43 protein-coding genes and 1 pseudogene are annotated in these 48,042 nt (G+C 39.9%); 36 read left to right on the top strand and 8 right to left on the bottom strand.

Annotated elements, in window-relative coordinates:
- The first annotated feature begins 189 nt into the window (after window positions 1–189).
- From QOS06_RS08045 to QOS06_RS07985, 13 genes are all read left to right on the top strand, one after another.
- Window positions 190–600 (top strand): YwiB family protein, encoded by a 411-nt coding sequence (locus QOS06_RS08045; RefSeq protein WP_035160025.1) that lies wholly within the window; start codon window positions 190–192, stop codon window positions 598–600.
- Window positions 601–645: 45 nt separating this feature from the next.
- Window positions 646–1,203 carry a DNA-directed RNA polymerase subunit delta gene (gene rpoE, locus QOS06_RS08040; RefSeq protein ID WP_172401344.1) on the top strand — a complete coding sequence of 186 codons (558 nt, stop codon included), beginning with the start codon at window positions 646–648 and terminating at the stop codon, window positions 1,201–1,203.
- 175 nt (window positions 1,204–1,378) lie between these two features.
- Window positions 1,379–2,983: a CTP synthase gene (pyrG, locus tag QOS06_RS08035; RefSeq protein WP_003671286.1), complete on the top strand. Its 1,605-nt coding sequence runs from the start codon at window positions 1,379–1,381 to the stop codon at window positions 2,981–2,983.
- 268 nt (window positions 2,984–3,251) lie between these two features.
- Window positions 3,252–4,529: a UDP-N-acetylglucosamine 1-carboxyvinyltransferase gene (gene murA / locus QOS06_RS08030; protein WP_003671285.1), complete on the top strand. Its 1,278-nt coding sequence runs from the start codon at window positions 3,252–3,254 to the stop codon at window positions 4,527–4,529.
- 92 nt (window positions 4,530–4,621) lie between these two features.
- Entirely contained in the window at window positions 4,622–4,867 is a 246-nt protein-coding gene (locus QOS06_RS08025; RefSeq protein WP_003665599.1) for a type B 50S ribosomal protein L31, read from the top strand.
- 159 nt (window positions 4,868–5,026) lie between these two features.
- Window positions 5,027–6,343: a PTS transporter subunit EIIC gene (locus QOS06_RS08020; RefSeq protein WP_003671283.1), complete on the top strand. Its 1,317-nt coding sequence runs from the start codon at window positions 5,027–5,029 to the stop codon at window positions 6,341–6,343.
- Complete coding sequence (locus QOS06_RS08015) at window positions 6,327–7,217, top strand: alpha/beta hydrolase (protein WP_003671281.1); 891 nt, start codon at window positions 6,327–6,329, stop codon at window positions 7,215–7,217. The genes QOS06_RS08020 and QOS06_RS08015 overlap by 17 nt, the downstream gene beginning before the upstream one ends.
- 49 nt (window positions 7,218–7,266) lie before the next feature.
- Window positions 7,267–7,971, top strand: a complete 705-nt coding sequence (locus QOS06_RS08010; RefSeq protein WP_003671280.1) for a class A sortase — start codon at window positions 7,267–7,269, stop codon at window positions 7,969–7,971.
- Window positions 7,972–8,386: 415 nt separating this feature from the next.
- A complete protein-coding gene (gene ppsA / locus QOS06_RS08005) occupies window positions 8,387–10,768 on the top strand; it encodes a phosphoenolpyruvate synthase (RefSeq protein WP_003671278.1) in 2,382 nt (793 codons plus the stop codon).
- A 15-nt stretch (window positions 10,769–10,783) separates the two neighbouring features.
- Window positions 10,784–12,571, top strand: coding sequence for a right-handed parallel beta-helix repeat-containing protein (locus tag QOS06_RS08000; RefSeq protein WP_283595739.1), 1,788 nt, complete (start codon window positions 10,784–10,786; stop codon window positions 12,569–12,571).
- 12 nt (window positions 12,572–12,583) lie between these two features.
- The gene (tpiA, locus tag QOS06_RS07995; protein WP_003671275.1) at window positions 12,584–13,363 is read left to right on the top strand and encodes a triose-phosphate isomerase; all 780 of its coding nucleotides are present in this window, start codon (window positions 12,584–12,586) and stop codon (window positions 13,361–13,363) included.
- An 11-nt stretch (window positions 13,364–13,374) separates the two neighbouring features.
- On the top strand, window positions 13,375–14,241 hold the full coding sequence (gene fba, locus QOS06_RS07990) for a class II fructose-1,6-bisphosphate aldolase (RefSeq protein ID WP_035160021.1): 867 nt from the start codon (window positions 13,375–13,377) through the stop codon (window positions 14,239–14,241).
- 19 nt (window positions 14,242–14,260) lie between these two features.
- Window positions 14,261–14,917, top strand: coding sequence for a histidine phosphatase family protein (locus tag QOS06_RS07985; protein WP_003671272.1), 657 nt, complete (start codon window positions 14,261–14,263; stop codon window positions 14,915–14,917).
- Between the two features lie 38 nt (window positions 14,918–14,955).
- Here QOS06_RS07985 and QOS06_RS07980 read toward each other — a convergent pair whose 3' ends face one another.
- Window positions 14,956–15,420 (bottom strand): low molecular weight protein-tyrosine-phosphatase, encoded by a 465-nt coding sequence (locus QOS06_RS07980; RefSeq protein ID WP_003667233.1) that lies wholly within the window; start codon window positions 15,418–15,420, stop codon window positions 14,956–14,958.
- Between the two features lie 129 nt (window positions 15,421–15,549).
- On the opposite strand from QOS06_RS07980, the gene QOS06_RS07975 reads away from it, so the two are divergent.
- The 4 genes from QOS06_RS07975 (at window position 15,550) to cshA (ending at window position 20,119) form a co-directional block, all read left to right on the top strand.
- Window positions 15,550–16,119 carry a LemA family protein gene (locus QOS06_RS07975; protein ID WP_003667234.1) on the top strand — a complete coding sequence of 190 codons (570 nt, stop codon included), beginning with the start codon at window positions 15,550–15,552 and terminating at the stop codon, window positions 16,117–16,119.
- Between the two features lie 2 nt (window positions 16,120–16,121).
- On the top strand, window positions 16,122–17,018 hold the full coding sequence (gene htpX / locus QOS06_RS07970) for a zinc metalloprotease HtpX (RefSeq protein ID WP_003671267.1): 897 nt from the start codon (window positions 16,122–16,124) through the stop codon (window positions 17,016–17,018).
- A gap of 153 nt (window positions 17,019–17,171) precedes the next feature.
- On the top strand, window positions 17,172–18,551 hold the full coding sequence (locus tag QOS06_RS07965; protein WP_085681068.1) for a UDP-N-acetylmuramoyl-tripeptide--D-alanyl-D-alanine ligase: 1,380 nt from the start codon (window positions 17,172–17,174) through the stop codon (window positions 18,549–18,551).
- 71 nt (window positions 18,552–18,622) lie between these two features.
- Window positions 18,623–20,119: a degradosome RNA helicase CshA gene (cshA, locus tag QOS06_RS07960; protein ID WP_085681066.1), complete on the top strand. Its 1,497-nt coding sequence runs from the start codon at window positions 18,623–18,625 to the stop codon at window positions 20,117–20,119.
- Window positions 20,120–20,199: 80 nt separating this feature from the next.
- Here cshA and QOS06_RS07955 read toward each other — a convergent pair whose 3' ends face one another.
- Window positions 20,200–21,123, bottom strand: coding sequence for an IS30 family transposase (locus QOS06_RS07955; protein ID WP_098046081.1), 924 nt, complete (start codon window positions 21,121–21,123; stop codon window positions 20,200–20,202).
- Between the two features lie 189 nt (window positions 21,124–21,312).
- Between QOS06_RS07955 and QOS06_RS07950 the strand changes: the two are divergent.
- Window positions 21,313–21,414, top strand: a pseudogene (locus QOS06_RS07950) (glutaminase); the annotation flags it as partial.
- Between the two features lie 43 nt (window positions 21,415–21,457).
- On the opposite strand, the gene dltD reads toward QOS06_RS07950, so the two are convergent.
- Genes dltD through dltX form a run of 5 tightly spaced genes read right to left on the bottom strand, consistent with a single transcriptional unit; the run spans window position 21,458 to window position 25,904 of the window.
- Window positions 21,458–22,747 (bottom strand): D-alanyl-lipoteichoic acid biosynthesis protein DltD, encoded by a 1,290-nt coding sequence (gene dltD / locus QOS06_RS07945; RefSeq protein ID WP_152726533.1) that lies wholly within the window; start codon window positions 22,745–22,747, stop codon window positions 21,458–21,460.
- Window positions 22,740–22,979 (bottom strand): D-alanine--poly(phosphoribitol) ligase subunit DltC, encoded by a 240-nt coding sequence (gene dltC, locus QOS06_RS07940; protein WP_003667244.1) that lies wholly within the window; start codon window positions 22,977–22,979, stop codon window positions 22,740–22,742. Before dltC ends, dltD begins: the two co-directional genes overlap by 8 nt.
- 19 nt (window positions 22,980–22,998) lie before the next feature.
- A complete protein-coding gene (gene dltB, locus QOS06_RS07935; RefSeq protein WP_003671258.1) occupies window positions 22,999–24,216 on the bottom strand; it encodes a D-alanyl-lipoteichoic acid biosynthesis protein DltB in 1,218 nt (405 codons plus the stop codon).
- Entirely contained in the window at window positions 24,216–25,742 is a 1,527-nt protein-coding gene (dltA, locus tag QOS06_RS07930; RefSeq protein ID WP_085680988.1) for a D-alanine--poly(phosphoribitol) ligase subunit DltA, read from the bottom strand. The genes dltB and dltA overlap by 1 nt, the downstream gene beginning before the upstream one ends.
- A 21-nt stretch (window positions 25,743–25,763) precedes the next feature.
- Window positions 25,764–25,904 carry a teichoic acid D-Ala incorporation-associated protein DltX gene (dltX, locus tag QOS06_RS07925; protein WP_003671255.1) on the bottom strand — a complete coding sequence of 47 codons (141 nt, stop codon included), beginning with the start codon at window positions 25,902–25,904 and terminating at the stop codon, window positions 25,764–25,766.
- Between the two features lie 330 nt (window positions 25,905–26,234).
- On the opposite strand from dltX, the gene acpS reads away from it, so the two are divergent.
- From acpS to QOS06_RS07895, 6 genes are all read left to right on the top strand, one after another.
- Entirely contained in the window at window positions 26,235–26,597 is a 363-nt protein-coding gene (gene acpS, locus QOS06_RS07920; RefSeq protein WP_003671253.1) for a holo-ACP synthase, read from the top strand.
- Entirely contained in the window at window positions 26,598–27,725 is a 1,128-nt protein-coding gene (alr, locus tag QOS06_RS07915; protein WP_078009872.1) for an alanine racemase, read from the top strand.
- A gap of 18 nt (window positions 27,726–27,743) precedes the next feature.
- Complete coding sequence (locus tag QOS06_RS07910) at window positions 27,744–28,118, top strand: type II toxin-antitoxin system PemK/MazF family toxin (RefSeq protein WP_078009871.1); 375 nt, start codon at window positions 27,744–27,746, stop codon at window positions 28,116–28,118.
- Between the two features lie 189 nt (window positions 28,119–28,307).
- Window positions 28,308–29,684 (top strand): cytosine permease, encoded by a 1,377-nt coding sequence (locus QOS06_RS07905; protein WP_003671251.1) that lies wholly within the window; start codon window positions 28,308–28,310, stop codon window positions 29,682–29,684.
- Complete coding sequence (gene codA, locus QOS06_RS07900; protein ID WP_003671249.1) at window positions 29,675–30,913, top strand: cytosine deaminase; 1,239 nt, start codon at window positions 29,675–29,677, stop codon at window positions 30,911–30,913. Before QOS06_RS07905 ends, codA begins: the two co-directional genes overlap by 10 nt.
- 384 nt (window positions 30,914–31,297) lie before the next feature.
- Complete coding sequence (locus QOS06_RS07895; protein ID WP_085680990.1) at window positions 31,298–32,089, top strand: 2-keto-4-pentenoate hydratase; 792 nt, start codon at window positions 31,298–31,300, stop codon at window positions 32,087–32,089.
- 257 nt (window positions 32,090–32,346) lie between these two features.
- Here the strand turns inward: QOS06_RS07895 and cbpA are convergent, their stop codons facing one another.
- Window positions 32,347–32,985, bottom strand: a complete 639-nt coding sequence (gene cbpA / locus QOS06_RS07890) for a cyclic di-AMP binding protein CbpA (protein WP_065867192.1) — start codon at window positions 32,983–32,985, stop codon at window positions 32,347–32,349.
- Between the two features lie 204 nt (window positions 32,986–33,189).
- Between cbpA and pth the strand changes: the two genes are divergently transcribed.
- The 12 genes from pth to QOS06_RS07830 all read left to right on the top strand — a co-directional run bounded on the left by pth (window position 33,190) and on the right by QOS06_RS07830 (window position 47,325).
- Complete coding sequence (gene pth, locus QOS06_RS07885) at window positions 33,190–33,750, top strand: aminoacyl-tRNA hydrolase (RefSeq protein ID WP_078009868.1); 561 nt, start codon at window positions 33,190–33,192, stop codon at window positions 33,748–33,750.
- Window positions 33,751–33,768: 18 nt separating this feature from the next.
- On the top strand, window positions 33,769–37,308 hold the full coding sequence (mfd, locus tag QOS06_RS07880) for a transcription-repair coupling factor (protein ID WP_085680992.1): 3,540 nt from the start codon (window positions 33,769–33,771) through the stop codon (window positions 37,306–37,308).
- Window positions 37,305–37,577 carry an RNA-binding S4 domain-containing protein gene (locus tag QOS06_RS07875; protein ID WP_003665648.1) on the top strand — a complete coding sequence of 91 codons (273 nt, stop codon included), beginning with the start codon at window positions 37,305–37,307 and terminating at the stop codon, window positions 37,575–37,577. Before mfd ends, QOS06_RS07875 begins: the two co-directional genes overlap by 4 nt.
- Window positions 37,578–37,677: 100 nt before the next feature.
- Window positions 37,678–38,034 carry an FtsB family cell division protein gene (locus QOS06_RS07870; protein WP_078009866.1) on the top strand — a complete coding sequence of 119 codons (357 nt, stop codon included), beginning with the start codon at window positions 37,678–37,680 and terminating at the stop codon, window positions 38,032–38,034.
- 188 nt (window positions 38,035–38,222) lie between these two features.
- Window positions 38,223–38,717 carry a S1 domain-containing RNA-binding protein gene (locus QOS06_RS07865; RefSeq protein WP_003665652.1) on the top strand — a complete coding sequence of 165 codons (495 nt, stop codon included), beginning with the start codon at window positions 38,223–38,225 and terminating at the stop codon, window positions 38,715–38,717.
- A gap of 1 nt (window position 38,718) precedes the next feature.
- Complete coding sequence (gene tilS / locus QOS06_RS07860) at window positions 38,719–40,113, top strand: tRNA lysidine(34) synthetase TilS (protein ID WP_078009865.1); 1,395 nt, start codon at window positions 38,719–38,721, stop codon at window positions 40,111–40,113.
- Complete coding sequence (gene hpt, locus QOS06_RS07855; protein WP_003671235.1) at window positions 40,106–40,648, top strand: hypoxanthine phosphoribosyltransferase; 543 nt, start codon at window positions 40,106–40,108, stop codon at window positions 40,646–40,648. Before tilS ends, hpt begins: the two co-directional genes overlap by 8 nt.
- Before the next feature lie 240 nt (window positions 40,649–40,888).
- A complete protein-coding gene (gene ftsH / locus QOS06_RS07850) occupies window positions 40,889–42,997 on the top strand; it encodes an ATP-dependent zinc metalloprotease FtsH (RefSeq protein ID WP_078009864.1) in 2,109 nt (702 codons plus the stop codon).
- Between the two features lie 90 nt (window positions 42,998–43,087).
- Window positions 43,088–44,008 carry an Hsp33 family molecular chaperone HslO gene (gene hslO / locus QOS06_RS07845; RefSeq protein WP_078009863.1) on the top strand — a complete coding sequence of 307 codons (921 nt, stop codon included), beginning with the start codon at window positions 43,088–43,090 and terminating at the stop codon, window positions 44,006–44,008.
- Between the two features lie 107 nt (window positions 44,009–44,115).
- Complete coding sequence (gene dusB, locus QOS06_RS07840) at window positions 44,116–45,117, top strand: tRNA dihydrouridine synthase DusB (protein ID WP_003671232.1); 1,002 nt, start codon at window positions 44,116–44,118, stop codon at window positions 45,115–45,117.
- 20 nt (window positions 45,118–45,137) lie between these two features.
- A complete protein-coding gene (gene lysS / locus QOS06_RS07835; protein WP_085680998.1) occupies window positions 45,138–46,664 on the top strand; it encodes a lysine--tRNA ligase in 1,527 nt (508 codons plus the stop codon).
- A 127-nt stretch (window positions 46,665–46,791) separates the two neighbouring features.
- Window positions 46,792–47,325, top strand: a complete 534-nt coding sequence (locus tag QOS06_RS07830) for a DUF7010 family protein (protein WP_085720290.1) — start codon at window positions 46,792–46,794, stop codon at window positions 47,323–47,325.
- Window positions 47,326–48,042 lie beyond the last annotated feature (717 nt).

Below are 48,042 nucleotides of genomic sequence, written 5' to 3'. Positions count from 1 at the left end.
TGGCTAATAGTCGTAACCTCTGCTTGAAGGTTCGTTCAGAATCGGTAGGGTAAGTATGCGATGTTTCCAGAATCTCCTACTTCAAGCATTAAACCGTAGGTTTAGCTAAGTGGGAGTAGTTCAATGGTAAAAAGAGTATAATAATGACGATGAGCAAAGTGAAAGGAGGAGTTTATTATCAAAAGTGTAATTCCTGTTCATGTAAATCTCTCAACGATCATTGATCAAAATGGACAGCAAGAAAAATTTACCTTTACTGAAGAAGGTACTTTTGTTGAAATGAATGGTAAGTATTATTTACGGTACATTGAACACCAAGATGGTCAAGAAACGCCGGTCCAAATTAAATTTGAAGATGAGCTAATCCGCTTAAGAAGGCGTGGAAATGTCGAAACAAACCTATTTTTAGACCCAACACAAGAAACCATCATGCGGTACCAAACAGAATACGGTATGATTAAAATTGACGTGTTAACAGAAAGTTTGGAAAAAGACGTTGATGTAAAGGCTCCGGCTGGCCACCTTTCTGTTAAGTACCAACTAAAACAAGCGGGACAATTAATAGGTAGTTACCAACTAGAATTGCAATTTGCTGCTTAATATTGTATGATGTAGTTTAGACTTTTTGAAGGGATGTGCACCAATTTGGATTTAAAGGTTTTTGACGGTCAGGACAAATCAGAACTTTCAATGATTGAAGTCGCACACGCTATTTTAGCTCACCATGGAGAAGCAATGGCGTTTGTTGATTTAACCAACGAGGTTCAGCAATATCTGGGTAAGAGCGATGAGGAAATTCGTGAACGTCTTGCACAGTTCTATACTGACTTAAATGTTGATGGCAGTTTTATTTCCCTTGGTGACAACACCTGGGGTCTGCGTGCTTGGTACCCATTCGAATCTATCGATGAAGCCACAGTTGGTGAAAACGAAGAAGATGAAGAGGATGATCGTCCAAAGAAGAAGCGGCGTAAAGTCAATGCTTTCCTCGCAGACACCGATGACGATGACGATGTAATTGACTATGACAATGATGATCCTGAAGATGAGGATCTTGATACTGACGATGACACTGATTCTGAAGATGATTATGATGACGACACTGATGACTTCAGTGACGACGATGATGATCTTGACGACGGTATTGAAGGTCAGCTATCAGAATTACATGATGAAGAAGATGAAGACGAGGATGACGAATGATTTTCAACTTTGTGCTTGACTATTATTTATTGACCCTGTATTATTTTTCTTGGGCGCCTGTAAAAACAGGCCAATAAGTTCGTAGATAAATAAGCTCCCTGTTTCAGTGTTTTATTTGAAATAGGGAGTTTTTTCTATTATCACACCCGCAAATATAAAAAAGGAGTAGACGACAATGACGAAATACATTTTTGTAACCGGTGGAGTTGTATCATCATTAGGAAAGGGAATCGTTGCTGCCTCTTTAGGACGGTTATTAAAAAATCGGGGCCTGAAGATTGCAATCCAAAAATTCGATCCTTACATCAATGTTGATCCCGGTACGATGAGTCCATACCAACACGGTGAAGTTTTTGTGACTGATGACGGAACAGAAACTGATTTGGACCTTGGTCACTATGAACGTTTTATCGATAATGATCTTAATAAATATTCAAATGTTACAACGGGTAAAATCTACTCTGAAGTTCTTCGTAAGGAACGCCGTGGGGATTACCTTGGTGGGACAGTACAAGTTATTCCACACATCACTAATGCCATTAAGGACAAGATTAAGCGTGCTGGTGAAAGTACTGATGCTGAAGTTGTAATTACCGAAATTGGTGGTACAGTTGGGGACATTGAATCACAACCATTCATGGAAGCTATTCGCCAAATGAAAGAAGAAGTGGGTAGTGAAAATGTATTGTACATCCATACTACCTTAGTACCATATCTTCGTGCTGCTGGTGAAATGAAGACTAAGCCAACTCAACACAGTGTTCGCGAATTACGTGGTTTAGGAATCCAACCTAACATTTTAGTTGTTCGGACAGAGCAACCAATTACTGATGATATGCGGAAGAAGATCGCCTTATTCTGTGATGTTGATCCTAAAGCCGTTGTTGAATCGATGGATGTTCATACCCTTTATGAAATTCCGTTAAACTTACAAAAGCAAGGAATGGATCAATTGGTTGTCGACCACTTTGGTTTAAACGTGCCAGAAGCTGACATGACAGAATGGACTGAAATGGTAAATCATATTGAACATGACTTAACTAAGACCGTTAAGATTGCGATGGTTGGTAAGTATACTGACTTACAGGATGCTTATATTTCAGTTAATGAATCATTACGTCATGCTGGTTATCCTGTCAATGCTAAGGTAAAGATTGACCACTTTAATGCTGAAAACATTACTCCAGAAAATGTTGAAGAGACATTGAAAGACTACGATGGGATTCTTGTTCCTGGTGGTTTTGGAAATCGGGGAGTAGAAGGAATGATCACTGCAATTAAGTATGCTCGGGAAAATGATGTTCCTTATCTCGGTATTTGCTTAGGAATGCAAACAGCATGTATTGAATTTGCACGCGATGTATTGGGCTACACTGATGCAAACTCAACTGAATTTGATACAAACACTAAACACAATATTATTGACTTGATGGCAGATCAAGCGGACATTGAAAATATGGGAGGAACACAACGGCTTGGTGCATATCCATGTAAGCTTAAGCCAGGAACAGTTGCGGCAGCGGCTTATGGTAACCAATCAATGATCAGTGAACGGCACCGTCACCGTTATGAATTCAACAACGACTACCGTCAAGAAATGGAAAACCATGGCTTAGTTATTTCTGGAGTAAACCCAGATCGGAATTTAGTTGAAGTAGTTGAAATTCCTGATAAAAAATTCTTCGTGGCTGCTCAATACCACCCAGAATTCAAGTCGCGTCCTAATCATCCAGAAGGATTATTTGCTGCATTTGTAAAAGCAGCTGCTGAGGACAAATAAAAAATTAAATTGTATAATATATTTAATACAAGAGATGGGGGCAAGAATGTCACTTCTCTTGTTTTTTGTTTAGTAGAATTATTAAATTTTAAGTTAAATATGCTAATTTTTGGCCTGACCTTATGTTTTTTTTTAAGATTGTTTATAAAAGGTTGTAATTCTCTTGATATTTCATTATTATTACAGTTGACTGTTTTGTAACTGAAATAATCATTAACTTAGCTTAAATGAAAAACAGACTAAAATTTTTAAGTGAGGAAACGCAGAAATGAAGAAAATGATCATTCAAGGAGGAAACCGTCTTTCTGGCGAAGTTACGATCGGTGGTGCCAAAAATAGTACAGTGGCATTAATTCCAGCTGCTATTCTTGCGGATACCCCTGTAGAGTTTGACACGGTTCCAGATATCTTGGATGTTCACAATCTGATGATTATTTTGGAGTCAATGAATGTAAAGTCCGAGTTTAGTCACGGAGTTTTAGATATTGATCCAACACAAATCGTAGAAGCTGAACTTCCAAGCAAGGCAATTAAAAGTCTTCGGGCTTCCTATTACTTTATGGGTGCATTATTAGGTCGTTTCCATCGCGCGACATTAACATTTCCGGGAGGCGATAATATCGGCCCTCGCCCAATTGACCAACATTTAAAAGCATTTAAAGCACTTGGAGCAACCGTTAGCGAAGAAAAGGGTACTGTTCATTTAGATGCGCCGAATGGCTTACATGGGTCTCGGATCTTTTTAGATATGGTATCAGTTGGTGCAACGATTAATGCTACCTTAGCAGCTGTTCGCGCTGAAGGAACAACGATTATTGAAAATGCAGCTCGTGAGCCGGAAATTATTGATTTGGCAACATTCTTAAATAATATGGGCGCCAAAATTCGGGGTGCTGGAACCGATACTATCCGTATCACTGGAGTAAAAACACTTCAGTCAATGAATACTCATACAATTATTGCTGATCGAATTGAAGCAGGAACATACCTATCCTTGGCAGCAGCGCTTGGTGATGGGGTTATGATCCATAATGTTATTCCTGAACACTTAGAATCATTTACCAGTAAAATGATTGAAATGGGTGTTGAACTTCAAATCGATAGCGATAAGATTTATGTACCAAAATCCAGTCATTTACATCCGGTTACTGTTAAGACAATGCCATTCCCTGGTTTTGCTACTGATTTACAACAACCGCTTACCCCATTGATGTCTCTTGCTGATGGTGATAGTACGATTGTTGATACCATTTATCCCAAGCGTGTAAAGCACATTTCCCAACTACAAAAAATGGGGATGAAGATTGAAGCACATGATGGGATGATTATCGTTAAACATACAGAAAAGCTTCATGGCGCAGAAGTCTCTGCAGGTGAGATTCGTGCCGGAGCAGCTTTAACCATTGCTGGATTAATGGCAGATGGACAGACTGTAATTAATAATGCCGGAAATATTTTACGGGGTTACGATCGAATTGTATGGAAGCTTAATCGCCTTCATGCCAATGTTTCTATTGAGGACGATTCTTCAGTAAAAATTGGTTAGAAGTTGCGTACTTCTTTAAATCGTGGTATCCTGTTAGAGTTGATTATCTATGTTTCAGGCAATGATTCATGGCAAAAGGAGCGTAATAAATTATGAAACAAGGAATTCATCCAGATTATCATCCAGTAGTTTTTGAAGATTCATCTACTGGTTACAAGTTTCTCTCTGGCTCAACAGCCACTTCAAGTGAAACTGTTAAGTGGGAAGACGGTAACGAATACCCATTAATTCGGGTTGAAGTTACTTCAGATTCACACCCATTCTACACTGGTAAGCAAAAGTTTACTCAAGCCGACGGTGCTGTCGACAAGTTCAACAAGAAGTACGGTCTCAAGTAATCGAACTTCTTATAATTCAAAAAAGCCGGGAAAAGCGAAAGTTTTTCCCGGCTTTTTTTGAATTAAGTCTAATAAATCATTATTAACGTTATTTTGCGTCTTTAAGTATTGATCTTTCTCTGCATATAATATTGATAATTGAGAAAGTGGGGGCTACCTATGCATGAAAAAATAATTAATCGAATAATTGCTCTGCATCGTTATTCTTTTGTTAGAATAACCCGGCAGACATTAATTATGATTTTTCCCATTGTTTTTATTGGAACGATGGCAAAGATGATTTTGAAAACTGTTTTTAAACCAGATGGATTTATTTATAATATTGCTTTTCTTGATGTAATACCACAGAACGTGTTGCGGATTATTCAATTTATGTTAACTAGCATTAGTCAATTAACCTTAGGGATTCTAGGAATTTATACTGTTTATATGGCAGCAAAATTTACAGCGAAAAGGTATCGGCGAGACGGTAAATTTGCCGGAATAACCGCTATTTTGACCCTTTTACTAATGTCTTATCGTTATGGCAAGTCGTCCCCGCAATTTTCCCTTAGCTTTTATCAACGGCTCCTCAGTGGCAATAGTTTGTTAATCGTTTTAATTCTTGGTTACGGAATCGGCCAGCTTTACCGGTGGTTAACCCCGCCCAAAGATGGTGATAATACCAATGCGTTGCCGTTATTACAGGAACGATCATTTAGTTCAATGCTGCCAATGACAATTAGTCTTATTTTTGGAGTGACGGTTGCTCTTTTCTTAAATTCCAACACAATCTATCATGCTTGGTCAACAAGTTACTCCACGTTAGTTACGACTGCCCAAGAGCATCGGCAATTATGGCTGACGTTATTAGCTACAATGGGGCTAACAATATTTGATTGGTTAGGATTAGGTGTTCCATACACTTCGATGGCGTTAACCTCTGGAGATTCATTTACTGCTAACTTGAACTATGCGCTCGCTCATGGAACTCCGTGGAATGTACCGTATGAGTTTTTAGGCAGTTCTCTTTATAATTCATTTGCTAACTTTGGGGGCGATGGATTGATCCTTGCCTTGATAGTTGCCATTCTGTTAACTTCTAATGGCTCCTATATGCATTGTGTTGCCCAGTGGACGGCCTTACCAACACTATTTAATTTTAATTATGCGGCAATGATTGGCTTACCGGTTGTATTTAATCCCTTATTTCTGATCCCATTTGTCTTCTTACCGATTGTAAACATTCTCCTTGCCAGTTTAGCGATTGCGATTCACTTAATACCTTCAACGCCTTACCCGGTTTTGCAGGGGACACCGGGACCCCTTATTAGTTTTTTGGGGACAAATGGTAATTGGGGAATTTTGATTTTTACCTTGGTATTGCTTTTAATCGATAGCGCTGCCTATATCCCCTTTGTAAAAATGGCCTTAGTCGTTGAAAATCGCTTAACATTAGCAGAACAGGACGTGATCAGTCATGAAAAAAATGACTAAATCAATTCTCCACACTCGTTTAGTATTGATTGGCCTAATATTGATCTTAGTCCTAATGGCAATTCCAGCATATTATTGGATGAAAGATACAAATAAATATTTAGCTGCCCAACATAATTCTAGAATGTCGCCGATAATTATGGTTCCTGGAAGCTCAGCAACACAAAACCGCTTTAATCCACTTATTCGTAAACTTAACGAGGATAGCCCTAAAAAACATAGTGTGTTGCGCTTAGAAGTAATGAACAGCGGTAAAATTGTTTCGCAAGGATGGATAAATCGCGGCGATAACGAGCCGATTATCGTGATTGGCTTTGAGAATAATCGCGATGGCTATCAAAATATAAAGAAACAAGCGCAAATGGTTAATAAAGCATTTGAACGATTGACGGAAGAGTATAATTTTAATAACTTTAAGGCGTTTGGCCATTCCAATGGGGGTCTAGTATGGACTTATTGGTTGGAACATTACTACTCTGAATATAAAGATGCGATTACAATTAAAAGGCTAATGATACTGGGAACGCCATACAACTTTGCGGAGTCTTCTGTTAGCCATCCGACGCAAATGTTTTCTGATTTTGTAAAGTATCGAAGTCGAATTCCTAAAAACTTATTAGTTTATTCGGTCGCAGGGACAGAAACTTATACATCGGATGGTCTCGTCCCAGAAGGAAGCGTCGATGCCGGTAAGTACATTTATCAAAAACAAGTGGCCCATTATACGAGTATGACGGTCACGGGAAAAGATGCTCAACACTCTAACTTGCCACAAAATAAACAGATTGTACGGTTAATTGAAGAGTATTTGCTTGATCCAAATGACAACGGTAATCCTAATTCGCAAAATAAGCAGGGGGCTACTCAAAATTAATTAAGCAGGTTATACTAAGTTCATAATAAAAAGTAAGGAGTTCAATATCGTGAAAAAAGATAAAAAGCGATCATTTGAATGGTTATGGTGGACAGCGGTTGTTGTACTGTTATTGATTTCAGTTGTCTTAATTTTTAACCAACAGATTAAGTCTTACTTAGTAGGGAGTTATAAACCTGAGATTACTCGGCAAACGGTTCAAAGCAACCAAAAGAAAAAAGCGACCTATGATTTTCAAAGTGTCAAAGATCTTAACTTGCAAACGGCTGCCAAGGCTCGTGCAAATAAGCAATCGATTAATACCATTGGAGCAATTACGGTTCCGGCTATTAATATGACGATTCCAATTGCTAATGGGATTGATAATACAACCCTTGCGTTAGCAGCAGGAACCCTTCGTCCGGACATGAAGATGGGGGAAGGTAACTATGCGTTAGCTGGTCATAATATGGCCCACGGGAGTAAAATCCTATTTTCCCCATTGTATTATCATGCTAAGGTGGGACAGATGATTTATATCACCAACATGGATCGCGTTTATGAATATAAGATTTATCAACGTGAATTCATTGCGGCGACCCGGGTTGATGTGGTAGATAATACACCGGAAAAGATTATTACTTTGATCACCTGTGATGCTACCGGGACCAATCGGTTGATGATCCGCGGTAAATTTGTTAAGTCAGAACCATTTACGCAAGCACCACAAAATGTGCAAAAGAATTTTAGCGAGAAATATACAACAGGTCGTTAAACAACCTAAGATTAGTTCAGGAAGCGAGACAGAAGTCACTTGTGACTTCGTTTTTCGACGCGAAGCAAGCCTCTGGGAGCCCCCGCAAGCAACAATAGGCCTCCAATGTTCGGTTTTTAAGCCGGACGTTGGAGGCCATTGTTGTACTGCGTATTTGCTTTTTATGAAAGTAACTTAACTTATATCAAAGTCCTTTTTTGCTTGCAAATTTTTAGCAATATTTGTAATCCATTCCAAATTAAGAAAAACACAATGACGATAAAAATAGCCAAATTAAAATAAATTTTAAGTAAACAGATGAGCGAACGGACAGGAATGCCACCGTTTGCTCATTTTTTTGCTGTAAATAAATTTCTTGACTCTTTTTTAGGAACCACCTAAGAAGGAGATACATTGAATTTAAGGAGATGCAGTAATGGAAAAACGCGAACAAATGAATGTTTTATGGTTTGATGAATTGCATCGCTCGGACGTTAATCTCGTTGGTGGGAAGTCCTCTTCATTAGGGGAAATGACTTCTGCAATGAAAATTCCAGTTCCATATGGATTTGCGACGACAACTCACGCTTATCGTCAATTTATGGCGGAAACGGGATTAAACGACCAAATTAATAAATTATTAGCCGAAATTAATGACTATGAAAATGCTGACGAACTTCATCGGGTTTGCTCACATATTCGGCAGATGATTGTCGAAGCACCGATGCCAAGTGAGATCGCTATGACAATCAAAAAAGCTTATGCAGCCTTATCAGAAAAAATGGGTGAAACTGAACCATTTGTAGCAATTAGGTCAAGTGCTACCGCTGAAGATTTACCGAATGCTTCTTTTGCGGGGCAGCAAGAATCGTATTTGAACGTGCGTGGAGCTGAAATGGTATTAGCAAAGGTTCAAGAATGTTATGCTTCCTTGTTTACCGATCGGGCAACCTATTACCGGCATAAGCAACATTTTCCTCATGAAAAAGTGGCTTTATCTGCGGCCGTTCAGATGATGGTTTTCTCAAAAGCTTCTGGGGTTATGTTTTCAGTTAACGTGGCGAACGGAAATGATGCCCAAATTGTTATTGATACGATTTGGGGATTAGGTGAATACATTGTTTTAGGAAAAGTAACACCGGATCATTTTGTGATTAATAAAAATAACCTTCAAGTAGTAGAACGTTCGGTAGTTCCGAAAGCAATTGAATTGTGTCAAACCCCTGGTGGCGGAGTACATGAAGAACCGGTGCCAGCAGACCGGGCAATCCGGCCAGCGCTAACTGAAAACCAAATTCATGAATTAGCAGGATACGCAAAGGAAATTGAAAAGCACTATGGTTGTTACATGGACATGGAATTTGCGCTAGACGCCCGCACAGATCGGTTATGGCTAGTACAAGCTCGTCCAGAAACGGTTTGGTCGAATAAAAATAATAAGCAAGCAACAAAGGAGTCCACTGTCTCAATGAATAAAACTAAAAAAATCTTGGTCAAAGGATTACCAGCAAGTCCAGGCGTTTCCACTGGAAAGGTACATGTAATTGCGGATCCTAAAGATATTGATGAATTTGAAGAAGGAGAAATATTAGTAACGTTGATGACTTCGCCTGATTGGGTACCGGCAATGAAAAAAGCAGCAGCAATCATCACCGATAATGGTGGAATGACCTGCCATGCCGCAATTGTTTCTCGTGAAATGCAGATTCCGTGTATCGTTGGAACCAAGAGCTGTGGGCAGGCAGTTACTGAAATGCTACAAGATGGTGAACAAGTGACCGTTGATGCTAAAAATGGAGTCGTTTATCAAGGTGATCTCGCAGAACAATTTAATGGCGAAAAAGAGACAACGGAATGTCACCATGCAGAATATTACGCGCCGACTGCAACCAGGGTCATGATGAATTTAGGCGATCCAGAACTAGCAGAAAAATATGCAGAACTCCCTGTTGATGGCATTGGCTTAATGCGAGAAGAATTTCTTTGGACGACTTATATTCATGACCATCCCCTCTACTTAATTGAAACTGGTCATCCCGAAAAAGTTGTTGATATGTTAGCAGATGGGATTGCTAAAGTGGCTCGGGCGATTGCTCCACGGCCGATGGTTTTACGTTTTTCTGATTTTAAGTCGGGAGAATACCGTAATTTAACGGGCGGCGATAAATATGAGTCCCATGAACCTGCCGACTTATTGGGATGGCGCGGCGCTTCTCGGTACTATGATCCCAAATATATCGAAGCTTTTAAGCTAGAACTTGCGGCGGTAAAAAAGGTGCGTCGAGAATTCCAGTTAAAGAACCTCAATGTAATGATTCCGTTTGTCCGCACCGTTGCCGAAGCTGATAAAGTTACAAAATTAATGGCAGCTGCCGGGTTACATCGTGGTCCAGATTTTAAGGTATACATGATGGCCGAGATCCCAAGTAATATCATCTTGGCAGATCAGTTTAATAAATATGTTGATGGTTATTCGATTGGGTCCAATGATTTAGCAATGCTTATTTTAGGTTGTGATCGGAATAATGATACAGTGGCCCACCTCTTTGATGAACGTAATCTTGCGGTGAAACGTGCGATTAGCCACCTTATTAAGGCTGCTCACCAAGATAACAAGACGGTTTCAATATGTGGGCAAGCACCATCTGAATATCCTGAATTAGCATCTTTCTTAATTCAGCAAGGGATTGATTATATTTCAGTCAATCCAGATATGGTTAAAGAAACCAAACAGAACGTGGCAAGGATTGAACAGCGCATAATCCTGGATAACGCGACGGGTAAGGGACGACAAGCTGTGGAAAATTATGCATGGTAGAAAGGATTGAATAAAATGCAAATTTTTGTTGATATTAATGCTTCTGAAAACGGTAATGGTTCACAAGAGTTTCCGTTTAAGTACATCCAACAAGCGGCGGATATCGCTCAACCGGGGGATTATGTTCAAGTAATGCCGGGGGAATATCATGAGGAAGTTCATCCACAATATTCCGGCACTAGTGATAAGCCGATTATTTATGCATCTGCTAAGCAAAATCGGGCAATCATTACGGGCGCTGACCGTGTTACTGGCTGGCAACATGTTGCTGGTCCGGTATGGCAATTAAAACTCCCTAATGCCGAATTTGGTAACTATAATCCATACAACGTTTTAGTTGATCAAACCTTTAATCATGCCGGTGAAATCTTCCTAAATAATAAAGCAATGTATGAGGTTGATCAGTTAGCAAAAGTTGAAACACCAAGTGAAAACAAATTTTCCCGAGACCGGAAATTTACCTGCTATACCTGGTATACCGAACAGTTGCCAGCAGAAGATTCAACCGTAATCTATGCAAACTTTCAAGCGCAAAATCCTAATGATGAACATGTTGAACTGACTTTCCGTGAGACGTGTTTCTATCCAGAAAAAGCAGGACTCAATCACCTTATTCTATCGGGCTTTACAATGACGAAGGCTGCTTGTCGATGGGCATCTTCGCAATATAATAAGGGGATTATTGGTACTAATCGTGGTCAGGGATGGAAGATTGCCAAGTGTGACATTTCTCACGCTAAGTGTTCTGGGATCTCCCTTGGTCGAAATATTGTTCCAACCATTGACGATGATAAGGTTTATCCACACCGGATTAAGAACAATATGATTCATGATTGCGGGCAGACTGGAATTATCGGTGTTGAAGGCAACCCATCGCCGATTATTGAACACAATAGTATTTACAACATTAACGTCCGCCAAAACCTTGTCAGTGATGATGTCAGTGCGATCAACCTTTCGCCAGCGATTGGGGCTAAGATTTTACGCAACTGCATTCATGATTGCACGCGCGGAATTTGGCTTGGTGGCAAGGTCGAAGATACCCAAATTTCACGGAATGTGTTCTACAACAATTCACTGCCAGATTCATTTGAAGTCACAAACGAAAATCGGGAGGACTTAGTAGCGGCCCTTGGTGAAGATATTGAAATTAAGGATTCGATGGGTGTGACCTTGATTGATAATAATTTCCTATTATCGGATTGTACGCTTAAGCTCGAATCTAAGGGCGTCCTTCTCGTTCATAACCTAATTAATGGCAGTGTGGAATGGTTAAGCAATACGAATGTTGCTGAAAATGATCCTTACTACCACCGCCTTTATCAACAAAATACGCCAGAAAGTGCTCCTTACGATTCTTCTTGTTTCTATAACAATGTCTTTATCCGGAAGAACCTCCGGAGTGAAATGGCAAAATTAATTGCATTTGCCCACAAACAGGCAAGTGAACAACCAATCGATAATCATATTAGCGATGATAATGCTGCTTATGTTGGCCTAGCCAGTGGACAACGAAGCTATATTCCAGCTAATAAAGCAGGAAATATCTTTATGAATGATGAGCAAGAAGACGTTAAGGTCGCCATCGATTCAAGTGAAGATGGGGTATTTCTTAATAGTAATATTTGCGACTACTTGAATGAAGATACTAGTCGGGTGATCGCGGTTGGTGTTACTCCCGAGACTGCCCGTGATTTTGATACAGATTTCTTAGGGAACCATCGTGAAGGAATTAGTGTAACCGCTGGACCTTTTGATACGAAAGAAGAATATAGTCAACGCTTATTTAGACTACTGTTTTAAGGAGGTAAAGGAATGCGCAAACCGTTTATTATTGCGAACTGGAAAATGAATAAAAATGTTCATGAATCCGTTGCGTTTGTTAAAGCAATTAAAGAAAAACTCCCGGCAAATAAAGAAATTGGGATCGCGGCACAAGCAGTCTCGCTCTATAACATGAAAAAAGTGGCGGGATCTTCCAACTTACAAATTATTGCTCAAAATGCATCTGCTGAGTTAGAGGGACCGTATACTGGAGAAATTAGCATGCGAAGTTTAGCAGATGCGGGCGTGACATACGTGATGCTAGGGCATTTAGAGCGCCGGCGCCTTTTTAACGAGAATAATGATTCAATTAATCAAAAAGTTTTAGCAGCCCTCAATGCTGGTATTATTCCAATCATTTGTACGGATGAAGAGATGGTCCAAACAGAAGTTAACGGACAAATTCATTATGTATTTCGCCAACTAAAAAGCGTCCTTAAGGGGGTACCAGCTAATAAACTATCACAGATTGTTATTTCGTATGAACCAAGTTGGGCCGTTGGGAGCACGCATCAAGCAAATCCAGACATTGCGGAAGAGGGATGTCTGGCAATTCGTCAAAGTCTAGTTGAAATGTATGGTAATGAGATTGGCGAGCAAGTCCGAATACTCTATGGTGGCAGTGTTAATCCCGAGAATATTGGTCAAATTATGAGTAAACCAAATGTTGATGGGGCGCTAATCGGTCGCGCAAGTCTCGAGATTGAAAGCTTCTTACAAATGATTAATTATATCGAATTAGCGAGCAAGCAGAAGTTACAGGTAATTTAGGAGGAAGAATGATGGCTTACTTTGATAACGGAAACAAACTTTTTGATGATGCACGGAAGAATCAATACGCAATTGGGGCATATAATATTAATAATCTTGAATGGACCCGGGCAATTTTGCGGGCGGCAGCGGAGACTAATACCCCAGTTCTGATCCAAGTTTCAATGGGAGCTGCCAAATATATGGGTGGTTATAAATTTGTCAAAGATATGGTTGAAGACCAGATGGATGCAATGGAAATTAAAGTTCCAGTTATCCTGAATCTTGATCATGGTGACTATGATGCAGCGATTGAATGCATTAACTTAGGGTATTCGTCAGTCATGTTTGATGGCCATAAGTTGCCGATTGAAGAAAATTATGCCAAAACCAAAGAGATTGTCCAATTAGCGCATTCACGCGGCATTGCGGTTGAAGCCGAAATCGGTAAAGTGGGAGAAAATCAGGATACCAGCAGTGGGGAACTTGCTGATGTTGAAGATGCAATGGCGTTTGCAGCAATGGGGGTTGACCGTCTTGCTTGTGGGATTGGTAACATTCACGGCATTTACCCTGCTAATTGGCCAGGGTTAGACTTTGACCGCCTTCAAGAAATTGCGAATGCGATTGATATTCCGCTAGTGCTTCACGGTGGTTCAGGAATTCCTAGAGAACAGGTTCAAAAAGCAATTTCAATGGGGATTGCAAAGGTGAATATCAATACTGAATTCCAGTTAGCGTTCCAAGATGCAACCCGGAAGTATATTGAAAATGAATTAGACCTCAATAAAGAACAAAAAGGATATGATCCGCGGAAATTATTACTTCCCGGAACAGATGCAATAACTGCTAAAATGAAAGATATGATTGAATGGTTAGGCACGCCAGCAGTCGCCTAATTATAATGGAGGTTATCGAATGGCAATCACAGTTTACTTTGTCCGGCACGGTGAGACCTACTTCAACCGGTTTGCTCGCCTGCAAGGATGGTCAGATACCCCGCTTACAGAAAAAGGAGAGATGGATGCTAAAAAGATCGGCCAAGTTTTAGCGGACTTAAGGATCGATTACCTTTTCTCCAGTGATTTAAAACGAGCAGTTGATACTGCACGGCTTTTAATTGCGGATCACCTAACTGCGACGGTGAAGGAACCAATCCAAAAAAAGTTCTTCCGCGAGGTATTTTATGGGTCTTTTGAAGGTCATAGTAATGAAGAAGGCGCTATCTGGGCAAGCTATCTTGAAGGCAAGCGATTTAGGCGTATCGGTGAATTAGTTGATGAGTTTGGCGTTGAAAAAGCGCATGACTTACTGAAAGCCGCCGATCCGGCTCACCTTGCAGAAGATAGTAATGAATTAAATGCCCGTGTAGAGCAGGCAATTGCCTTTTTGCAAAGCTTACCGGATGAGAGTAATGTGGTTGTAGTAGCCCATGGATCGATTATCCAATATATTGCGGGGATGTATGGGAAACCTGGATACAAGTATGAAAACTTACATAACGGCGCGCTGATGAAGGTTCAGCTAACAGTTAGAGACGTTGAAATTACTGGATACAATCAATTTAAACTATAAAAAGAGGCAAGGAATTATTTTCCAAACCTCTTTTGTTGTTAGGACAATTCTTTAGTAATTTTATCCAGCCATAATGGCAATGTCTCGTTTAGGCTATTGTAAGTATCTTCAAAGCGGTGAGTATACCAAGGATCAGGAATTTCTTGATCTTCTTTGCCAGGAATTACTTCATATGCTAAGTGGACTTTATCACGATCTTGCGCTGGTGCAATGCGTTGTAAGTTGTACTTGTTCATATTATCCATGCAGATGATGTAATCAGCCCACTCGAAGTCTTGTCGTGTAATTGGGCGTGAGATTAAGCCATCCGTTGATAACCCGTGTGCGTGCATTGTCTTTGCGGCACCTGGGTGGGGACCATTTCCTTCTTCTTCGTTACTTGTTCCAGCAGAATCAACATTGATTTTGCCATTTAATCCTGCGTCATCAACCATTTGCTTGAACATTGCCTCGGCCATTGGTGACCGACAAATGTTTCCTAAGCAGACAAATAAAACGTTCATGTAATCACCTCGTTTATACTTCTATCATACCGAAAAAGATAATATTTTGCTAAAATATTCGGGAATCCTAACACTATCCTTAAGTTTTTGGTAAAATTAAGAACAAATATTTTTAGAGGAGGAACAAAAATGACCCTTATTATTGTAATTGTTGTCATTGTCTTGTTGATTGCTATTTATGCAGGACTTTACAACAGTTTGATTCAATTGCGGACACACGCACAAGAATCCTGGAGTCAAATTGATGTTCAATTACAACGACGTAACGACTTGATCCCTAACTTAATTTCAACAGTTAAGGGCTATAGCAAGTATGAAGCGGGAACCTTGGAAAAGGTGACAAAGCTGCGGACGGAATTAAATAGTATTCCAGACAGCGATCATGCTAAAAAAATGGAAGTTTCCAATGAATTAACGGGAACTTTACGGACATTGTTTGCCGTCGCTGAAAATTATCCAGACTTAAAAGCAAGTGCTGAATACCAAAAATTAATGGAAGAATTAACCAATACTGAAAACAAGATTGCCTACTCACGGCAGCTTTACAACAGTACTGTGGCGGCTTTAGATGCTAAGATTCAATCTTTCCCAAGCAACATTGTGGCTAAAATTCATCACTTCCAACAAATGGATTACTTACAAGTGCCAGAAGAAGCCAAGGCTGTGCCAAAAGTTTCATTTGATGATTTAGGTGATTAAGCATGTTATATCAGCAAATTGCCCGTAATAAACGAAAAACAATTTTGGTGATGTTTGGGTTCTTTGTATTGCTTGCTTTAATTGGGGCCGCGATTGGCTATTTATTTGCGCGGACAGCGATTGGCGGCATGATCATTGCGGCGATTATTGCGGTGATCTATATGTCCGTGATCATTGGTCAATCGACTGATGTAGTGATGCGGATGAATAACGCGACGGAGGTACGATCAGCGAGTGATGCGCCAGAACTTTGGCATATTGTTGAAGATATGGCTTTAGTTGCACGGGTACCAATGCCAAAAGTCTATATCATCCATGACCCAAGTCCCAATGCTTTTGCGACTGGTAATGATCCTGAGCATGCTGCTGTGGCCGCTACTACTGGTTTGATGGAAAAAATGAATCGTGAGGAACTAGAAGGGGTAATGGCCCATGAAATGACTCACGTTCGTAACTATGACATCCGTCTGCAAACAATTGCGTTAGCCTTAGCATCCGCAATCGCAATGCTTGTTAATTTTGCTGGAAATTTCTGGTGGATTGGTGGTCGGAGCAGTAGTGATGACCGGGATAATCCATCAAGTATTTTCGCCATCCTTGGTTCGATTCTTTTGATTATCTTAGCGCCATTGGCAGCAACCATTGCGCAGATGGCTCTTTCACGTAATCGGGAATACTTAGCCGATGCAGGTGCTGTGGAATTAACCCGTAATCCGCAAGGGATGATTAGTGCATTGGAAAAGCTAAAAACTGCTGTTCCAATGAAACATGTGGACCCAAGCAGTTCGGCATTATATATTAGCGATCCAGAAAAGAACGCTAAGCACCATCCTTTTTCAAATCTATTTGACACTCACCCCCCGCTAGAGAAGCGAATTGAACGGTTGCGTCAAATGTAATAAGTTTATAGCAAAGACTGAGAAAAAACTTTTGCTTTTTCTCAGTCTTTGCTATTTTTACTCACGACTTATTGTTTTTAATCGCCTTATACTAGTGAGGGTGATATAATTAAAAAGCTAGACCAAAGTATCAAAAGAAGAGGTATCTTTTTCATGAAAATGAAATTAGCGGAAATTGCCAAGGCGATCAACGCACAAAATGACATTGAACAATGGAAAGACGTAGAAGTGACTAGTGTGTCATTTGACAGTCGACACTTAGATCAAGGGAGCTTATTTGTTCCATTGCAAGGTGCCCAAGACGGCCACCAATACGTACCGAGTGCTTTTACCAATGGTGCAGTAGCTAGTTTATGGGCTAGTGACCATGAGATAACGGATCAGACGCACCCGCTATTAGTCGTTAGTGATCCACTAGCGGCCCTTCAACAACTAGGGAAGTACTACTTGCATAAGATCAATCCGATTGTTGTTGCAGTTACAGGCAGTAATGGGAAGACGACGACTAAAGATATGATTGCGTCAATCCTAAGTACGCAGTTTAATGTCGCGAAGACATATGCTAATTTTAATAATGAGATTGGGGTTCCAGTAACTCTTCTTAACATGGAGTCTAATACCGAAGCAGTGGTAGTTGAGATGGGCATGGACCGTTTTGGTCAGCTTGACTTCTTAAGTAAGCTTGTAAATCCTGACATTGCCGTTATTACAATGATTGGGGAAGCACATATCGAATTCTTCGGGACTCGTGATAAGATTGCTGATGCAAAGATGGAAATTACCCATGGCCTAAAGGAAGATGGAACACTAGTATTTAATGGGGATGAACCATTATTAGAGGAACGGGTAAAAGATCTTGCCCAACGACAGATGCGCTTTGGTCGGCAACTAAGCAATAATTTGTATGCAACAAGTGTCCGCGATGAACCACGGCAGTTATCATTTACCGTCAACGAATGGCCAGATGAAGAATTCACTATCCCAATGGTTGGTGAATACAATATTAATAATGCGTTAGCGGCTATGGAAGTGGGTAAGATTCTGCATATTACTCCCGCCCACATGAAGCAAGCGTTGGCAAACGTTGAATTAACGGAAAATCGTGCTGAATGGGTTAAAGGAAAGAATGGTGAACAGATCTTAAGTGATGTTTACAATTCAAACCCGACCGCTGCCAAGGAAGTCCTTAAGACGATTGCAGAAACACCAGTAGCTGGTCGCCGGATCGCCGTATTAGGGGACATGCTGGAATTAGGGGATGCTGCGGCAAAGTTGCATGCTAGCTTAGCAGAAGAGATTGACCACCAAAAGATTGCTAGTGTTTACCTTGTAGGCGAACAAATGAAAAATCTTAAAGACAAGTTGATCCAAGAAGGATACCCAGCTGAAGATATCTATCATTATGCTGCTAGTGACCTTCAACAATTAATTGCCGATCTTACGACTACTTTGACAGGTGATGATATTGTCCTATTGAAGGCAAGCCATGGCATTCACCTAGAAGAAGTCTTGACGGCATTAAAAGCAGAATAGTTAATATATTTGCCAGTCGATTACTGATGCTTATATCATAAATCGACTGGTCATTTTTAGGAGGAAAATTTTTGAAGTTTAGTGAATTAGGCTTATCCGATAGCCTATTAAAAGCAATCAAACGGAGCGGATACGAAGAAGCAACACCAATCCAAGAACAAACGATTCCAATGGTTCTTGAAGGTAAGGATGTTATTGGGCAAGCACAAACCGGGACTGGTAAGACGGCTGCTTTTGGATTGCCAATTATTGAAAACGTTGATACTGAAAATCTCAATATTCAAGCAATTATCATTTCACCAACACGTGAATTAGCAATCCAGACTCAAGAAGAACTTTATCGTCTTGGTAAAGATAAACATGTTCGCGTGCAAGTAGTATATGGTGGGGCAGATATTCGGCGCCAAATTAAGAGCTTGAAACAACACCCACAAATTCTCGTGGGGACCCCTGGACGGTTACGTGACCATATTAACCGTCATACAGTTAAACTTGACCACATTAAGACCCTTGTCCTCGATGAAGCAGATGAAATGCTAAACATGGGATTCTTAGAGGATATTGAATCAATCATCAAGGAAACACCAGATGATCGGCAAACATTGCTCTTCTCAGCAACCATGCCACCAGAAATCAAGCGGATTGGAGTTCAATTTATGTCTGATCCGGAAACTGTGCGGATCAAGGCCAAAGAATTGACTACTGACTTAGTTGATCAGTACTATATTCGCGCGCGTGACTATGAAAAGTTTGACATCATGACCCGTTTAATTGATGTTCAAGATCCTGACTTAACAATTGTCTTTGGTCGGACAAAGCGGCGGGTAGATGAATTGTCGAAGGGCTTGATTGCGCGTGGCTACAATGCAGCTGGTATTCATGGTGACCTTACTCAAGATAAGCGTTCTAAGATCATGTGGAAGTTTAAGAACAATGAACTTGATATCTTAGTTGCAACAGATGTGGCTGCTCGGGGCTTAGACATTTCCGGGGTTACGCATGTTTATAATTATGATATTCCATCTGACCCAGACAGCTATGTTCACCGGATTGGCCGAACAGGACGGGCCGGACATCACGGGGTATCTTTAACCTTTGTTACCCCAAATGAGATGGATTACCTTCATGAGATTGAAAAATTAACCCGGGTACGGATGCTGCCACTTAAGCCACCAACAGCTGAAGAAGCATTTAAGGGTCAAGTTGCCTCAGCCTTTAATGATATCGATGAATTAATCGCGCGGGATTCAACTGATCGTTATGAAGAAGCCGCTGAAAAGCTACTAGAAACTCATAATGCAACTGATCTGGTAGCAGCATTGTTAAATAACATGACGAAGGAAGCGGCCAGTGAAGTTCCAGTTAAGATTACTCCTGAACGTCCTCTCCCACGGCGTAACAAGCGGAATAACCGTAATGGCAACCGAAATAATTCGCATGGTGGCAACCACTACCGGCGTAAGAATTTCCGCCGTCACCAACATGGTGGTGGTCACCGAAATGATAACCATGGAAAGAGCCATTCCAGTCGCCATGCATTTAATATCCGTCATCGAAAAGAAGATTAATTAGCTAAGAAGTCTTTGGTTGAGATTTGACCAAGAACTTTTTTTAATATGGCAGATTGCAAGAAATAACTTGAACAAAGTTAGTGACGCAGATTACGCAAAAAGATCTCAATTGGTGTGCGCCAGTTTAAACATTTGAGTGGCCTGGAGTTCAAATACCAGTTAATTTGAATTAACTCATCATCAGTGATTTCCTCAATCGGTTGACCTTTGGGGATAAAGCGTCGTAGTACTCGGTTGCGATTCTCATTACTGCCCCGTTCATGTGGAGAATAAGCATGCGCAATGTAGAGGGGAATCCTGGCCTGCTCTTCAATTAGCTTGTAGTTAGCGAATTCTTTCCCATGGTCAACAGTAAGGGCCTTGAGATTATCTTCTAACTGGTTAGCTAATTCTAAAATGGCCTTGGTCATTGAGGTGCTATCTCGTCCCTGAAGCCGTTTAACGATGATAAGACGACTCTTACGCTCGACAAACGTAGCTATTGCTTGACCTTTACGCTTTCCAGATAAAACTGTATCTGCTTCAAAGTGACCTGAGGTATGACGGTCAATAACTTCAGTGGGACGATCTTCAATGGAACGTCCATGGCTAAAAGTCCCACGGGTTTCTTTGGCTCGTCGGCGGCGAATTCCATGGTCAGGTAAATCAGCCACGCCAATATCCAATACTCCTTGATCAATCCAGTTGTAGATGGTCTTGTAGGCGATTCTAACTACATGAGCCACTTGTTCAATCGACCATTTTTGGATCTTAATCTTTTCTTCAATTAATCGCTTGAGGTTAGTCGTTAAGATGGTTTTACGCCCACGATGACTAAGTTTAGCTTCATAATCAACTTGAGCTTTAACTGCGTGATATTCACCAGTCAAACGATGAACCTCATTAAAGATCGTGGTTTTACTGAAGCCAAGGTGATCAGCGATGTATTTAAGGGAGCGGTTTTCATAACGAAGAGTTTCGATGACAACACGGTCTTCAAATGATAAAATAGTGGTGCCTATAAAGGTCCTTCTTTCTAATGGAATGTTGTGGTGACACCATTAAAGACCTTTATGGGTTTTTATGTCCACTAATATGTTCAACTTAAATTTTGCAATCTACCATAAATTAAATATACCCCACTCTTATTTAGGAATGTATAAATAAGAGTGGGGTATTTCGTTGTCTTTTTATTGGCTTGTGCCCCGTAAAAATGTGGTATTGGTATTTTTAGTCCAGCTCTTGATCAACATGGCAATAGTTTGGCAGGAATGAGTTTATTACAAGATGTTGTTGAGCAATTAGTAGTTTAATAAAAGCGAGGCCCGAAGAAAATTCTTCAAGTCTCGCTTTTTGTTAATGTAATTTTTCTTGGAATTTCTGTAAATTACCAGGAGTTGGGGTTAAGTTAGTCCATTCTGGTGAAAGGAACTTACTATTGATTTGGTAATGTGGTTGCGGTTGCTTATTAGAAATAAAACTATTAGTAGCTTTATCAACTTTTACCCAACCAGCCCAACCGATATGGATAGTATCTTCCATAAATCCAGGCTTATCACCATCATGAGAAAGATCAAAAATATGATTGAACCCTTGTTGGCGAAGCTGGAATTTAATTTTTTCAACAGATTGGTAATACATATTCATGTCCATCCCCGTGTACTTTTCCCACTTTGAATTAACCGGTGGGATGATAAAGAGGACATTTGAATTGGTATTCTTAAACTGATTCAAAACTACTTCCAAATCGCCATATTCTGGTGACTTAGTATAATTGAAATTTCGTTGTGATCCCTTTGTTTTCGCTAAGTTTTTCTTTACACGCTGGGTATAGAAGCTGTTTTTGATACCGAAACAGTTGTTATCAGTATCACGTGCGGCTTCATTCATTGCATCATCATAAAGTTCATTATAATTGTAATGCTGAGGAAGCTTCTTAACATTTGGGAGGATATGCTTGCCATAGTTATTATTTAATTGAAAACCTGAGAAGATGGCATCTTCATGAACAAGCATGTTAAGTCGGAAGCGGATAACTCCCATGTCAAAACTGCTCAGGGATTTTCCTTCAGCGATTTTTTTAGCATACGAAGAAACAGTCCCATCTTTGCCAAGCATTGCAATTAATCGCGTTGCAATGTAACGATCATATGGTGATTTGGGATTAGCGTGTTGAAGCCAGTTAAGGTTAGCGAGTTCACCATTATAGTACTTGAAAGCTGGTGGTTGAACACCCTGCTTGGTAAACCATTGTGGTGAAATGATATAGACTGCCTTATTATTTCTCATCTGCGTTTCCATTGAATTAATGTTAAAGAATTGCGGAAGAGATTGGGTACCCCGTGAACCAAAGAGGAAAGGAGTATAGTTATGATAACGAGCAGCCATTACAGAAGGATGGAAGCGATCCATTCGCCGTAGTTCACTAGAACCAAAGAATGGAACATAGTGGGTGTGCTTATCACTGAGCGCTTGTTGCTTAATTGATTGGTTCTTAAAAACAACGGGGCTTAGTGATACTGCAGCTTCATGTTCAATCGCCGCTGAGTGCTTTTTACTAATCGGCAGTGAAAACAAAAGAACTACTAATAGACAAGCGACAATCAGCGGGCCAAAGATTGACCACAGCTTTTTGCCATTATGCATTTTGGAGCTCCTTTACCCGTTCTTCAATCTTTTCAATAGTGTCCCATTGGTTACGGTCAAATTCTGAAACTGGTACTTGAACGCCAAAAGCATCTTGTAAACCGAGAAGAAGACTAACAGTTGCCATTGAGTCTAAAAGACCACTTTCAAAAAGGTTTTGACTTGCATCACTAAAGTCTGCAGTATCCCGACCAGTTGCATCAGCTAAAATATTAATAATTTGTTCTTGCATAATTAAAATCCTCCTAAAATTATTTGAATAGATAAGTATCTAAGAACCCACTGAAGATCAAGAAAGTAAACATTACAAAGTTAAATGTGACAAAAATAGCAACTCCAGTAGTGAACTTATTATGTGGTAGCTGTTTTAAGTTTTTGCGCTTGAAACGCAGCCACCAGTCATTAACTACTAGGCCTAGACCTTGGAGAAAACCATAGAGAATATAGTACCAGGTAATTCCATGCCAAAAGCCCATTAGTAACATATTAAGCATATATGCGGTTGATGACAAGGCATTTCGATTCTTAAACCATCGTTTTTTGGTAGCAAGAAAGACGAACCGCATAAAAATATAATCACGGAACCAGAAAGAAAGGCTAATGTGCCAACGATTCCAGAACTCTTTAAGGTTTTTCGATTTGAAAGGCTGCTTAAAGTTCATCGGGGTACGCACACCCATAAAGTAACTAATAGCAACTGCAAACAATGAATAACCGGCAAAGTCAAAGAATAAGTAAAGTCCGTAAGTGTACATGACACCGACTAAGTTCCAAGAAGGGAATGATGGATCAGCCAAGGCCGCTTTTTCAAAGAAGGGGTAAAAACGCTGACCAAAGAAATAACCGATGACAAACTTGTACAAGAACCCAAGGAATAAGTAGAAAATTCCCGTATTAACAAGATTCAAATATTCCTCGCGGGTCGGAACCTTTTTATAATCTTTTTCAAAACGTCGGTAACGATCAATTGGTCCAGAAGTAATGGTTGGCATGAACAGAATGAAACGAATGAACTTCCATGGGGAAATCTCTTTGATCATTCCATCACGCGTTTCAATTACTGTTCCGACTGCCCGGAAAGTTAAATAACTAATTCCTAAGAAACCAAGGAGGGAGTTATGACCAACCATTGCCGGTGAGAGCTTAACAATTACAATCGGCAAAATTGATAAGGCGGCAGTGAAGTAAAAAACACCACTCGAATTATTATTTTGCCGGTAGCGATGATAAGCCATCACAATAATTGTCTGGTAAATAACATAAGCAATTAATGAAATTCCTTGTTGCCAGCTTGAACCATCGAACATTAAGAAGATAAAAATGAAACTAATTAATGCTTCATACCAGCTAAACCTCTTCCCAAAGTAAAGGCCGATTCCCAACGGCAAAATAGCAAGAAGTAAGTAGAAGAAGTATACCGGGGTTCCATAAGCACTGAAATTAGGAAGGTTTGAAATCCAATCAATCATTACTTGTTAGCCTCAGCAATCATTTGTTTAACTGCAATCTTGCCATTTGCAGACATTGGGAATGATTCACGGTAAACGAATTGGGTAGGCATCATGTATGGCATGATTAAGCCGTCCAAGCTTTCACGAATTTGTTTTGTTAATCCAGCCGTATCTTCAGTAGATTCGTTTGGAATAACATAAGCGATCAGGTGCGTAACTTTGCCGTCTTTATTATATTTTGGAACCGCAACTGCTTGTTTGATTAGAGGACTCTTTTCAAGACTGGCACGAACTTCATCAAGTTCAATCCGGTAACCATGTAATTTAATTTGGAAATCCATGCGGCCTTTGTGATGAAGTAAGCCATCGCTGTCAAGGGTACCCGCATCCCCAGTTCGGTAAGCAGGCACACCATCAATCTTAAAGAATGACTTGGCTGTTTTTTCTGGATTATTCATATAGCCACGTGCCACACTATTACCACTGATTACAATCTCACCTTGTTCACCGGGAGTAGTGATTTCTTGATCGCCATTCCAAATGGATAATTTAACTCCAGGCTTTGCGTAGCCAACTGGTAAGCGGTCATTATTTTCACTGATTTCAGGCGTAATCTCGATTCCTGATACGGCAACCGTTGTTTCAGTCGGGCCATAAGTGTTGAAGATTTTAGCATCTGGGAATCGTTGGTGTAATCCTTTGGCAGTCTTTACTGTTAACTCTTCACCACAGAAGAGAAAGGTCTTTAAGCTTGGCATTTTTTGTTGGTTAAATGCTGGGCTAAGCATTAACATATCAGCAAACGATGGTGTCCCTACAAATACCTCAAGATCAAGGTTTGGTAGAGCAGTGAACATCTGACCAAAATTTTCAACAACTTCGTGAGGAAGCGCCTTGATTGTCCCACCATTAAGTAGTGCTGGTAACCAGTACATGTTTGAAAGATCAAATGAATATGGTGGCTGCCCTAAGAAATTAGCATGTTCTTTGATTTTAAATTCATCACTTAGCATCCAGTCAACAAAGGTCATAAAGTTATCATGACTAACTTCAACCCCTTTTGGTGAACCGGTAGTTCCAGACGTAAAGAGGACATAAGCTAGTTCGTCACCATTAATCATTGCTGAAGTATCAAAAGTTTGCGGTGTTGCCAAAATTTTTTCAAGCTGTTGATGATCGACAATCGGGGCATCAAACTGGAGATCATTGCTTGGAAAATCATTAACAGCAATAATCATCGCCGGTTTAGCAGTATCCAGAATTGATTGCATCCGTGGAATTGCTGAATCGTTGGACACTGGAATATAAGTATGTCCAGCTTTTAGAGCTGCTAAAAAGCTAATAATCATTTCAACTTGATGATCACCATATACGAGAATCGGACTACGATCAGGCAAAGATTGAGTACTAAGCCATGCCGCTAAAGTATCAATTGCTGAGCTTAAGTCCGCATAAGTGGTCGTTTTGCCCATTTCATCATATGCGATCCGCGTTGAGTTGTCCTTGGCAATTTGCTCAAAGACGGTAATAATATTCTTACTCATATATTATCTATTTCCTCCGCATTAGAATTCGTTGTAGATAAATGGCTCTTGGCCTGCTCCATAATAACCATAAAGGTAGATTAATAAAAGAAGCACTACAAAGTAAAATAATGTTTTTAAGATGAATTGTAATGCAGGATGGCGTTGAATAATCTGAGCCATAGTTCTCCTTCTCTCATCTTTATAAATTTGTAATTGACATTCATATCAAGAATACCATTAATTATGTATCTCGGCTAATAGGGTGAGTTACTTTCACCTTACTGTAAAGTCTTTAAGAAAAAATTAATGAAATATTCAAAAATAAGAATGCTTATTGCCTTAAAATTATAACTTTTTCTGAGCTAATTGTAACTAGAAAAATATAAACTTTATTTATAATTTTATATGACATGACAATGATGGACTAATGTAACAATAATTGCAAGAAGTGCTTATTTTCGATAAGATTAAGCGGTAGATAATAGTGATAATTAAGGAGACGAACGCTCGATGATTAAGGGGATTGGAATCGATATAACCGAGATTGAACGAGTTAAGAAAGCTGCGACAGCGCATTCTCAATTCATCCAGCATGTATTGACACCGACTGAACTAGAACAATATAGTCAATTTAGCGGCCAACGATCAGTAGAATATCTTGCTGGTCGGTGGTCACTAAAAGAATCTTTTGCTAAAGCATATGGAACGGGAATTGGTGCTAAACTAGGCTTTCATGATATTGAAATCATTGATAACCAATATGGTGCGCCAATTGTGATTAAATCGCCGTATAATGGTAATGCTCATGCTTCAGTGAGTCATACTGCCGCGTTAGTAATGACAGAAGTAATTTTAGAAAGTGAGAATAAATAAATGGTTAATGGTCGTTTGCGAGATACATCATTAATAGTGGACTTAGATGCATTACGTCATAATATTCAAGAACAGAAAAAAGTTTTGCCCGAAAATAGTAGAATCCTTGCTGTTGTAAAAGCAAATGCTTATGGCAATGGATTGATTCCAGTTGCCCAAACAGCAATGACCAGTGGTGCAAGGGGTTTATGCGTAGCAATTTTAGACGAAGCATTGGAATTGCGGGATAACGGTATTGAAGCCATGACACTTGTCCTTGGAATTACGCCAGTTGAAGATGCGTTGATTGCTGCTCAAGCCGGAGTTTCTTTAACAGTCGGCTCCTTAGATTGGCTTGAACAATATCATCAACTAGCACAAGTTGCCAAGCCTAAGAAACCATTAAAAGTTCATCTGGGAATTGATTCAGGAATGGGCCGGATTGGTTTTACAGAGGTCGCTACATTTAAGCAAGCTGTTAAGTTGCTTGATAGTCCTGAATTTGAATTTGAAGGGATGTTCACGCATTTTGCAACTGCTGATAGTCCTGATGAAAATTACTTTAATCAACAGGTTCAACGGTGGCATCAATTTGTTGCCAGTCTTGACGAACTGCCACCATATGTTCATATGGCAAATTCAGCGACTGGTTTATGGCATCAGGAAAAAATCACGGCTAATACAGTTAGAATGGGGATTTCAATGTACGGACAAAACCCATCTGGACGTGACTTGAAATTAACGCTTGATTTACAGCCCGTTAGTTCATTAGTTTCATCAATTTCTTTTGTTAAGCAGTTAAAGGCAGGAAGATCTGTCAGCTATGGTGCTACTTATACAGCGGAGCAAGATGAATGGCTAGCCACTTTGCCGATTGGTTATGCTGACGGTTATCCCCGGTGTATGACTGGTTATAAGGTATTAGTTGACGGTCAATTTTGTGATATTGCCGGACGAGTATGTATGGATCAAATGATGATTCGGCTTCCTAAGTATTACCCAGTCGGCACTCCAGTAGTATTGATGGGCAAATCCGGTGACCAAGAAATTACAGCAACTGATTTAGCTGAGCAGGCAGGAACTATTAACTATGAAATCCTAACTAATATTAGTAATCGGGTTCATCGCATTTATCACCAAAGTAAATAATTAAGGGAAGCGAAGGTAATGACAAAACGAAAAGTAAAACGGGGTGACATCTATTACGCTGACTTATCCCCGGTAATTGGATCGGAACAGGGAGGCGTTCGTCCAGTCCTGATCCTTCAAAATGACGTGGGAAATCATTATAGTCCAACAGTGATCATTGCTGCGATTACTGCCCAAATGCAAAAAAAGAAGATGCCTACTCATGTCCAACTAAAAGGTAAGTCGTTACCGTTAACTCATGATTCGGTCATTTTATTGGAGCAATTACGAACGATTGATAAACAACGATTAAAAGACCGAATTGCTCATTTATCGCCAGAGACAATGGCAAAAGTGGATAAAGCATTAACGATTAGTGTGGGATTAAATGCTACCTATGATGAAAATAAATGAGTTTGACAATTTGCGTCAGAACTCGTATACTCACTATTGAATTAATCACGGTTCTTTTAATGTAGCCCAGAGAGACTACAAAAGACAAAATAATATAAGTATAGTGGGCACAAAACTATGCTTCCTCTTTTGTAAAGCTCTAGGACCATTAAAGGGACTAGAGCTTTTTAGGTCTAAGGAGGATATCTTGTGAAAGAGCAAAAGGGGACAACAATTTTTAGTATTCCAATGAAGAACAGAAAGACTAATACTTGGGATATGTTTGCCACGTGGGTCGGTGCAAATGCCAATAATGGAACCTGGTTTGTCGGCGGAGTGCTCGCCGCTTGTGGATTTTCGGTTGCCATGAAGGTCTTAGTATTGTCATCTGCCTTATCATATGTATTTTTAAGTTTGGTAGGTTACATTGGTTATAAGACTGGGGTATCGACGATGACTTTAAGTCGTGCCTCCTTTGGTGAACGGGGCAGTTATCTCCCATCATTAGTTAATATTACTCAATTTATTGGTTGGACAGCAGTTAATACTTTTATTGCGGCCCAGTCGGTAAGCATTCTTTTCCATGACTTATTAGGATGGCCTGTGTGGGGACAACATGGCGGCTATTTAGGGCTAGTAGTCGGGATTATTATCATGAGCATTCTCCATATTATTAGCGTTTCTAGCGGATCACGTTCAGTCCAAATGATTGAGCGGTTAGGGATAATCCTTGTTCTTGTATTCGTCATTTGGGAGTCAGTAGCTGTTTTTCGAACCGTTTCCTTCAGTCAAATTGTAAATTGGCATGTTCCTGCGCAATCAAAAATGGCAGTCGGTGCGGCGGTCGATTATGTAGCAGCTTTTAATTTAGCCTGGGTAACTGCCGGTGCTGATTTCACCCGCTTTACTGCTAAAGAAAAGAATGCGACTTTGACGCCGTTCCTTGGTGCTTTACTAGGGGTTGTATGGTTTGCTTTCATCGGCCTGATTTCAACAATTAGTATTGCAATTTCAAGTGGGGTATATAACGCAAATAACTCTGATCCCTCAACGATTGCTAGTAAGTTAGGACTGGGGGTAGTTGCCCTTCTTGTTATTATTTTGACCTCGATGACGGCAAATGCTGTTAATTTATTAGCGGCCGGATCAGCTCTTTCAAATATCTTTACAAAGCTCAAATTAAAGTATTCATTATGGATCGTCGTATTGCTTGCGACAGTTGTGACCTTTATTCCGATGTTTGTCGGTAGTTTCTTGAGTGCTTTTGAATCATTCCTTGACTATGTGGGGATGGTGTTAGGACCTACGATCGCCATTATTTGTACTGATTTTTATTTCCGTGCTCACCGGCAATATGATGTTGATGAATTAGGTAAAGTTGGTGGAAAATATTGGTATCGTGGAGGCGTCAACTGGGTAGCGATTATTGTTTTTGCTATCGGGGTTGCCTTCTTCTTAGGTGTTCATCAGTTACCAATCTTCGTAAATACGATTGGGGCCACATTTATTGATATGTGTTTGAGTGGTATCCTATATTATGGAATTATGTTGCTGGTTGACCGAAAGGAAGATGAATTATGCTATTAAAAAATGTACATGTTGATAATCATGAAGAAGTAGTCGATGTTCGAATTCTCAATGGAAAATTTAGTGAGATTAAGGCTAACTTAACGCCCCATGACGGTGAAGAAGTTATTGACGGTAAAGAAAATTTACTTTTGCCACCATTTGTTGATTCTCATGTTCACTTAGATGCTACGCTTACTGCTGGTCAGCCAGAATGGAATGAAACCGGGACTTTATTTGATGGTATCCGGATTTGGAGTGAACGGAAACAAGATTTAACGAAGGAAGATGTTAAATCGCGCGCGAAAAAGACATTACTGAATATGGTTGGTCATGGAATTCAACACGTACGGAGCCATGTTGATGTAACTGATCCTCATTTAATTGCCGCCCGTGCTCTTCTTGAATTGCGTGAAGAATTAAAAGACCAGATCGACTTGCAGTTGGTTGCTTTTCCGCAAGAAGGTATTCTTAGCTATCCTCATGGACGTGAATTAATGGAGCAGGCGGTTAAAGAAGGATTAGATGTCGTTGGTGGTATTCCCCATTTTGAATTTACAACTGAATATGGTTGGCAATCCGTCCATTTCTTAATGGCCCTCGCAGATAAGTACGATCGTTTAGTTGACGTTCACTGTGATGAAATCGATGACCCAGCTTCGCGTAACCTTGAAGTTTTAGCGACCGAAGCCTATGAACGAGGGATGAAAGACCGGGTCACTGCTAGTCATACGACAGCGATGGGCTCATATAATGATGCTTATACTTATAAGTTATTCCGACTATTAAAGATGAGTGATATTAACTTTGTATCTAATCCATTAGTTAATGTTCACCTTGGCGGCCGTTTCGATACTTATCCAAAGCGTCGTGGCGTTACCCGGATTAAGGAATTAACAGCAGCGGGGATTAATGTTTCCTTTGGTGAGGATGATATCCAAGACCCGTGGAATCCTCTCGGCGATGGTAACATGTTAGATGCAGTTACGATGGGTGTTTATATTGCTCACTTGATGGGGTATCACCAACTGCAAGATGCCTTTAATTATGTAACTTATAACGGTGCTAAGACATTGCATATTAGTGATAATTATGGAATTGAAGTAGGAAAACCGGCAAACTGTATCTTATTGAATGCTCACGACTTTTATAATGCCCTTAATAAGCATGTTGAAGTTCTTTATAATATTCGTCATGGGAAAGTCCTTGCTGAGACGAAACCAGCTGAAACCAAAGTTAATATAAAATAAAATTAAAGAAATCTCATAATAGTTATTGACAAGTTAGGGAATGGCCGGTATATTATATCCAACAATTAAATTTAGATTAGAAAAGCGTTGAAGGAAATAATGATTTGAAATTGGTAACAGAGAATTAGCGGGTGGTGTGAGCTGATCGAGATTTCTAATTGTTAATCGTTCCTGAGTTACCGGCTGAAACTAAGTAAGCTGAGGTTGGCTGCCATCCATTATTTTGGCCACAAATGATTGTTTGTGAATGAGAGGATCGACTACGAGTTGATCAAAGTAGGATGGTACCGCGCAGAAGCGTTCTTACAATTGCGATAAAGCAATGTAAGGACGCTTTTTTCTTTCTAAATTTTAAGAAAATATTTTGTCTTGGAGGTAATTATTATGACTGAATTAAACGCACGACAGGAAGAATTTGCTAAGGCTCTTTTTGAAGCTTATGACACTAATACGCCGTTAAAAGAGGAAGAATGGAAAGACGTTGTGACTGATGATGAAACAGCATATGCAGTTCAAGATGCGGTAGTAAAGTTGAAAGGAAAGCCAACTGCTGGCTATAAAGTTTCGTTAACTAGTAAAGAAACTCAAGACATGTTTGATGCTGATTCACCATTGTATGGACAACAAGTTGCTGAACGATTCCTCCAGTCACCGGCGGATGTTGACTTGCAGATGTTAAATGAACCGTTATTAGAGGTTGAATTAACCTTCCGCGCAAAAGAAGACTTGCAACCTAGTGATACATTAGAAGATTTATTTCAGAAAGTAACTGTTGCGGGAGCCTTAGAATTGCCTGATGCCCGTTTCGTCGATTGGTTTCCAGATTTAGGAAAATATAATGTAATGGCTGATTGTGCTGTTGGTGGTCTTGTTGTATATGGTGAAGAACATGATGCAGATAGCGTATTTGAAAATGTTGACGATGCTGCTAATGTTCATGCCGTTTTATTCAAAGATGGTAAGAAATTAAAAGAAGGGGTATCATCAGAAGTTTTAGGCAATCCCTTTAAGTCCCTCCAATGGTTAGTACAAAAATTAGCTGAACAAGGAAAAGTATTTACCAAGGGCCAAATGGTATCATCTGGAACATTTGTCTTACCACCTAAGCTCACTGCTGGTAAGTGGGAAGTTGAGTTCGATAGCGGTTTAGGAAACGTTGTAGTTAATGCGAAATAAGTGTTGAAAGCAGGTGGGAAAATTGGGTGAGAAATCGCCAGCAGAAATTAATATTCTAAAAATTAAAAGGGGCTGGGAGAAAACTTTTGTTTTCTCTCAGCCTCAACCGCTTTTATAAACAATAGTAAGATAACGTGGAAAATAACCACAAGGCTCGAGGCTAAGTACGAACGATAATCAGCCCGTGCCGTGCTAATCATCGTTCTAGCTTAGCCAACCGCCTTGTCGAGAGGGTTATTTCCCACTCTCTTTAATATTTAATAGCTTTGGTGCAAGTCTTCAATTTCTGAAACTTCTAACCCTTTTTTCTCGAGTCGTTTAACAATCCGTTCCATCTTTTCTTTAGTAACATCAGCAGGCAAGGTGTATAAGACCCGTTTCATTGTTTCGTCTTCTGGATCGAGTGAAATGACATTTACGATCTGACAAAAACGAGTGATTTCTTTAGCAGCCGTTACTAGCGCTCCCCGTTCATCAGGAGTAATAACAGTTAAAACATAACTCCCATTATTCACGTTCCAGCCAGCAGCTAACATCCGTAAAAGACTATTATGGGTTAAAATCCCATAAAACTGATTATTGTTATCCAATACCGCAATATATGGAAGGTCTCGAATAGCAAAGAAGATAGAGAAGAAAGCCGCGTTAATTGAGATAAATTTAGTAGCATTCTTTAATAATGCAGTTACCGGTAAATGCATATCCCCCTGTCGTGCTTTATGCCGGTAAAGATGCATCTTATAAATATTTCCCCGAAAGATCTTTCCTGACTTATCAAGAACTGGGACACACCGATAGCCGGTATCCTCCAAGACAGTCAGAGCCTCATCCAATGTCGCTGTTTCTGGAAGAGTTGTTAAGGTTGCTTTGGGTTTGATTAATGAATTGAAAATCATAATTAACATCCTTTTTATCGATTAAATGCACTCACTATAATAACACATTTCTATCAAAAGGATTAGAAAAAGATTAGAAGATTTATGCTGTTAATTCAAATTAGTATGCTGAAAAAGTAACATAGGGTATAATACTAGTTAAAATTTATGCTGGACGGGAAAAGTGACCGTGCGGCTTTTTTGCGTGAAAGGAATGAAAGAACAATGAAAATGATTGTTGGCTTAGGAAATATTGGGACGCGGTATGATGAAACCCGTCATAATACTGGCTTCATGGTGGTTGATCAACTAGCACGAGATTATCACCTGGGAGCATTCACCCACCTAAAACAAGAAGCAGTCGCAGTTAGTGGGATAATTAATGGTGAAAAAGTAATGTTGGTAAAGCCGACGACGTTCATGAATGATTCAGGACGAGCAGTCGGACCACTAGTAGACTATTATGATATTGACTTGGATAATCTCGTAATTGTTAATGACGACTTGGATATGCCAGTTGGCAAAGTACGTTTAAAAACACATGGGGCTTCAGGCGGTCATAATGGACTTAAAAGCATTATCAGCGCGTTAGGAACCAAGAACTTTAACCGGGTAAAAGTAGGGATTGACCATCCCCAACATGGAACGGTGGTTAGTCATGTCTTAGGTAAATTTTCTAAAGAAGAACGTCCTAAATTTGACCAAGCAGTTGAACAAGCTGAGCATGCATTAGAAGACTGGATTAATGGAGAAGACTTTGCCAAATTAATGAATGCTTATAATTAAAATAGAAAGGTGGCGTTGATGGTGCAAATAGAAAATTTAATCGAGAAGACGCCATCATTTAAACAAATTACGGCTGACCTCCAACCCAAGAACCATCAATTAATAACGGGGATTTCTGGATCAGCGCGAACCGAATTACTAAGTGCTCTTTCTAAAGAAGGGCAGCGACCAATTCTAGTAGTGACCGACACGATTTCCCATATGCAGGAATTGGCTAGTGACTTGGAGAACCTTCTTCCTGCTAATCGTGTTTACCAGTTTCCGGTTGAAGAGGTTTTAGCAGCGGAAGTAGCAACTAGTTCTCCTAACTATCGTCTTCAGCGGGTACTGGCCTTAAATGCGTTGATTAATAAAGAACCGGCAGTTGTAGTTGCATCTGCTGCGGGGTTACGACGCAATATTATTTCACCAGAATACTTTGCCCAGTCCTCGTTAAAGATTAAGACTGGCGGGGAAGTGGATCCAGCAAAAATTCGGCAACAATTAAGCGCAATGGGGTATCAATATCAAAAAATGGTTTTGCGTCCTGGTGATTTTGCAATTCGTGGGTCGATTATTGATATCTACGCCTTAAACACTGATAATCCGATTAGAATTGATCTTTTTGATACAGAAGTTGATTCACTTCGGTATTTTGATGCTAGTACTCAGCGGAGTATTGATAATGTTGAAGAAGTTCAGATACTGCCAGCGACAGATTTTATTATCCCATCGACTGAATTTTCGCGGGTGTATGAAGCGCTAGATACTGAATATAAAAAGGTAGGGAAGGAGTTAAGTGCTGACGATGCGGATATTAAACAGCAGGTGGCTAACCGCTTTGAACCATTATTGAACGCACTTAAGAACCAGCACTTGCCTAATGAACTTTTAGAATTTAGCAACCTGGTTTATCCGGCTAAGCATTCCTTATTTGATTATCTTCCTGATGATGGGACAATTTACTTTGATGACTTGACGCGGATAAAGCAATTTGCCAAGCAGATGACCCAGGAAGATGCAGGCTGGTTTAAAGATAAGGTTGCTCACCATCAATTAACGGATGTTCCAGATCTTAGCAATGACATATCGGCCATAATAAAAAAAGACCCGCATCCGCAAATTTATGGCGCCTTATTTAAAAAAGGTCTCGGTAATATTAAACTTAGCCAAATTACCGACCTAAAAAGCAGAACCATGCAACGTTTCTTTGGTCAAATGCCACTGCTGAAAGCCGAACTTCAGCGGTGGATTGATCAAGGGCAAACGGTAGTACTGATGGCTAATAGTCCAGAACGGCGAAAGCAAATTGCCCAAACGCTTGCTGACTTTGATATCACCGCAACAGAAACTGAATTAACAAATATCAAGCCGAATGTTGTTCAAATTGTTGCTGCTAACTTAAACAATGGATTTGAAATGCCACTTGCTGGGCTGGTTGTTATTACAGAAAGCGAGATGTTTAAGCAGGTAAAAAAGGTTCATCATCGTCCACAAAAACTTGCCAACGCCGAACGATTAAAAAATTATACTGATCTTAAACCAGGTGACTATGTAGTTCATGTCAATCATGGAATTGGGATTTTTAGTGGAATTAAGACGATGGAAGTTGACCATGTTCACCAAGACTACATGATCATCAATTACCGAGATAACGCTCAGATATATGTGCCAGTAACCCAACTAAATCTTGTCCAAAAGTATGTATCATCAGAATCTAAGACCCCGCATATCAACAAGCTTGGCGGTAACGAATGGGCAAAGACTAAGCGGCACGTTTCTTCAAAAATTGAAGATATCGCTGATGAATTAGTTGACTTATATGCTAAGCGAGAAGCGGAGAAGGGATATGCTTTTCCGAAAGACGATTATCTCCAAAAACAATTTGATGCTAATTTCCCGTATAATGAGACTCGTGATCAGTTGCGGAGTATTGATGAAATTAAAGAGGATATGGAAAAACCAAAGCCGATGGATCGACTGTTGGTAGGGGATGTCGGCTATGGTAAAACTGAAGTTGCAATGCGGGCAATTTTTAAAGCAGTCACTGGAGGAAAGCAGGTGGCCTTCCTTGTGCCAACAACTGTTCTTGCCCAGCAACACTACAACACCCTGATGCGCCGGTTTGAGGGCTTCCCAATCAACATTGCCTTGATGTCACGTTTCAAGACGCCAAAAGAGCTAAAAGAGACAGAAGCAGGGCTAAAGGATGGAAGCGTCGATGTTGTTGTTGGAACCCACCGAATCCTATCAAAGGATGTTGAATTTAAGGACCTTGGGCTGTTAATTGTTGATGAGGAACAGCGCTTTGGGGTAAAACATAAAGAAAAACTAAAACAATTAAAAAATAATGTTGATGTTTTAACCTTGACAGCAACCCCGATCCCCCGGACATTACACATGTCAATGCTGGGCGTACGAGATTTATCAGTCCTTGAAACACCGCCAGCTGGTCGTTACCCAATCCAAACCTATGTAATGGAGCAAAATAGTAGTGCGATTCGCGATGGGATCATTCGTGAAATGCAACGCGGCGGACAGGTTTATTACCTTCACAATCGCGTTCATGACATTGAAGAGACAGTGGCGTGGTTACAAGACCTTGTTCCTGAAGCCCGGATTGGCTATATTAATGGTCAGATGAGTGAAAATGAACTGGAGACAGTCCTCTATGAGTTTATTCAAGGAAATTATGATGTATTAGTGACTACCTCTATTATTGAAACGGGGGTTGATATCCCAAATGCTAATACGCTCTTTGTTGAAAATGCTGATCGGATGGGGTTAGCTCAGCTATATCAGATTCGCGGACGAATTGGTCGTAGTAATCGGGTGGCTTATGCTTACTTTATGTATCAGCCTAATAAGGTCCTAACAGAATTAGGAGAAAAGAGGCTAGCTGCAATTCGTGATTTTACCGAGTTGGGATCTGGATTTAAGATTGCAATGCGAGACCTTGCTATTCGGGGAGCTGGTAACCTCTTGGGGAAACAACAACATGGATTTATCGATTCTGTTGGTTATGACCTATATTCAGCGATGCTTAGTGATGCGGTAGCTAAAAAGCAGGGTAAGAAGCAAACTATTCACTCCGATGCAGAAGTTGAGTTAGGGGTTGAAGCTTACCTACCAACGGATTATATTGCAGACCAACGGCAAAAGATCGAATTATATAAGACAATTCGCCAAGCTAAGACAGATGAAGAAGTTATTGATATTCAAGGTGACTTGATTGATCGGTTTGGCGATTACCCGGCACCGGTTGGGACGCTGTTGCTTGTAAGTCAATTGAAGAATCATGCTGACCTGGCAATGATTGCTGAGATTAAGCGGCAACGGGATAATATTAATATCAAGTTTACTGAACGTGCTAGCCGCTTGATTAAAGCCCCTGCAATAATTAAGGAGCTAGCTAATACGCGATTTAAAGCAACAATCGGTGAAGACAATCAGCAACTAATGATTCGGCTGGTTATTCAACCTAAAATGACTACTGATGATTGGCTTCACCAGCTACTACAATTTGTAACGACTTTAGGAAACGTTATTCAAGCCGATGAAAAAGGAGCGGAAAAATGAGATTAGATAAATTTTTAAAAGTATCACGGATTATTAAACGTCGATCAATTGCTAAGGAAATCGCGGATCAAGGACGGATCTTAATTAATGGTCAACCAGCAAAATCATCCAGTCGGGTAGCGGTTGGTGATACTTTAACAATTAAGTTTGGTAATAAGACAGAAACAGTTAAGATTAATCGGATTGTTGAAACGACGAAAAAGAGTGAAGCGGAAGATATGTATGAAATTGTTGATGAAACTTACGCGGAATCCTTTGACCAACTATAATATCTTCTGAGATATAAAAAAGTTGATAATCATATGGACATTCTCCGCGGTATCTTGCTATACTTAAAGCGTGATAAGTTAAAATGGAGGGGAATGTCAGATGAAAGGACAATCTGATAGCAAAGTTTCACAATTAAATACCCCATATGCCCGCCAGGTTTCAAATCAAAAAACATATAATCGGCATGTGCATAAGCGCCGTTGTCAGCGGATTATTGCCGTTTTTTTGGTTATATTCTTAATCTTTGGAATTCAGATATTTCAAAGCAAACGGACATTAGCAGATATTAATGGCAATATTCGACAAGCACAATCACAATTAACAAAACAAAAACAAAAGAATCAACAACTACAACGTCAGATTAAAATGTTGCATAATCCCGAATATATTCAGCAGGTTATCCGTGCTAAGTATAATTACTCTAAGAAGGGCGAGATAATCTATAATTTGAACTAATGATCACAAAATAGGATGTTTTTAGTAGGGTTAGAATATTTTAAATGTTAAAATTGAGAATGTAATTGGGTGATTTTTCAGCTTAGTTTTTTATGAGAAGTTTAGTTATTTTCATACGTTTTCAAGATGAAGTTATGATATACTCAAATACAAAAATATGAGATGGTTCAGGAGGATCTATAGGTTTCATGGCAATTGAAGTTGGAGCAAAGGTTTCAGGTAAAGTTTCAGGAATCACTAATTTTGGTGCATTCGTTGATTTAGATGATAATCAGACAGGGCTAGTACACATCAGTCAAATCTCTGATAAATATATCAAGGATGTTCATGATGTATTGGCTGTCGGGGATGAAGTTACAGCAAAAGTAACACGGATTGGTGATGACGGTAAGATTGCTCTTTCAATCAAGGCCGCAGCTCCTCGTGAACATCAAGATCATCATGAAAATAACCATCATCGTGAAAATAATCACCGTGATTTTCACCACGAACGGAATAATAATTTCCGTGGTCACAATGATAACTTCCGTGGTGGTTTTAGTGGTCGTCACCACAACAGTCACCAACACGAAGACTTTAATGACATGTTAGCTGGCTATTTAAAAGAAAGCGAATCACGTTTATCTACTTTGAAACGTCAAACTGATGGTAAGCGTGGCGGCCGTGGTGGTCGGCGGAGCTAATATGGCGGATTTACAACAAGCATTTGAGCGACACCTAGTAAGGAGTCGCTTTTTTGCTACCCAAGATAAGGTGGTAGTGGCTGTCTCAACCGGAGTCGATTCGATGGTTCTGTTAGATCTCTTGCAACATTTGCCGTTAAAATATCGTCCCCAGATTATCGTTGCCCATATGAACCATGAGTTACGAAAACAAAGCCAGCTTGAAGAACGGTTCATTCGGCAGTATTGTAAACAAAATGATTTAAAACTAGCAGTTGCACACTGGCCACAAGATCTTCATCCACAGACCGGGGTCGAAAACGCTGCCCGTCAAGCACGCTACCAATTTTTCCGGGAAGTGATGAAAGATAATCAGGCAAGCATTCTGCTAACTGCACACCACCAAAATGATCTAGCAGAAACAATGCTGATGAAGATGGCTCGTGGTGGTCAGTTGAGTCAATTAGTGGGAATACGAGATCGGCGACCATTTGCTTCTGGAACCTTAATTCGGCCGCTTTTACCCTTTAGTAAACAGCAGTTAAAGAAATATGCTTTGCAGCATCATCTTAAGTGGTATGAGGATAAGACAAATAAGGACTTGAACATTCAACGGAATCGATTTCGGCATGCGATAATTCCAATGCTTGAAGAAGAGAATCCTCAGTTGCTTTCTCACCTCGAAAGCTATCATCAACAGTTAACGGATCTCCTTGCCTGGCGTGATCAAGAAGTGGCAGATCAATTAGCAGCATGTGTTGATCAACAAGGAAGGATGATCCTGGCAAGATTATTGCAAAATAAGGAAATCATTCGAAAAGAAATTTTACGACAATGGTTTAATCAACAAGGAATATATGATATTAAGGACCAGCAACTTGATGAACTGCTGCAGATCCTAGAAAACGAGCAAAAGCCACAGCAAATCATTGAGTTGCCGCATCGATATATTCTTGAGAAAGCCTACGCTACTTGTGTGTTAAAAAAATTGGATAATCCGCTTGAGAACCTACAAAAGTCCCAAGATCATATGATAAAATTGGAACAATGGTATCAAGTAGATCCAATAAACTTAATGGCAGTGTCAGCTGAAAAGTCGTTTTTCAATGATGAAGAGCAGGTAGTTTTGCAATGGCTTGCTCCAGATCAATTTCCGCTGCGGCTACGACAATGGCGACAAAAAGATCGTATTCGCTTAAAAAATGGTCATCACCAGTTAGTCAAGCGGGTCCTAATTGACCAAAAAGTTTCCCGAAAACAGCGTGACCAGCAAATGGTCCTGGTTGATGCGCATGACGAGGTCGTCTGGATAGTTAACCGAAAGTGGAGTTGGTTTGAACGGCCAACCGGCTATCAGCAGACATGTCGGTCATGTTTTATTGGAATAAAAAATAAGGAGAAGAAGGTAAATGAATAACGATATTGAGCGTGTCTTATACAGCGAAGAAATGCTTGGCAAACGAATGGACGAATTAGCAACGGACTTAACAAAAGATTATAAGGATAAACGGCCAATTATCATTTCCGTTCTAAGCGGAGCAGTTTTATTTACTGTTGATATGATTGAACGGCTAGATATCATGGCCCAAATCGACTTTATTGATGTTTCTAGTTATTTTGGTGGCTTAGGTTCGACTGGAAAAGTTAAACTTATTCATGATTTGAAAACAGATGTTAAAGATCGGCATGTTCTAATTATGGAAGATATTGTTGATACCGGTCATACTTTGAAGTACTTGATGGACCTTTTAGCCGACCGGGGAGCAAAGAGCATAAAGGTTTGTTCATTATTAAATAAGCCAGAAGGTCGGGAAGTAGATGTCGAACCCGATTATGTTGGTTTTACGGTTCCTAAAGAGTTCTTGGTAGGGTATGGCCTTGATTACAAAGGATTCTACCGAAATTTACCGTATGTTGGAATTTTGAAGCCATCTGTATACCAAAATGACTAAAAATGTTAGATAATTAGGATGACGGAAAAATCAATATTAAATGGACGGTATTTTAAAGATATTCTTAATTAACGTCCATTTTTATGGATCCGTAAATATGTAGTATGTATTATGTATTATTAATAACATTGGCGATAAAACTATTAATTCTTCTGTAAAATTAATGGTCAATATTTGTCAAATATGCTATGATAATGACTACAATTATAAAATATCGTTGCTGGTAGATAGGAGGTTGTTATGAACAACAATCGTAAAAAAAATAATTTTACTCATAACGTTCTCTTCTATGCCGTGATGTTCTTGTGTATTATGGGAATCGCCTACTTCTTCTTTGGGGGCAATGCCTCAACAGGACAAAGTAAGACAGTTTCCCAAAGCGAGTTTATCTCCGAACTGAAGAGTAATAAGGTTAAGAGCGTTCAGCTTCAGCCAAATGGTGGGGTATATAAGGTTACGGGTACTTACCGTAAACCTCAGTCAAACAATGCCAATTCCGCCAACAATACTGGCTTTGCTCTTACACCACAACGAAACAATAAGGTAACTCAATTCCAAAGTTCTGTTTTGGAAAGTGACGTAACTGTTAGTCAACTTCAAAACTATGCTAACCGTCATAATGTAAAGATTAGTACTCGTGCTGAAGAATCTAATAGTGTCTGGATGAACCTGTTGTTGACTGTCTTGCCATTGGTCATCATGATTTTCTTCTTCTACATGATGATGGGCCAAGCTGGTCAAGGTGGGGGTGGCCGTGGAGTGATGAGCTTTGGTAAGACCAAGGCCAAGCCATCTGATGCTAAGAAAAACAAAGTTCGTTTCTCAGATGTTGCCGGTGAAGAAGAAGAGAAACAAGAATTGGTTGAAATCGTTGAATTCTTGAAGAATCCAAAGAAATTCACTAAGCTTGGTGCTCGTATTCCATCTGGTGTTTTACTGGAGGGGCCTCCAGGTACTGGTAAGACCTTGCTAGCTAAGGCGGTTGCCGGTGAATCAGGGGTACCATTCTTCTCAATCTCTGGTTCTGACTTTGTTGAAATGTTCGTCGGTGTTGGTGCTAGTCGTGTTCGTGACTTATTTGATCAAGCCAAGAAAGCTGCTCCAGCAATCATCTTTATTGATGAAATTGATGCCGTTGGTCGGCGCCGTGGAAATGGCATGGGCGGCGGTCACGATGAACGTGAACAAACCTTGAACCAATTGTTAGTTGAAATGGATGGTTTCCAAGGCGATGAAGGAATCATCGTCATGGCAGCTACTAACCGTTCAGATGTCTTGGATCCCGCCCTTTTACGTCCAGGACGTTTTGACCGAAAGATTTTAGTAGGTCGTCCAGATGTTAAGGGTCGTGAAGCCATTTTACGAGTTCATGCTAAGAACAAACCAATGGCAAGCGACGTTGATTTAAAGGAAATTGCTAAACAGACTCCCGGTTTTGTTGGGGCTGACTTAGCTAACCTATTAAACGAAGCGGCCTTATTAGCTGCGCGGCGGAACAAAACTGAAATTGATGCTGCTGACTTAGATGAAGCAGAAGACCGGGTAATTGCTGGACCAGCTAAGCATAACCGTGTCCAATCTGAACAAGAACGAAAGACTGTTGCATACCACGAAGCGGGTCACACGATTGTGGGTCTTGTATTAAATGACGCACGAGTTGTGCACAAGGTTACCATTGTCCCACGTGGTCGCGCAGGTGGATATGCTATCATGCTTCCACGTGAAGATCAGATGTTAATGTCGAAAAAGAATGCGATGGAACAAATCGCTGGTCTGATGGGTGGACGAGCTGCTGAAGAGCTTGTCTTTAAGTCACAATCTTCAGGAGCTTCAAATGACTTTGAACAAGCAACCCAAATTGCTCGTTCGATGGTTACCCAGTACGGAATGAGTGATAAGATTGGTCCGGTAGAACTGCAAAGTTCTGGTCAGGTCTTTACAGGTCAAGGCTATGACCAATCACCTTACTCCGAAAAGACTGCTGCTTTAGTTGATGAAGAAGTACGTCGAATCTTAACTGAAGGGCACGAAACCGCCTTACACATTATTGAGACGCACCGTGAACAACATAAGCAAATCGCTGAAGCATTACTCAAATACGAAACGCTTGATGAAAAACAAATTCTTAGCCTTTATAAGACTGGAAAAGTTCCTGATAAGGATGTGGCTGCTGAAGACGAAGAGGCACGTGCACAAACCTTTGAAGAATCCAAGCGTGAACTTGAACGATTGGAAAATGAGCGTCACGATGAAGCAAAGGATAATCAAAATGATTCATCCGATACTAAGAGTGACAACTCAAATGATTCACAATCAAGTGATGATTCAGACAATTCTGAAGACAAGTAAACTATTGAAAAGACGGAAGATACAAAACCTGATTGGTAGGTGGTGATCTTCCGTTTTTTCTTTAGGATTAATTTTAAGGAGAAATTTAAAATGAAAACAACAGATTATTTAGTAAAGTCAATGACTAAGGATGGAAAGTTTCGGGCTTATGCTGTAAATGCTACCCAAGTCGTTCAAAAGGCACACGAAATTCATGATACATGGAGTGCTTCTTCGGCTGCCCTTGGTCGAACGTTAATTGGAACGATTCTCTTGGCTACTTCTAGTTTACAAGGAGAAGCAGGAATGACGGTTAAGATTCAGGGAAATGGTCCAGTTGGCTTTATTATTGCGGATGGAACTGCTGAAGGAACCGTAAAAGGCTACATGGGTAATCCACACGTTTCTTTACCAGCCAATGATAAGGGGAAGATCGATGTCGCAAAGGCAATTGGTAATCAAGGAACTCTTTCTGTAACCAAGATGTCTCCTGGCGACAAGACACCATATACCGGCGAAGTAAATTTAGTTTCTGGTGAACTTGGTGATGACTTTACTTACTACCTTGCTCAATCTGAACAAATTCCTTCAGCAGTTGGCCTTTCAGTATTCGTTAACCCTGATGAAAATATTGACGTTGCTGGTGGCTTCATGATTCAAGTAATGCCTGGTGCTAGCGATGAAGAAATCAGCAAGCTTGAAAAGACATTGAAGAGCTTGCCATTGGTATCACAAATGTTACGTGATGGTGATACGCCAGAAGATATTTTAAAGAAAATTTTTGGTGATGACTTAAAGATCCTTGAAACGATGCCGGTTCGTTATGCATGTGATTGCTCGAAGGAGCGTTTTGCACATGCCCTTGCAAGTATTTCTAAAGATGATATGAAGAAATTGATTGACGAAGACCACCATGCGGAAGCTGTTTGCCAATTCTGCGGGAAGAAGTACGAATTTAGCGAAGACGAATTAAAGAAGATCTACGCGGAAATGACTGCAAATGATGATAAAAAATCAACAGATGAAAAGTAATTTTTGGTGCTAAGCGTGTTGATATGCTATGATAGTTGAGTTATCGGACAATTAAAAATGAAACTGGATGGCCAGCACAGTTTCTTAAGCAGTAATGAGGTGAAAAAATGAAATGGAAGATCGGTAACGTTGAAATTCCTAATCAAGTTGTTGTTGCACCAATGGCTGGAGTAACCAATTCAGCCTTTCGGGTTATCTGTAAAAGATTTGGTGCTGGCTACGTTGTCTGTGAAATGATCTCAGACCGTGGCATTGTGTATCATAATCAACGAACTTTAAATATGATGGATGTCGACCCGGAAGAACATCCAATGGGAATTCAAATTTTTGGCGGAACCAAAGAGACATTAGTTGAGGCTGCTAAGTATGTAGATCAACATACAGCAGCTGACGTGATTGATATAAATATGGGGTGTCCTGTTAATAAGGTTGTAAAAACTGACGCGGGTGCACGGTGGTTACTGGATCCTAATAAAGTCTATGAAATGGTGTCATATGTTACTGATGCTGTTAAGAAGCCAGTTACCGTTAAGATGCGAACTGGTTGGGACGACAAGCATATTTTAGCTGTTGAAAATGCTTTAGCAGCTGAACGTGCAGGAGCTAGCGCGATTGCGATGCATGGTCGAACTCGAAAACAAATGTATACGGGACAAGCAGATTGGAATATACTAAAAGAAGTAGCGAGTCAATTGAAAATTCCGTTCATGGCTAATGGTGATGTGAAGACACCAGAAGATGCTAAGAAGATTCTTGATATGACTGGCGCAACCGCCGCAATGATCGGTCGGGCAGCAATGGGTAACCCATGGATGCTAAAGCGGACTGAACATTACTTAGAGACTGGTGAGCTGCTCCCAGAAGCAACCCCAGAACAAAAGATTGAAATGGCCAAAGATCATCTTAATCGTTTAGTTGATTTAAAGGGTGAATATGTTGGAGTTCGTGAGTTCCGTGGGTTATCCACGTACTATATCAAGGGTATTCCGCGTGCTGCCCGGACTAAGGTAGCGTTAGTCGAGGCAGAAACACTTGATGAAATGAACGATATTTTTGACCGCTTTGCTGAACAAACTGCAGAACGAGCTGCAAAAAGACAGCAAGCTTAATTACGAGGAGGAGAACTTAAGTGTCACAAGAACTAGATCAAATGCGCGTTCGGCGTGAAAAAATGGAAGAGTTAAAAGAAGCGGGGATTGAACCGTTTGGCCGTCGCTTCAAACGAGACCATCTTGCCCAAGACTTGCATGATAAGTTTGATCAATACGATAAAGAAGAATTAAACGAGATGGGCGCCAAAGTAATTATTGCGGGTCGAATGACAAGAAAGCGGAGTAGTGGTAAGGCTGGTTTCGCTGACTTTGTTGATCGGACTGGTAAGATTCAAGTTTACGCTCGTAAGGATATGGTCGGGGATGAGCCTTACCATGTTTTCAAGCGGTCAGATATTGGTGACTTCCTTGGAATTGAAGGGGATGTTATCAAGACGGATACAGGTGAATTAACTGTTCGTGCACATAAAATTACCTTCTTGTCAAAAGCATTACGTCCGCTTCCTAATAAGTGGGATGGGGTTACTGATCCTGAAACTATCTATCGTCAGCGCTACCTTGATTTAATTTCTAACCCAGAAAGTTTCAAGCGTTTCCACCAACGGACAGCGATCATCAAGGCTGTCCGGAAGTACATGGATGATAATGGCTTTACAGAGGTAGAAACCCCAATTTTGAACACTCAAGCTGGTGGTGCTAATGCGCGTCCATTTATCACTCACCACAATGCACTTGATATTGATATGTACTTGCGGATTGCTACCGAATTGTACCTTAAGCGGTTAATCGTTGGTGGCTTTGAACGAGTATACGAATTGGGACGGATTTTCCGGAATGAAGGGATGGATCCTCACCATAACCCTGAATTTACTACAATGGAAACTTATGCTGCTTACTTCGACTTCCAAGATGTTATGGATGAAACAGAGGGAATCGTTAAGGCAGCAGCTAAAGTTGTTTCAGATGATGGAAAGATTACTTACCAAGGACATGAAATCGACCTTGGAGGAAACTTTAAACGGATTACGATGGTGGATGCCGTTAAGGAAAAGACTGGCATTGACTTCAGCGATGAATCAATGACGGACGAAGATGCTAAGAAGTTAGCCGATGAACATAAGATTGAATATAAGCCTTACTGGACAAAGGGCCATATCTTGAATGCATTCTTTGAAGAGTTCGTTGAAGATACACTTATTCAACCAACTTTTGTCTATGAATTCCCAGTTGAAGTTTCACCATTAGCAAAGCGGAATGCTGATAATCCTGCGATGACTGACCGTTTCGAATTGTATGTTGACGGTAGCGAATTGGCAAATGCCTTTAGTGAATTAAACGATCCAATTGACCAGAAGGAACGTTTTGAAATGCAAGCAAAGGAAAAAGCTAACGGTAATGATGAAGCTGAACCAGTCGACTTAGATTACGTTCAAGCCCTCGAATACGGAATGCCACCTACTGGGGGACTTGGTATTGGAATCGATCGTCTTGTAATGCTCCTTACTGATGCTAAATCTATTCGGGATGTTATTCTCTTCCCAACTATGCGTCCGGAAAAGGAAACTAAGAACGATTCAAAGAAAAAGAAGAACAAGAAGAAGTAAGCTGAATGGTTGATGAAAAATTAGCATAAATAGATAACTCGTATTCCATTTTTATGGGGTGCGAGTTTTTCTGTTTTAGTTATGTTAGAATAACTATCAATTTAGAGGAGAAAATGAGGGGAATTCGATGGGAGAATTAGAAAAGTTAAAGCAAGACTGTATAGTAAAACAAAAGCGTGGGTTGCATATAATAATTGCTTCGATCGTAGTATGGGGTGGTATTCTTGCAGTAGAACTACTTAATGTTCCCGTTCTTACTAAAAACTTATTCGTATTTGTCTGTACGGCCTTACTTTTACCAATATCTTATTTCATATCGCGATTAATTAATGTGGATTTTCAAAATAAGACAAATCCGTTAACTAAGTTGGGGATGTTATTTTCGATGAATCAGCTTTTGTATCTTCTAATTGCAATGTGGATTTATCCGACTATTCCCAATAAAATGCTAATGGTGTTAGCGATAATATTTGGTGCTCATTTACTGCCATGTAGTTGGTTGTATAATTCTAGGGCTTATTTTATTTCATCGATAGTAATTTCAATATTAGCTTTATTGGTGGGAACTAATTTTAAACCGTTTATTTTAGCATCAGTTATGCTTACCATAGTAGTAGCATTTTGCATTACCTTAATATTAGAAAATCATCAACTTGACTGAAGGGCTCCGATCCGTAAAGAAGATCGAAGCCTTTTTTACTATATTATTTTAATTCTTGCGAAACTTCTAATAGTAGAAAAAACAATTGCAAAAAGAGACTAATAGTTATCAAGGAATGTTCCTAACAATCTATCCAAGAAGATATAAAAATTGAATTGGTCCGGCTATTCAGCTACTGATTTAATGGCTGAATAATAATTTCCAGCGTTAAGATAAAAATTGAATGGGTAAATACATCGAGTTACTAACCGAGTTTAATATTGATGCTTTTCTCCATACTAATTAGGTAATTTTCGGGATGGAAAAGAAATGCTAATTGGTAAGAATGGTAAAGGAGGCAGGCAAACTTATTAAAGGAATAGTGAGTTTAAGAAGCTAATAGATAGCGATGAAAATAAAATTCAAAAAAGTTGAAAAAAGGTGTTGACGAAAGAATGAAATCCATGTATAGTAGTTATCGTTGTCAAAACAGCTAAGTGCTGTTGAGATGGTTTAACAAAAAGTTAAAATAATTGTTGACATCGACTTGGCAACATGATATATTAATAAAGTTGCTGATTGAGTTATCGATCAAAAGAAATTCAAAAATAATTTAAAATTTCTTCTTGACAAGTTAATCTGATACATGATATAATAAAGATGTTGATTGGCTGCTTAATTAGCCGACAGGTAGACCTTTGAAAACTGAACAAAGTTTCGACGAATCAAATGTGTAGG

Origin of the sequence: Limosilactobacillus sp. DJ3M12 (assembly GCF_947381695.1) — a bacterium.
Classification (GTDB): Bacteria; Bacillota; Bacilli; order Lactobacillales; family Lactobacillaceae; genus Limosilactobacillus; species Limosilactobacillus kinnaridis.
The sequence above is the reverse complement of the archived record's forward strand: the minus strand, read 5'-3'. Positions and strand labels throughout refer to the sequence as shown.

Bases quoted from the DNA above. Each gene is read 5' to 3' on its own strand.
- QOS06_RS07830 (WP_085720290.1), top strand. From the start codon at position 46,792: ATGGGAGAATTAGAAAAGTTAAAGCAAGACTGTATAGTAAAACAAAAG.
- dltC (WP_003667244.1), bottom strand. From the start codon at position 22,979: ATGCAAGAACAAATTATTAATATTTTAGCTGATGCAACTGGTCGGGAT.
- fba (WP_035160021.1), top strand. From the start codon at position 13,375: ATGGCTTACTTTGATAACGGAAACAAACTTTTTGATGATGCACGGAAG.
- QOS06_RS08000 (WP_283595739.1), top strand. From the start codon at position 10,784: ATGCAAATTTTTGTTGATATTAATGCTTCTGAAAACGGTAATGGTTCA.
- QOS06_RS07895 (WP_085680990.1), top strand. From the start codon at position 31,298: ATGACTGAATTAAACGCACGACAGGAAGAATTTGCTAAGGCTCTTTTT.
- QOS06_RS07985 (WP_003671272.1), top strand. From the start codon at position 14,261: ATGGCAATCACAGTTTACTTTGTCCGGCACGGTGAGACCTACTTCAAC.
- acpS (WP_003671253.1), top strand. From the start codon at position 26,235: ATGATTAAGGGGATTGGAATCGATATAACCGAGATTGAACGAGTTAAG.
- dltX (WP_003671255.1), bottom strand. From the start codon at position 25,904: ATGGCTCAGATTATTCAACGCCATCCTGCATTACAATTCATCTTAAAA.
- alr (WP_078009872.1), top strand. From the start codon at position 26,598: ATGGTTAATGGTCGTTTGCGAGATACATCATTAATAGTGGACTTAGAT.
- ftsH (WP_078009864.1), top strand. From the start codon at position 40,889: ATGAACAACAATCGTAAAAAAAATAATTTTACTCATAACGTTCTCTTC.
- QOS06_RS08015 (WP_003671281.1), top strand. From the start codon at position 6,327: ATGAAAAAAATGACTAAATCAATTCTCCACACTCGTTTAGTATTGATT.
- tilS (WP_078009865.1), top strand. From the start codon at position 38,719: ATGGCGGATTTACAACAAGCATTTGAGCGACACCTAGTAAGGAGTCGC.
- hpt (WP_003671235.1), top strand. From the start codon at position 40,106: ATGAATAACGATATTGAGCGTGTCTTATACAGCGAAGAAATGCTTGGC.
- dltD (WP_152726533.1), bottom strand. From the start codon at position 22,747: ATGCATAATGGCAAAAAGCTGTGGTCAATCTTTGGCCCGCTGATTGTC.
- cbpA (WP_065867192.1), bottom strand. From the start codon at position 32,985: ATGATTTTCAATTCATTAATCAAACCCAAAGCAACCTTAACAACTCTT.
- QOS06_RS07875 (WP_003665648.1), top strand. From the start codon at position 37,305: ATGAGATTAGATAAATTTTTAAAAGTATCACGGATTATTAAACGTCGA.
- QOS06_RS07865 (WP_003665652.1), top strand. From the start codon at position 38,223: ATGGCAATTGAAGTTGGAGCAAAGGTTTCAGGTAAAGTTTCAGGAATC.
- htpX (WP_003671267.1), top strand. From the start codon at position 16,122: ATGTTATATCAGCAAATTGCCCGTAATAAACGAAAAACAATTTTGGTG.
- QOS06_RS07975 (WP_003667234.1), top strand. From the start codon at position 15,550: ATGACCCTTATTATTGTAATTGTTGTCATTGTCTTGTTGATTGCTATT.
- QOS06_RS08020 (WP_003671283.1), top strand. From the start codon at position 5,027: ATGCATGAAAAAATAATTAATCGAATAATTGCTCTGCATCGTTATTCT.
- QOS06_RS07980 (WP_003667233.1), bottom strand. From the start codon at position 15,420: ATGAACGTTTTATTTGTCTGCTTAGGAAACATTTGTCGGTCACCAATG.
- tpiA (WP_003671275.1), top strand. From the start codon at position 12,584: ATGCGCAAACCGTTTATTATTGCGAACTGGAAAATGAATAAAAATGTT.
- dltB (WP_003671258.1), bottom strand. From the start codon at position 24,216: ATGATTGATTGGATTTCAAACCTTCCTAATTTCAGTGCTTATGGAACC.
- QOS06_RS07965 (WP_085681068.1), top strand. From the start codon at position 17,172: ATGAAAATGAAATTAGCGGAAATTGCCAAGGCGATCAACGCACAAAAT.
- mfd (WP_085680992.1), top strand. From the start codon at position 33,769: ATGGTGCAAATAGAAAATTTAATCGAGAAGACGCCATCATTTAAACAA.
- ppsA (WP_003671278.1), top strand. From the start codon at position 8,387: ATGGAAAAACGCGAACAAATGAATGTTTTATGGTTTGATGAATTGCAT.
- codA (WP_003671249.1), top strand. From the start codon at position 29,675: ATGCTATTAAAAAATGTACATGTTGATAATCATGAAGAAGTAGTCGAT.
- QOS06_RS07910 (WP_078009871.1), top strand. From the start codon at position 27,744: ATGACAAAACGAAAAGTAAAACGGGGTGACATCTATTACGCTGACTTA.
- QOS06_RS08025 (WP_003665599.1), top strand. From the start codon at position 4,622: ATGAAACAAGGAATTCATCCAGATTATCATCCAGTAGTTTTTGAAGAT.
- hslO (WP_078009863.1), top strand. From the start codon at position 43,088: ATGAAAACAACAGATTATTTAGTAAAGTCAATGACTAAGGATGGAAAG.
- dltA (WP_085680988.1), bottom strand. From the start codon at position 25,742: ATGAGTAAGAATATTATTACCGTCTTTGAGCAAATTGCCAAGGACAAC.
- pyrG (WP_003671286.1), top strand. From the start codon at position 1,379: ATGACGAAATACATTTTTGTAACCGGTGGAGTTGTATCATCATTAGGA.
- pth (WP_078009868.1), top strand. From the start codon at position 33,190: ATGAAAATGATTGTTGGCTTAGGAAATATTGGGACGCGGTATGATGAA.
- dusB (WP_003671232.1), top strand. From the start codon at position 44,116: ATGAAATGGAAGATCGGTAACGTTGAAATTCCTAATCAAGTTGTTGTT.
- QOS06_RS07870 (WP_078009866.1), top strand. From the start codon at position 37,678: ATGAAAGGACAATCTGATAGCAAAGTTTCACAATTAAATACCCCATAT.
- murA (WP_003671285.1), top strand. From the start codon at position 3,252: ATGAAGAAAATGATCATTCAAGGAGGAAACCGTCTTTCTGGCGAAGTT.